Origin of the sequence: Yersinia sp. 2545 StPb PI, from assembly GCF_052217125.1 — a bacterium.
Taxonomy (GTDB): Bacteria; Pseudomonadota; Gammaproteobacteria; order Enterobacterales; family Enterobacteriaceae; genus Yersinia; species Yersinia enterocolitica_E.
Genome location: NZ_JAZGPY010000001.1, coordinates 4,491,466 through 4,549,136, shown reverse-complemented (window position 1 = coordinate 4,549,136; position 57,671 = coordinate 4,491,466). Strand labels below are relative to the sequence as shown.

Below are 57,671 nucleotides of genomic sequence, written 5' to 3'. Positions count from 1 at the left end.
CCATCAGGCCTGGCTCGATTCTGAAGAGCGTAACCGCTTGCAACAAAAATGCAGTTTGCTGGAAAAATGGGCTGCATCAATGGGTGTTGAAGTCAGCTTCTTCCTGATAGATGAAAACCGTTTCCGCCATAATGCCAGTGGCAGCTTGGGGGGCGAAGATTGTGGTTCAACCCAACACATATTATTGCTGGATGAGTTTTACCGCAGCGCGGTTCGTCTGGCAGGGAAACGTATTCTGTGGAATATGGTTCCGGTTGAAGAAGAAAATAATTATGACGATTACGTACTGTCGCTCTATGCGCAGGGCGTATTAACACCGAATGAGTGGCTGGATTTGGGCGGTTTGAGCACCCTGTCAGCCGAAGAGTATTTCGGTGCCAGTTTGTGGCAATTGTATAAAAGTATCGATTCGCCCTATAAGGCGGTGCTGAAAACCTTATTGCTGGAAGCGTATTCGTGGGAATACCCCAATTCTCAATTGCTGGCGATGGAGATCAAACAGCGCCTGCATGCCGGTGAAATTGTGGCCTTCGGTCTTGATGCTTATTGCATGATGCTTGATCGCGTCACTCGCTATCTGACCCAAATCAATGACACCACCCGTCTGAATTTGGTGCGGCGTTGTTTCTATCTGAAAGTGTGCGAAAAACTGTCCCGTAGCCCGGCGAGTGTCGGCTGGCGGCGTGAAATCCTCAGCCAACTGGTCAGTGAATGGGGTTGGAGTGACGAGAGTTTGGCGGTGCTGGATAACCGTGCTAACTGGAAGATTGAGCGGGTACGTGAAGCGCATAACGAGCTGTTGGATGCGATGATGCAGAGTTATCGCAATTTGATCCGTTTCGCGCGGCGCAACAATCTGAGTGTCAGTGCCAGTCCGCAGGATATCGGCGTTTTGACCCGTAAACTGTACGCGGCATTTGAAGCTTTACCTGGCAAAGTGACGCTGGTTAACCCGCAAATTTCACCGGATTTATCGGAAGAACATCTGACTTTCATTCATGTTCCGGCAGGTCGTGCTAACCGCGCGGGTTGGTACTTATATAATCAAGCGCCCTCTATGGATGCGATTGTGAGTCACCAGCCGCTGGAATATAACCGTTACCTGAACAAACTGGTGTCCTGGGCCTATTTCAACGGCCTGTTGACCAGCAAGACACGGCTACATATTAAAAGCGCCAATCTGTGCGATACGGTGAAATTGCAAGAATTGGTGACGGATATCTCTCACCACTTCCCGTTGCGCTTGCCTGCACCGACACCTAAAGCACTCTATAGCCCGTGTGAGATTCGCCATTTGGCGATTATCGTCAATTTAGAGCATGACCCGACAGCGGCTTTCCGCAATCAGGTGGTGCATTTTGATTTCCGTAAACTGGATGTATTCAGTTTTGGCGAGCAGCAGCAGTGTCTGGTGGGCAGTATCGATTTGCTGTATCGCAACTCCTGGAATGAAGTTCGAACCTTGCATTTCAGTGGTGAGCAGGCAGTGTTGGAAGCATTGAAAACCATTTTAGGCAAAATGCATCAGGATGCGGCTCCGCCGGAGTCAGTGGATGTGTTCTGTTACAGCCAGCATTTGCGTGGTTTGATTCGTACCCGCATTCAGCAGTTGGTTTCCGAGTGTATTGAGTTGCGCTTATCCAGTACCCGTCAGGAACCGGGCCGTTTTAAAGCGGTACGAGTTTCCGGCCAGACCTGGGGTTTGTTCTTTGAACGCCTGAGTGTTTCCGTTCAAAAATTGGAAAATGCGGTCGAATTTTACGGTGCGATTTCTAATAACAAACTGCATGGGTTATCGATTCAGGTAGAAACCGATCAAATTCATCTGCCGCCAGTGGTGGACGGTTTTGCCAGCGAAGGGATCATTCAGTTCTTCTTCGAAGGCACCGCAGATGAAAAAGGCTTTAACATTTATATTTTGGATGAATCAAACCGCGTTGAGGTTTATCACCACTGTGAGGGCAGTAAAGAGGAGTTGGTGCGAGATGTCAGCCGTTTTTATTCATCGTCTCACGATCGTTTTACCTACGGCTCCAGCTTTATTAACTTCAACCTGCCGCAGTTCTACCAAATTGTGCAATTAGATGGCCGTACCCAAGTGATCCCTTTTCGCAGCAACACGTTATCCCATCTATATATCGTCGACAAAGAGCCAAGCCAGCCTGCGCAGCAGTTGCAGTTACATTAATTTCCCCTGTGTCCCTGAAGCCGCAGGGGTGTTAGCTGCGCTAGTTACTCGGCCCATCCGTGGCCCTCGCCTCGTTGAGGCCGCTGCAAGCAGCGTTCAAATCTGCTCCCGACAGATTTGTCCCCCGAAGCACTGACTTGAGTCAGCTCATCGGGATGCGTTTGCTGGCTGCCTACCTGCAACTCCAATGACTTTGGGGAATGACCTGTGTCCTTGAAGCCGCATGCGCCTAGATAAAACTCACCTCTTCACCTGCCTGCGCACTAGCCGCTTGCGATAATTTGGCGAAGAATTCTTCGCCGCTGCGTGAGCAATACCAGTGGCCTTCACGATAATTGAAATGGTAACCACCCGCTTTAGTCGCCAACCATACCTGATGCAGTGGCTCTTGGCGGTTGATAACAATCTTACTGCCATTTTCGAATGTCAGGGTCATCACTCCGCCATTAGTTTCATAATCGACATCACTATCGCCGCTAAAACCATCCAGTGTCTCTTCAATGTAAAGCATCAATTGATCGGCTAACTGATGAAACTCGCTATCGTTCATATTCAATTCCTATTGCTTTTCATGATCCACCTGCGATTATAGAGAGCATGGACGCATGAATCACAAGTATTAATGCGATTATACCCTTCATACTTGAAGCCGCAGGGGTTAGCAGTGTGCACTCACCCGAATCAATTACCGATGTAAGTGCATTGGGATTCGTTTGCGGCCAACCTGCAACGCCAGATTCTTTGGGTATAATAGGTGCTAAAACAATTTACAGGCGTTAAAAATGAAAAAAGAATTATGTTGGCCGCTGGCGGCGATGATGGTATTCGCACTGGCGGGTTGTGGCTTGAAAGGCCCGTTATATTTTCCACCCGCTGACAAACCAAAAGTAGAAACCGCGCAACCGGATAGTGGTCAGGTAGAGCGAAACCAGCAGGACCTGTCAGGTACCAACCAGACAAAATCTATTGCCGGGCCGCAGTAATTATTTTTATCGCAGCCAGATTGAGTCAGTATTTAATTTGCCCGTGCCAAATTTAGCCGGTAAATGAAAGTCAGCGGAGTATGAAATGCAGTTCTCCAAAATGCACGGTCTTGGCAACGACTTTATGGTTGTCGATGCAGTTACCCAAAATGTTTACTTTTCGCCGGAGTTAATTCGTCGATTAGCAGACCGGCACACTGGCGTGGGCTTTGATCAGATGCTGGTGGTTGAACCGCCTTATGATCCTGAGCTGGATTTTCACTACCGTATTTTTAATGCCGATGGCAGCGAAGTTTCTCAGTGTGGCAATGGTGCACGTTGTTTTGCTCGGTTTGTTCGGTTGAAAGGGTTGACCAATAAACGTGATATCAGTGTGAGTACCCAAACTGGCCGCATGATATTGAGTGTTACTGAAGACGAGCTGGTTTGTGTCAATATGGGCGAGCCCAATTTTGACCCGCAAACGGTGCCTTTCAGAGCAACTAAAGCAGAGAAAACCTACATTTTACGCGCGGCGGAACATACGGTGTTGTGCGGCGTGGTATCAATGGGCAATCCTCACTGTGTGATGCAGGTTGATGATGTTTCGGTTGCTAATGTTGCCTTGCTGGGTCCAGTATTGGAAAGCCATGAACGCTTCCCCGAACGGGCTAATATTGGTTTTATGCAGGTGGTTAGCCGCGAGCATATTCGCTTACGGGTGTATGAGCGTGGTGCTGGCGAAACGCAAGCCTGTGGTAGCGGTGCTTGTGCAGCAGTGGCGGTGGGGATCCAGCAAGAGTTGTTGGCTGAAGAGGTTCATGTTGAACTGCCAGGCGGCAGTTTGCATATCAGTTGGAAAGGGCCGGGCCACCCACTGTATATGACCGGGCCGGCAACACATGTATATGATGGCTTCATTCATTTATAATATCCTGCGTACTTGAAACTGCAGGGTTGTTCGCTGCGCGCACTCACCCGAATCACTTACTTAAGTAAGTTCATCGGGATTCGCTTGCTGGCTGCCTACCTGCAATTCCAATTACGTTGGCTATAGGAACGGGTGTTAAATGAAAAGTTATGAGGAGCAGGCGTTAGCTGGCATCGAGTTGGACGACGATGCTGTCATGCAGTACTTATTGCAAAACCCTGACTTTTTTATCCGCAATGCCCGTCTGGTCGAACAGATGCATATTCCTCATCCTGTTCGCGGCAGTGTCTCGCTGGTGGAGTGGCAGCTAGGGCGACAACGTAATCAGATTGGTCAGTTGGAAGAAGAGATCACCTTGCTAATGGAGCAGGCGGGCTTGAATGAAGTGTTGTTTAATCGCTTGCTGCAACTACAAAGCAATTTGGCTGCGGCCAGCAGCTTGCAAGATATGCTTAATCGCTTGCAGCGCTGGGCACGCGACTTCGGCTTGGCAGGTGCTAATGTGCGCTTATTCAGTGACCGCTGGCATATTGGTGCGCCGTCTGATTTCACCCATTTGGCACTTGCCCGTCACGCCTTCGAGCCACTACGCATTCAGCGTTTGGGGAGCGATAACCATTATCTGGGCGGTTTGAACGGGCCGGAACTGCTGTTGTTATTGCCTCAGGCCAAGCAGGTAGGGTCGGTCGCACTCTCGTTACTGGGCAAAGATGGCGATCTAGGTGTCATTATCTTCAGCAGCCGTGATACGCAACATTATCAGCAGGGCATGGGTACCGTGATGCTGAATCAGTTATCAACGTTATTGCCGAGCCTGCTGGAGCGTTGGATAGAGCCGGTATGACCGAATTCAGTGCCTCACTTGCCCCGCAGGTAGAGGCTTTCTTGCGTTATCTCAAAGTTGAGCGTCAGCTCAGTCCATTGACTATTACCAGTTATCGACGCCAGCTACAGGCACTGATGGAAATGGGCGAGCAAATGGGCCTGGTGCACTGGCAGCAGCTTGACGCGGCTCAGGTGCGGTCACTGGTTTCTCGCAGTAAACGTGCCGGTTTACATTCCTCAAGCCTTGCGCTGCGCCTCTCAGCTTTGCGCAGCTTTCTTGATTGGCTGGTGAGTCAGGGCGTATTGCAGGCCAACCCCGCAAAAGGGGTGAGTACCCCGCGTTCAGGCCGCCATCTGCCAAAAAATATTGATGTCGATGAGGTCGATAAACTGTTGGATATCGACCTCAATGATCCCTTGGCAGTCCGTGATCGGGCGATGCTGGAAGTGATGTATGGCGCGGGTTTGCGTCTATCCGAACTGGTTGGCATGAACTGCAAACACGTAGATTTAGCCAGCGGTGAAGTCTGGGTGATGGGGAAAGGCAGTAAAGAGCGTAAAGTGCCGATTGGCAGGACCGCAGTGACCTGGTTAGAGCATTGGCTGGAACTGCGCGAGTTATTTGAACCTGGTGACGATGCTATCTTTTTAGCCAATACCGGTAAGCGAATTTCAGCGCGCAATGTGCAAAAACGCTTTGCCGAATGGGGTGTAAAGCAAGGTGTCAGCAGCCATATTCACCCACACAAATTGCGCCACTCTTTCGCCACTCACATGTTGGAATCCAGTGGTGATTTGCGTGCGGTGCAGGAGCTACTGGGCCACGCCAATCTGACGACCACACAAATTTATACTCATCTCGACTTTCAACATCTGGCGACAGTGTATGATGCTGCTCATCCACGCGCCAAACGAGGCAAATCCTGATGCATTTTTATCGCCCACTCGAGAGTATTTCCGCCATTAGCTTCGATTTGGATGACACCCTGTATGATAATCGGCCAGTGATTACCCGCACTGAACAAGAGTCGGTGGCATTCTTACAGCAGTATCATCCCAATCTGGCGCAGTTACAGGCTGCTGATTTTCACCGTTTTCGCGCTGAATTGCTGGCGCAGGACCCGGGCATCTATCACGATGTTACCCAGTGGCGTTGGCATGCGATTGAACTGGGCTTGATACGTCATGGCTTAAGTAAGTCTGAGGCGCAATGTGGCGCTGATGCAGCCATGGAGAACTTTGCCCTATGGCGTAGCCGTATTTATGTGCCAGCGGCCACCCATGACACTTTGAGCGCGCTGGCGGAGCATTATCCGCTGGTGGCTATCACCAATGGTAATGCCGACCCTAAAGCCTGTGGTCTGGATCGATACTTCCAGTTTGTGCTGCGCTCCGGCCCCCATGGCCGTGCCAAGCCTTTCCGCGATATGTACCATAAAGCGGCAAACCATCTGGATATCCCACTCAAACAGATTCTGCATGTGGGTGATGATTTGACCACCGATGTCGCCGGTGCGCTACGTTGCGGTATGCAGGCTTGCTGGATTAATGACCGTCAGCAGAACCTGATGACGGCCAGTGATAGCCGCTTATTGCCACATATTGAGATTTCTCAGTTGGCTTCCCTGACAGCATTGCTATAATCCCCTGCAATAAATCTGTATAAATTCACAGTGGAATGGTGGCAAAATACCCGCATACTCGGCGATTTAGCTATTTTCCCTTACCCGATAAACGGTGCCTATGGACGTTTCTGATCTGCTCGACAGCCTGAATGAAAAACAACGCGAAGCCGTGGCTGCGCCACGCTGCAACCTGTTGGTCCTGGCCGGTGCAGGCAGTGGCAAAACCCGGGTGCTGGTTCATCGCATTGCCTGGTTGTTATCAGTAGAAAATGCGTCTCCGTACTCAATTATCGCAGTGACGTTCACCAATAAAGCGGCGGCCGAAATGCGCCACCGTATTGAACACTTGATTGGCACCAGTCAGGGCGGAATGTGGATTGGGACTTTCCATGGGTTGGCGCACCGCTTGCTGCGCGCTCACCATATGGATGCTAACTTGCCGCAGGATTTTCAGATTCTCGACAGCGACGACCAGCTACGGTTATTAAAACGTTTGGTTAAAGCACTGAATTTAGATGATAAACAATGGCCACCGCGTCAGGCGATGTGGTACATCAACGGCAAAAAAGACGAAGGATTACGGCCACAGCATATTGAGAGCTATGGCAATCCGGTTGAAGCCACCTGGCTGCGTATCTATCAGGCGTATCAGGAAGCTTGTGACCGCGCCGGTCTGGTAGATTTTGCCGAGCTGTTGCTGCGAGCACACGAATTGTGGCTAAACAAACCCCATATTCTTAATCATTATCGTGAACGCTTCACCAACATTTTGGTGGATGAGTTTCAGGATACCAACAATATCCAATACGCCTGGATCCGTCTGCTGGCAGGTGACCGTTCTAATGTGATGATTGTCGGTGACGATGACCAATCAATCTATGGCTGGCGTGGGGCGCAGGTGGAAAATATCCAGCGCTTCTTGAAAGATTTCCCCGGCGCTGAAACCATCCGGTTGGAGCAGAATTACCGTTCTACCAGCAATATTTTGACGGCAGCAAATACTCTGATTGCCAATAATGATGGCCGCATGGGGAAAAACCTGTGGACGGACGGTGCCGAAGGCGAACCGATCTCACTCTATTGCGCCTTTAACGAGCTGGATGAAGCGCGCTTTGTGGTTAACCGCATCAAAGCCTGGCAGGACAACGGTGGTGCTCTGAATGATTGTGCCATCTTGTATCGTAGCAACGCCCAATCGCGTGTTTTGGAAGAAGCACTATTGCAGACCGCGATGCCGTACCGTATTTATGGCGGTCAGCGCTTCTTCGAACGTCAAGAGATTAAAGATGCACTGGCTTATCTGCGGCTAATTTCCAACCGCAATGATGATGCGGCTTTTGAGCGAGTGGTCAATACACCTACTCGCGGTATTGGCGATCGTACCTTAGATGTGGTGCGCCAAACCGCCCGTGACCGTCAGCTAACGCTGTGGCAATCAACCCGTGCCATGTTGCAGGAAAAAGTGCTGGCAGGCCGTGCAGCCTCTGCGCTGCAACGGTTTGTTGAACTGGTCGACTCCCTGGCTCATGAAACGGCGGATATGCCGTTGCATGTCCAAAGTGACCGAGTAATTCGTGATTCCGGTTTGTGGTCGATGTACGAACAGGAAAAAGGTGAAAAAGGTCAGGCGCGCGTTGAGAACCTTGAAGAGCTGGTCAATGCGACCCGCCAATACAGTTATCAGGATGAAGATCAGGACCTGATGCCACTACAGGCATTTTTGTCTCATGCAGCGCTGGAAGCGGGAGAGGGGCAGGCCGATGCTTATCAGGATGCAGTGCAATTAATGACTCTCCATTCCGCGAAAGGCTTAGAGTTCCCACAGGTGTTCATTGTGGGTATGGAAGAGGGGATGTTCCCGAGCCAGATGTCACTGGATGAAGGTGGCCGCTTGGAAGAAGAGCGCCGACTGGCCTATGTCGGGGTCACCCGCGCGATGCAGAAACTGACACTTTGCTATGCTGAGAGCCGCCGTCTGTACGGCAAAGAAGTGAATCATCGGCCATCCCGCTTTATCGGCGAACTGCCGCAGGAATGCGTCGAAGAAGTACGGCTACGTGCAACGGTTTCTCGCCCGGTTAACCACCGCAATATGGGGACGCCGATGAATGAAAATGACAGTGGTTTCTCACTGGGTCAGCGGGTGCGTCATCCTAAATTTGGTGAAGGTACCGTGGTTAATCTGGAAGGTAGCGGCGAACACAGCCGGTTGCAAATTGCTTTCCCCGGAGAGGGGATTAAGTGGTTGGTCGCGGCTTACGCCCGATTAGAAGCCGTATAAATTTACCCTGCGGTCTTGACGCCGCAGGGGTGTTAGCGGCTCTCACTTGACTGTGTAAGCTCATCGGGATGCGTTCATTTGCTGTCTTGCTGCAACGCCAATAACTTTGGGTAATTAATGTAGCCGCGGCATTAGCGGCTCTCATCCTGAGGCGCTTGCTTGGCATCGGTTTCAGCCTGCAACAAAATCGCTTTCCCCATCCACTGCGTCACATCCTGAATACCCGCATCATCCAAATGCCAAATATCTTTCAGCACCATAAACACTTCTGAGCCATAGATTAACGAGAAAGCATAGATCACCCGTTGCAAGGCCTCCGGTGACAACTTCCCTTCCAGCGGCTCGACAGCCAGCTTCAATAACCGCTTACGGTTACCACGCACCAACTTTTCTTCACTGTTAGGATTGCTGCGGTCAGCCGCCCATTGTTGCAATGACAGATGCAGCGCGGCACGAAGTACACCTTCGTGTTGCAACATGCGTGGATAAGCAAAAGAGAGTAGTTCTGCAATGCGTTGCCGAGCATCTGGTTGGGTAGGCTGCCATGCCAATATCGGCCCAAGGCTTTCATCGACCATGGCAGAAACCAACGCACTTTGCGTCGGGAAATAACGATAAGCCGTAGCGCGCGAGAGTTGCGCCGCATTTGCTACGTCTGTTATCGACGGAAATGTCCCTTGTTCATACATCGACATCGCCGTATCGATCAGTAACCGCCGAGTTCTGGCTTTGATGGTGGTCAGTGATGGAGAGGCGCGCTCCTGTTTATCCTGATTATGCACGGTCACTCCATGGTCAATAACGAGTATCTGCGCTCACTATAACAAACCGACCGCACAAATCGCCATGAATGCATTTCACCTGCAAACTAATTTTGAGACTCTAGTCTCAAAAATCAGTAGTATCCTTTGCGAAAATGATACTCTAGTCTCAATATGATTCTATCTTAACCAACTCGCTTCGTTGTTAGGCTGTAAGTAGAAAATAAACTTCCAATAAAAAGAAGTGAGCTACACGCGCATTCATAGAAGGATGTTCAGATGCCTCGTCATATTTTTATCGCGACTACCACAGATACCAAAGGCGAAGAGCTGACATATGTCAGTGAATTGATTAAAGCAACCGGGCTAACAACGGTCACGGTGGATTTATCGACTAAAGAAGGACAACGAGCCAGTGGCGCAGATATCTCTGCCGAGACAGTAGCGGGCCATCACCCCGATGGGCGTCAGGCGGTGTTCTGTGGTGATAGGGGGCGGGCGATAAGTGCAATGGCCGTCGCTTTTGAGCGTTTTATTGCCAGCCGTGATGATGTGGCCGCGTTATTAGGTCTGGGAGGTTCCGGCGGCACCGCGCTGATTACACCGGCGATGCAAAGCTTACCGATTGGTATTCCTAAACTGATGGTATCTACCATGGCTTCTGGTGATGTTTCAGGTTACATCGGTGCCAGTGATATCGCCATGATGTATTCCGTCACCGATATTGCCGGGCTTAACCGCATTTCTCGTCGTGTACTGAGTAATGCCGCTCACCAGATTGCCGGAGCAGTCTATTTCGCCAAAGAAGAGTTACTGGTTGATGATAAACCGGCGCTGGGCTTGACCATGTTTGGTGTGACAACTCCCTGTATTCAGGCCGTCAGTGCCGCATTATCAGACGAATATGACTGTTTGGTGTTCCACGCCACAGGTAGCGGCGGCAAAGCTATGGAAAAACTGGCCGAAAGTGGCTTGCTGGCGGGGGCACTTGATCTGACCACCACCGAGGTCTGCGACCTGTTATTTGACGGGGTATTGGCCTGTGGGCCGGAACGCTTCGATGCTATTGCTCACAGCAACATCCCGTATGTCGGCTCTTGCGGTGCATTGGATATGGTCAACTTCGGCAGCCCGGCAACTATTCCGGCTAAATATGCCGATCGCTTGTTCTATAAACATAACGCCCAAGTGACACTGATGCGCACCACCGAGCAAGAGAATATTCAAATGGCACGCTGGATTGGTGAAAAGCTCAATCGTTGTCAGGGTGAAGTGCGCTTCTTAATTCCAGCCGGCGGATTCTCAGCATTGGATGCGCCGGGCCAGCCATTCTGGGATGAAAAAGCGTTGAAAGCCTTTATTGATACGCTGGAAGAGACCGTCATTCAAACTGATAAACGCCGCTTAGTGCACTATCCGTTCAACATCAATGACCCAGAATTTGCCCAGGCCGCAGTAGAAAACTTTAAAGAAATAACAAAGAGCCCATCCCATTAGGGCCATTTTATTCGTGGAGAGATATATGCCAAAATTTCAACGCCAGGCCATTTTAGCCAAATTTCGGGAAATGATTGCCCGCCGTGAGCCGATTATCGGTGGCGGTGCGGGCACAGGGCTGTCAGCTAAATGTGAAGAGGCTGGTGGAATTGATCTTATCGTTATCTATAACTCAGGCCGCTATCGTATGGCGGGGCGTGGGTCGCTGGCAGGTTTGCTGGCCTACGGGAATGCCAATGAAATCGTGGTCGATATGGCCAAAGAAGTGTTGCCGGTAGTCAAAAATACGCCAGTGCTGGCGGGAGTGAATGGTACTGACCCATTCTGTCAGTTCGATCACTTTTTGGACCAATTGAAAGCATTGGGTTTTTCTGGCGTGCAGAACTTCCCAACCGTTGGGTTAATTGACGGTAACTTCCGTGCCAATCTGGAAGAGACTGGCATGGGGTATGGCTTGGAAGTGGATATGATCCGCCTGGCTCACGAAAAAGATTTACTGACCACCCCATATGTTTTCAGTGCCGCCGATGCGGTTGCCATGACACAAGCGGGTGCTGACATTATTGTGCCACATATGGGGCTGACGACTGGCGGTAACATCGGTGCGGACACGGCACTGAAACTGGCGGACTGTGTGCCTCTGATTAATGACTGGGCTGCGGCGGCAAAAGCGGTACGTGAAGGTATCATTGTGCTGTGTCACGGTGGGCCAATTTCCTCACCAGAAGATGCCCAATACATTATGGATAACTGCCCGCAATGTGACGGTTTTTATGGTGCCAGTTCGATGGAACGTCTGCCGACTGAAATTGCACTAACGGACACCACCAAACAGTTTAAAAATATAAAGCGTTGATATTTTGCCAATACCAAAGGGAAAGCCTGTTTTGTGAATTTTGCCGGTTTTTGGCTAAATGAAGATGCAGGATACACAAAACCGAAGTCGATGTTGGCTTCGGTTTTTTTTTGCTTTTTAGCCAGTTCATGCCAGATAGCTGCCGCCAAGATGTGTTATCGCCTGTTGTGTCTGTAACAACTAAAAATAAAGCTCACCTATTAACTACTTTTAACCGGTTGACAGTCTTTTTCTTCTCGGCGTAACATGCGCGCACTATTCTTGATGAGGACATTCGCCTTGGACACACCCAGTAGATACTGGCTCAATAACCTGTTCATATGGTGCAACTTCTAAGGCTATCCTCATATTTGCTGATAGCCTTCGTGGTTGTCAGCGGCCCCGCTAAGCCGTCGCTGTGAGTCAGATCTCCTTATGGTCTGAAACATAGAGTATTTATCAATACCTCGCTGTTTCTGTGCTTCAATGCGTTATCCCTATCCATCACCGCAAGGGAGTTTTGGCACATGCTGAGCGCATTTAAATTAAGTAACAATCGCTTATCCCGTTTGGAGCTGGATGAGTCAGATGATCTGACCTCATCAATTTGGGTCGACTTAGTTGAACCGGAAGAAGGGGAGCGCGAACGCGTCCAGTCTGAGTTAGGGCAAAGCCTGGCGACCCGGCCAGAGTTGGACGACATCGAGGCTTCCGCCCGCTTCTTTGAAGATGAGGATGGCCTACATATCCACTCCTTCTTCTATTATGAAGATGCTGAAGACCATGCGGGTAACTCAACCGTGGCATTTACCATCCGTGATGGTCGCCTGTATACCCTGCGTGAGCGCGAGTTACCGGCTTTTCGTTTATATCGGATGCGGGCGCGTAACCAAACACTGGTTGATGGCAATGCCTATGAGCTGTTGCTGGATCTGTTCGAAACCAAAATTGAGCAGCTAGCCGATGAAATCGAAAACATTTATAGCGATTTGGAAGCCTTAAGTCGCGTCATTATGGAAGGGCAGCAAGGTGATGAATATGACGCCGCGTTGTCTACCTTAGCGGAACAGGAAGATATCGGCTGGAAAGTGCGCTTGTGTCTGATGGATACCCAGCGAGCACTGAATTTCTTGGTACGTAAAGCCCGCTTGCCGAGTGGTCAACTGGAGCAAGCCCGTGAGGTATTGCGCGATATTGAATCCCTATTGCCACACAATGAATCCCTGTTCCAGAAGGTTAACTTCCTGATGCAGGCAGCAATGGGCTTTATCAATATCGAGCAGAACCGGATTATCAAGATCTTCTCGGTGGTATCGGTGGTGTTCCTGCCGCCAACACTGGTGGCATCCAGCTACGGGATGAACTTTGAGTTTATGCCGGAATTGCGCTGGTCATTTGGCTATCCGGGCGCGATCAGTTTGATGATTATCGCGGGTTTAGCACCGTACTTGTATTTCAAACGCAAGAACTGGCTCTAACCTAACCTTCGCCCTTGAAGCTGCAGGGATGTTAGCTGCGTTCACGCACCCGAATCACTTGGACTGTGTAAGCTCATCGGGATGAGTTCACTGGCAGCCTACCTGCAACTTCAAGTTCTTTGGTTACCAATATCATAACTCGATGAGTAACCGGGCATTTTTGTCGGCTTGCTATCTAGGCGCGGCGCTTACGTTGGGTGTAGAGCGCATCCAATGTGAACAGCAACAGTGCCGCCCAGATAAAGGCGAAAGTCACCATTTTATCGTTGCCAATGGTTTCGCCGTAGAAGGTTACCGCCAGAATAAACATCAACGTTGGCCCGAGGTATTGGAAAAAGCCCAATGTCGATAGTTTTAAGCGAGTGGCGGCGGCGGTGAAGAACAGTAGCGGGATAGTGGTAATCACCCCGGCTGCTGCCAATAACAGGTTAAGCGACCACGCATTGGTGCTCATGTGGCTGGTTGGGCTATCGGCAATAAAGAACAGATACACCGCTGCTATCGGCAATAGCCACATAGTTTCCACCAGCATGCCGGTTTGGGCATCTATCCCGAGTTTTTTACGAATCAGACCGTATAAAGCAAAGCTTATCGCGAGTCCCAGGGCGATTATCGGTAGCGAGCCAAACTGCCATAATTGAATCAATACCCCGCCGAACGCTAATGCCACCGCAACCCACTGCATGCGACGAAAGCGCTCACCCAGAAACAACATGCCGAATAACACATTTACTAGCGGGTTAATGAAATAACCCAAACTGGCTTCCAGCATATGATTATGGTTTACCGCCCAGATAAACAACAGCCAGTTACTGGCAATCAACACAGCAGTAACTGCTAGCAATAACAGGCGTTTGCCGTTTCTACAGGCACTGCGTACCTGTGGCCAATTGCGGCTAACAGTTAGCAGAATCAACATAAAGAAAAATGACCAGATAATCCGATGAGTCAAAATTTCATCAGCCGGCACCTGCTGGATGAGCTTGAAATAAGCTGGGGCAATACCCCAAATAAAATAGGCTGCCAGAGCAAATAAAATGCCCTGACGGGTTCGTTGTTTATCCATGGTGTAGCTCGGGACAAGAAAGGAGATGCGGTGAGTGTACTTAACTTCGCGTTACGAATCATCACCGCTGACGGGCAAATCAGCCAACCAGATAAGTTGCCGTTGCGCTAGCGATATGCATTTGGCTTTCATTATGCAGCTCAACCCGGGCAACCGACACTTTATTGCCACTGCGTAAAATACTGCTGCTGGCAATAAAATGCTCGCCTCGGCCGGGGCGTAGATAGTCAACACGCAGATCGATAGTGCCCATTTTAGCCAGCTTCATTTGCAATTGTTCTTTAATGAGCGGTTCATGGCGTACCAGGCTATTCCCAACGCACACCAGTCCGGCAGCAACATCCAGCACTGCGGCAATAACGCCACCATGCAAAATTCGTTGTGCAATATTGCCAACTAACTTGTCATTATTATCGAAAGCAATCTCGGCGTAATCTTGCTCGAAACGGGTTAATCGCAGACCAAGCTCACGGTTAAATGGCATGTGATACACAAATACTTCGCCAATCATGCGGCGAGCATCCTCTAACGTTAAAGTTGTTACTGGCATTTTTCCCTATTCTCTTCTTGGTTGCCGATAAGCAATCATAGTGTAAGTTAACGAATTGTTTATTTTATGCTTCTGTTTTGTTGTTTTCCAGCCGTTAAGCCATAAATATAAACAACACTAATATCAGATAACATTTGTGTGTAGAATGAGCTGTTTTCATTACAAATAGAAATAATCCGTAAGGTGATGGGGGAATAATGGGAAGATTTTGGCGGATACTGATAGCGCTGTTACTGGTGCCAACGTTGGCACAGGCAGAAGCTGCAACGGTTGAGAAGATTCATGATGCACCTGAGGTGCGTGGTAGTATTATTGCGGCAATGTTGCAGGATCACGATAATCCGTTTCTGCTTTATCCATATGAAACAAACTATCTGTTATATACCTATACCAGTAATATCAATAAAGATGCTATCAGCTCTTATGATTGGGCTGAAAATGCCAAGAGGGATGAAGTTAAATTCCAACTGAGTTTAGGTTTCCCTATTTGGCGTGGTATTGCCGGTGATAACTCATTACTGGGTGCTTCTTATACGCAACGTTCTTGGTGGCAGGCATCCAATAGTGATGAGTCCTCGCCATTCCGCGAAACAAACTATGAACCGCAACTGTTCCTGGCATGGGCAACTGATTACGAGTTGGCGGGCTGGACTTTCCGTGAAGTAGAGTTTGGTTATAACCACCAGTCTAACGGTAAAGCGGATCCAACCTCACGTAGCTGGGATCGTGTATACACCCGTGTGATGGCACAGCGTGGCAATTTAGAAATTGACTTGAAGCCTTGGTATCGTCTGCCAGAAAGCGACGAGAAAGATGACAACCCGGATATCAATAAATACATGGGTTATTATCGTCTGAAAGTCGGTTATGCCTTGGGTGACAGTGTATTCAGCGTGGATGGCCATTATAACTGGAATACCGGTTACGGCGGCGCAGAAATGGGCTGGAGCTATCCTATCACCAAGCATGTTCGTTTCTATACCCAAGTGTTCAGTGGCTATGGTGAGTCAATGATTGACTATAACTTTAGGCAAACACGGGTGGGTGTGGGTATCATGTTAAACGATGTCCTTTAACGTCATCCGGCGTTAGAAAAGTTTCAGACACAGGCCGGTTAACCGGCCTGTGCAGATCTTATAGTTGGGGAAGAGTGTGTCGACCGCAGCAGTGATAAATAGGGAATTACTGGCAGTGCAGGTATTGCGAGATACTTTCGGCTATCAGCAATTCCGGCCCGGACAACAGGAAATTATCAACGCCACCCTATCAGGGCAAGACTGTCTGGTAGTGATGCCTACCGGTGGTGGTAAGTCCTTGTGTTATCAGATTCCGGCACTGGTGACGGATGGGTTGACGCTGGTAGTCTCTCCGTTGATCTCGCTCATGAAGGATCAGGTCGACCAACTGCTGGCCTACGGCGTTGGTGCGGGGTGCTTAAACTCGTCGCAAACGCGTGAACAACAGTTAGCCGTGATGGACGGTTGCCGTAGCGGTCAGATTAAGCTGCTGTATATTGCTCCAGAACGCTTGGTCATGGAGAGTTTCCTCGATCAATTGTATCAGTGGCGGCCAGCTTTATTGGCGGTGGATGAGGCGCACTGTATTTCTCAATGGGGTCATGATTTCCGCCCGGAATATCGTGCTCTAGGCCAGTTAAAGCAACGTTTCCCTGATTTACCGGTTATTGCGCTCACTGCCACGGCGGATGACGCGACGCGGGGGGATATTGTTCGTCTGCTTAATCTGGATCAGCCACTGATTCAAGTCAGCAGTTTTGACCGCCCCAATATCCGTTACACCTTGGTAGAGAAGTTCAAACCGCTCGATCAATTATGGCGTTTTGTGCAAGACCAACGCGGCAAAAGTGGCATTATCTATTGTAACAGCCGGGCAAAAGTGGAAGACACCACCGCCCGTTTGCAGAGCCGTGGCTTAAGTGTGGCGGCCTACCATGCCGGGCTGGATAACGAGCGTCGGGGACAGGTGCAGGAAGCATTCCAGCGCGATGATCTGCAAGTGGTGGTCGCGACCGTGGCCTTTGGTATGGGGATTAACAAACCCAACGTCCGCTTTGTGGTGCATTTTGATATCCCGCGCACTATCGAGTCTTATTATCAGGAAACCGGCCGTGCCGGGCGTGATGGCCTGCCTGCTGAAGCCATGTTGCTGTACGATCCGGCGGATATGGCGTGGTTACGTCGCTGTCTGGAAGAGAAACCAGCAGGGGCACAGCAAGATATTGAACGGCATAAATTAAATGCTATGGGCGCTTTTGCGGAGGCGCAGACTTGTCGTCGTCTGGTGCTGCTCAACTATTTTGGTGAGGGTAAACAGCAGTCGTGTGGTAACTGTGATATTTGCCTCGATCCGCCGAAGCGCTACGATGGGCTGGCTGATGCACAAAAAGCCCTCTCGTGTGTTTATCGTGTCGGACAGCGGTTTGGTCTGGGGTATATTGTCGAGGTGCTGCGCGGGGCGAATAACCAGCGTATCCGTGAAATGGGTCATGACAAGTTATCAGTGTATGGGATTGGCCGCGAACAAAGCCACGAACACTGGGTCAGTATATTGCGCCAGCTTATCCATCTCGGGTTGCTGAGCCAAAATATCGCAATGTTTTCAGCGTTACAACTGACTGAGGCCGCTCGCCCGATTCTGCGTGCTGAATTGCCGTTACAATTGGCAGTGCCGCGTATTCAGAGCCTGAAAGTGCGCAGTAGCGCTAATCAAAAATCTTATGGCGGCAATTATGATCGCAAGTTGTTCGCCAAATTGCGCAAGTTGCGTAAATCTATCGCTGACGAAGGCAATATTCCGCCTTATGTGGTGTTTAACGATGCTACCTTGCTGGAGATGGCGGAACAGATGCCGATTACTGCCAGCGAGCTGTTGAGCGTCAATGGTGTTGGGCAACGCAAACTGGAGCGTTTTGGCGCGCCGTTTATGGCGATGATCCGCGACCATGTAGACAACAACGACGACTAACCGGTCGCCTTTCGCTAACGCCCCTGCGATTTTCGGTTCGCAGGGTATATGAGAATCTATCATGTTGATGCTATTCCTTACCGTTGCGCTGGTCCATCTGGTTGCATTAATGAGCCCAGGGCCGGATTTCTTTTTTGTCTCGCAAACTGCAGCCAGCCGTTCGCGCCGTGAGGCGATGATGGGGGTGGTCGGGATCTCGCTGGGAATTGTTATCTGGGCTGGTGTGGCGCTGATGGGGTTGAACCTTATCTTGCAGAAAATGGCGTGGTTACATCAGATTATTATGGTCGGTGGTGGGCTATATCTGTGCTGGATGGGGTGGCAACTGCTGAAATCTGCCCGAGCCAAACGTCATGGTAGCGAGGGGGAGGTTCAAGTTGCATTACCCGCCCGTGGTCGGACCTTCCTGCGCGGCTTCCTGACTAATCTATCGAACCCGAAAGCCGTTATCTATTTCGGCAGTGTGTTCTCACTATTTGTTGGCGATGACGTCAGTGCGGGTGCGCGCTGGGGCTTGTTTGTGCTGATTGTTGGTGAAACCTTCGTTTGGTTCACTATTGTCGCCTGCGTATTTGCCTTGCCGGTGATGCGCCGTGGCTATCAGCGTTTATCAAAATGGATTGATGGACTGGCGGGGGTACTGTTTGCCGGTTTTGGTATCCATTTGATCTTATCGCGCTAATTAATGCCCCAACTGGCAGATGATGCCGGTTGGGTAATCATTTGTTTGAATTAGCATTACACTTTTCTGGCGGTTGCCAATAACGCGCCTACCAGCATAAATAAGCCACCAAATATCCGGTTCAGTAATTTCATTTGTTGTGGTGATTTAATCCAGCCAGCAATTCGGGTAGCGAGGGTGGCGTAACCAATCATCACAATAATATCAACCACCACGCTGGTGGTGCCGAGAATCAGATATTGCGCCACTTGCGGTTGGTGTGGCAGCACAAATTGTGGGAATAATGCCGCTAGAAAAACGATGCTTTTTGGGTTGGTAAGGTTAACAAACACCGCGCGTTTAAACAGTTTTCGCCGCGGCATACTGTTGGCTAGCGCATGCAGATCCAGCGCACCGGCAGCGCGCCATTGCTGAATCCCAAGCCAGATTAAGTAAGCCGCACCAAGCCATTTTAGTATTTCAAATGCCAGCAAGGATTGTGAAATCAGTGCACCCAACCCCACGCCAACTAATACAATGTGCACGGCTAATCCCAATTGCAGCCCGCAAATTGAGGCCACAACCCCGCGCGTACCGTGGCTGATGGCGGTGCTCATGGTGTTAATGGCCCCAGAACCAGGGGACAGGCTGAGGATCAATGTGGTCAGTAGATAGGTTAACCACCAGTCTAAGGTCATCGGCAAAGCTCCCTGAATGCATAAATTTATGCCACAATACTCTATTGCTAATAGTTGTGCTATGGCTCACAGAACGACTGGGTTTACCAGAATATCAGGTGTATTGAACATTGAGCAATTCCGGTCAAAGGATGTCATCAGTCATGATTTACAAGGTCATGCTATATCGAGCCACGCTATGCCGTTAGACAATAGCTGGTTAACGCGTGAAGAGCAGTTTGCTGCTTTTGTTAACGGGCCGCTGTTAGATTTTTGGCAACAGCGAGATGAGGATGAGTTTATCGGCGTCGATGATATTCCGATTCGCTATGTCCGCTTTCGTGCACCACAACACACTCGAGTGGTGGTGGTGGTGCCCGGTCGCATTGAAAGTTACGTTAAATATCCTGAAGTGGCTTATGATCTGTTTCAGCAAGGCTATGATGTGATAGTGCTGGATCATCGTGGGCAAGGGCGGTCGGGTCGCTTGCTTGAGGATGGTAACCGTGGTCATGTGATTAAGTTTGATGATTATATTGAGGATTTTGCGCAGTTAGTGCAGCGCGAAATAACTGATAGCCATTATCAGCAGCGATTTGCCCTGGCTCATTCAATGGGGGGTGCAATTCTAACGCGTTTTCTGGCCAGAGAACCGGATGTGTTTAATGCGGTAGCATTATGTGCTCCGATGTTTGGTATCCACTTACCGATGCCCGGCTGGCTGGCTCACCGCATTGTCGACTGGGCCGAAAGGCATCAAACGCTGCGCGACTATTATGCTATTGGTACCGGCCAGTGGCGGCCACTGCCCTATCTGGTCAATGTGTTAACCCATAGCCGTGAGCGATATCGCCGCTATTTACGCCAATATGCGGATACACCGGAAATACGTCTTGGTGGGCCAACCTATCATTGGATCCGAGAAAGTCTGCTGGTGGGCGAGCAAATTATCGCGCAAGCAGAAAAGATAACCACGCCGGTTCTATTATTACAAGCCAGTGAGGATCGGGTAGTACATAACCCGGCTCATGATGCTTTTTCTCAGGCAATGACTTTGGCAGGACACCCTTGCGAAGGGGGACAACCTAAGAGAGTTCAAGGTGCACGCCATGAGATCCTGTTCGAGCGGGACCAGCTTCGTGCCGAGGCGCTGAGCGCCATATTGCGCTTTTTCGCGCAACATCAATCATCAGTCGGCCATTATGGCTCCGACGCCACCAGAGGTTAGAACATACCGCTATGTATCATGTTGTTGCTTCCGATTTAGATGGCACCCTGCTATCACCTGATCATCTTTTAACGCCATATACTAAAGAAACACTCAAGTTGCTGACGCAGCGCGACGTGCATTTTGTGTTTGCCACTGGTCGCCATCATATCGATGTGGCACAAATCCGCGATAGCTTGGAAATCAGTGCCTTCATGATTACCTCCAACGGCGCACGGGTGCACAACACGGCGGGAGAGCTGATTTTTAGTCATAACCTTGATGCAGATATTGCGCGTGATTTGTACAATATTGAGCACAATAACCCGGATATCCTGACCAACGTCTACCTGAACGACGAATGGTTTATGAACCGTGAAAGCCCGGCACAGAAAGAATTTTTCCGTGAGTCGGTATTTAATTATCAGGTATTTGAACCTGCATTACTGCCAACCGATGGTGTGTGTAAGGTTTACTTCACCTGTGAAGATCATGACAAGTTGTTGATTTTAGAAGAAGCCATCAATGCACGTTGGGGCGATCGAGTTAATGTCAGTTTTTCTTTCCCAACCTGTCTGGAAGTGATGGGCGGCGGTGTCTCTAAGGGGCATGCGCTTGATCAAGTTGCCAAAATTATCGGTTATTCACTGAAAGAATGTATCGCTTTTGGTGATGGTATGAATGACCTGGAAATGCTGTCGATGTCTGGCAAAGGCTGCATCATGCGTGATGCGCATCAACGGCTAAAAGACATGTTACCGAATCTGGAAGTGATAGGTTCAAACGCCGATGATGCAGTACCACACTATTTGCGTAAGATGTTTTTAGGAACAGATAACTAACTGATTTAACGAAGTAAATTAAACTTTTCGTAAACGAAAAAGTGGCGCATTAAACATAATTGCGCCACTGGTTTATTCCGTTATCTCAGAGCATCAACTTACTGGTGTTGCCCCTGTTTTTGCAGGAACTGCACACCTTGATCCGGGAAGTCAGTAAACACCCCGTCAACCTGCGCTTGATTGTAGATAATATCGAATAGCTGATTGACGTTAGTCGCGTATTTCGGCAGCTTATCCGCACGGATGGTGTACGGGTGAACCATCATATTGTTGGCATGCGCATCTTTGACCATATTGGTCAGCTTGATGTTATCCGGCGTAGAGGTTTCAACCACCAGCATATGGTAGTCAGGGCCGATGCCATCGGCATACTGTGCTACTTGCTTCATCGCTCCTGGCTTGAACATCCAGTCGTAACTGTAATTGACCCATTTGCCATCAGGTTTCTGTTCGTAGGTTTCATTCCAGTCGGTATAAGCCACCAGTTGGACCAGTTTCAGGTCCATACCCATCTTCGGTTCCAGCTCGTTTTTGATGCGTTTTAATTCATTGGCATCAAAGCATTGCAGATAAACTTTATCGCCCTTGGTGGTGTAACCGTACTGTTTCAGTACTTCCAACACCTTGGTTGAGATGTCTTTCCCTTCTTGTTTATGGAACCACGGTGCTTTTATTTCTGGGTAAATCCCAACGTTTTTACCGGTCGAATGATTCAAACCTTGAACAAATTCAATCTCTTCCTGGAAGGTATGTACACGGAAGTCAGATTTGCCCATCGGGAAACGGCCCGGATAGCTCTGCACTTTCTTACCGTCTTTATCAATATCAAAGCCTTCGGTAAATTTCAGTGATTTAATTTCTGGTAGCGTAAAATCAATGGCGTAATAGCGGCCATCTTTGCGTGCGCGATCGGGGAAGCGCTCAGCCACATCGGTCACGCGATCCAGATAATGGTCGTGCAGAACCACCAACTCATTATCTTTGGTCATCACCAAATCTTGTTCAAGATAATCCGCACCTTGTGCGTAGGCCATGGCTTTAGCGGGCAGTGAATGCTCCGGCAGATAACCACTGGCACCACGATGTGCGATGACAACTTTGCTTGCCGACGGTTTGGTGACTACTGATGACTGCTCGGTGGCCTGAGCCATACCGGTAACTGAGGATGCCAGAATAATACTCGCCAACAGGGTTTTGATGTGGGTTTGCATTGATAGTGCTCCATTTATCAATCTCAGGGTATGAAAAAGGCTATGTCGCTATAAATCCATCAATAACGACACAGCCTGAAAAAACGTAACTAGATGAACTTATAAGCCCTGTTTTCTAGCCAGCTCTGCGTGATGCTTTTTCTCACTAAACATCACAACGATCAGTAACAGAACAGCCAAGATACTGCCGCCGATCATGACCATAAAGCCGCCGTCCCAACCGAAGTAGTCCACGGTATAACCGACGATGGCACTCGCTGCTACCGAGCCGCCCAGATAACCGAACAAGCCGGTGAAGCCCGCTGCGGTCCCTGCTGCTTTTTTCGGTGCTAATTCAAGCGCATGTAAGCCAATCAACATTACCGGGCCATAGATCAGGAAGCCGATGGTGATCATACAGGCCATATCGATACCTGGGTTACCGACCGGGTTCAGCCAGTAAATGATGGTAGCGATAGTCACCAGAGTCATAAAGAACACACCGGTGGCCCCGCGGTTACCTCTAAACACTTTGTCAGACATCCAACCGCACAACAGCGTCCCTGGAATACCAGCGTATTCATACAGGAAATAAGCCCATGAGGATTTATCCAGTGCGAAGTGTTTCACTTCTTTCAGGTAGGTCGGTGACCAGTCGAGGATGCCGTAACGCAGTAAATAAACAAAAACGTTAGCAATCGCGATGTACCACAACAGTTTGTTGGGCAATATGTATTGCATGAAGATCTGTTTAGCTGTCAGTTCTTCTTCTGCTTCTTCACTGTAGTCGTCTGGATAGTCGTTTTTGTACTCTTCAATCGGCGGCAAGCCCACGGATTGAGGGGTATCACGCATCAGACCAAAGACAATCAATGCCACCAGAATGGCACCAAAAGCAGGCATGTAGAGTGCAGCTTTCCAGTCGTTAAACCACGCCATCCCCAGCAGGAACAGTAATGGTGGTAAGCCACCACCGACGTTATGGGCGCAGTTCCAGACTGACACGATACTGCCGCGTTCCTTCTTCGACCACCAGTGCACCATAGTACGGCCACATGGCGGCCAACCCATACCCTGGAACCAGCCACATAAGAACAGCAGCACGAACATCACGGCGATACTAGATGTTGCCCAAGGCACAAAGCCCATAAACAGCATCACGGCGGCGGCGAGAATCAAACCGGCAGAGAGGAATATCCGTGGGTTAGACCGGTCAGAAACCGAACCCATGATGAATTTTGAGAAACCGTAGGCAATAGAAATACCCGATAACGCGAAGCCCAGATCCCCGCGAGAGAACCCTTGTTCGATCAAATACGGCATGGCGAGAGTAAAGTTTTTACGCACCAGATAGTAGGCGGCGTAACCGAAAAAGATGCCCATAAAGATTTGCCAGCGTAGGCGGCGGTAGGTGGGATCAATCTGTTCTGCTGGAAGCCGGGCCTGATGCGGCGCGGGCTTAAAAATACTCAACATGAGTGCCTCCGATGGCTTTTTTGTAGTTTTTGACCCCGGTATAGCCTGGTATCTACCCGGTAGTTAAACGGCTAACTTGCTGTCGTTTATGTTCCATAACGAGCGCCATGCTAGATAAATTCGCATAACTTATCTGTGAGTGATGGCTCATTTGTTACAGTTATATGAAAGCGGCGGCAATTTTGAGCGATTGGTTAACATTTTGAAACCCATAATGACAAATTACCTGTGACTTTGATCACAATCATGGTTTTTAAACACCACATTGCTTTCGTTTTTCGTTCGTTTTTGTTCCTTATCAAACAATAACCTTAAAGATTGTGGCTCAATAGACGCATAATTAGCCGCCAGGCGGCTGTCTGATAATGTGGGGTCCTTCATGACGAACAGTTCTCCTTACACAGAAACGGATGTCATCATCATTGGTGGTGGTGCGACCGGTGCCGGGATTGCCCGTGACTGCGCTCGCCGTGGTTTAGCCTGTACGCTCTTGGAGAGGCATGACATTGCCACTGGTGCGACTGGCCGTAACCATGGCTTGCTACACAGCGGCGCACGCTATGCGGTAACTGATGGCGAATCTGCCCGCGAATGTATTGAAGAAAACCGTATTCTGAAACGTATTGCACGGCATTGTATTGAGCAAACGGATGGCCTGTTTATCACGTTGCCGGAAGACTCGCTGGAATATCAGCAGCAATTTATCGCGCGCTGCCAGGACGCCGGTATCGAGGCCGAAGCCATTGATCCAAAGCTGGCCTTACGGCTGGAGCCTGCTGCTAATCCGACATTGATTGCTGCCGTCCGCGTGCCAGATGGTACCGTCGATCCCTTCCGTTTAACTGCCGCGAATATGCTGGATGCGCGTGAGCACGGTGCGAATGTACTGACTTATCACGAAGTTATTGGCTTGCTACGCCACGGTGATAGGGTGAGCGGCGTGCGCGTTTTCGATCATAAGAATCAGCGCCAGTATGATATTCATGCACAAATAGTGGTCAACGCTGCGGGGATCTGGGGGCAACATATTGCTGAATATGCTGATCTTCGTATCCGCATGTTTCCGGCAAAAGGTGCTCTGTTGATCTTGGGTCATCGGATCAACAACATGGTGATCAACCGCTGTCGTAAACCGGCTGATGCTGATATTTTGGTTCCGGGCGACACCATCTCATTGATCGGGACGACCTCAACCCATATTGAATACGATCAAATCGATAATATGGTAGTAACGGCACAAGAGGTGGATACCTTAATCCGCGAAGGATCAAAACTTTCACCCCAGTTGGCGCAAACGCGCATCTTACGTGCTTACGCCGGTGTCAGGCCGCTGGTTGCCAGTGATGATGACCCGTCGGGGCGCAATGTCAGCCGTGGCATTGTGTTACTGGATCATGCTAACCGCGATGGTCTGGAAGGTTTTATCACCATTACCGGTGGCAAGCTGATGACCTACCGTCTGATGGCGGAGTGGGCAACAGATAAAGTGTGTGAAAAATTAGGTATTACCGCAGCCTGTACCACCGCCCAAGCGCCACTACCCGGTTCACAGCAATCAGCGGAGCAAACTCTCAGCAAAGTCATTTCTCTGCCTGCCAGTATTCGTGGCTCAGCGGTTTATCGCCATGGGGATCGCGCGACACAACTATTGGCCGGAAACCGGCTGGATAATAGCCTGGTGTGCGAATGCGAGGCAGTGACTGCCGGCGAAGTGCGCTATGCGATTGAATCGCTATCGGTCAATAACCTACTGGATTTACGTCGTCGTACCCGTGTTGGCATGGGGACCTGTCAGGGTGAACTCTGTGCCTGCCGGGCCGCGGGTTTACTCAGCCGCTTTAAAGTGACCACGCCGCAGCAATCCCGTGAACAGCTGGTGCAATTTCTTAATGAGCGTTGGAAAGGTGTGCGCCCGATAGCTTGGGGCGATGCTTTGCGGGAGAGTGAATTTACGCACTGGGTTTATCAAGGGCTGTGTGGTCTGGATGACACCCCGTCTGCGGCCAACGTTCAGGAGAAACCAGATGAAATTTGATGTCATTATCATCGGTGGTGGCTTGGCTGGTCTGGCGTGCGGTATCCGCCTGGCTGAGCAAGGCAAATATTGTGCGATTGTCAGCGCCGGGCAAAATGCGCTGCACTTTTCCTCCGGCTCTTTGGATCTATTGGCAAAATTACCGGATGGGCAGGCAGTCAGCCAGCCGTTATCCGCACTCGCGACCTTGGCTGAATTAGCGCCTGAACACCCCTATAGCAAGATGGGGCAAGTGGCACAAGTGGGTGAATTAGCACAAGAAGCTGAATCTCTTTTACAGCGGTGCGGCCTGAAATTGGTGGGCAGCGCGGCGAAGAACCACCTGCGGCTTACGCCGTTGGGCAGTTGCCGGCCAACCTGGCTCAGCCCGGCGGATATCCCGGTTGCACCATTGGAAGGCCCGCTGCCGTGGCAAAAAGTCGCGGTAATTGGTATTGAAGGTTTCCTCGATTTCCAACCACAAATGGTTGCCAGCGCCTTACAAGAGCAAGGTGTTGATGCGACGCCAGATTATCTGCATTTACCGGCGTTTGATCGTCTGCGGGATAACCCTAGCGAATTTCGTGCGGTCAATATTGCTCGTGTGCTGGATTTACCAGAAAACCTGCAACCGCTGGCGGATGAGTTATCCCGTCTGTCATCAGCAGCAGAAATGATTTTGCTGCCAGCTTGTATCGGGCTGGATGTGTCTGCGCCACTGGAAGCATTGCGAGCCGCAGTCGGGAAACCCATTCAACTGCTGCCGACGCTACCACCGTCGTTACTTGGTATGCGATTACATCAGGCTCTGCGCCATCGCTTCCAGCAATTGGGGGGCATTGTCATGCCCGGTGATGCGGTATTACGTGCTGAGCTGGTGGGGGACCGGATTACTGGGCTTTATAGCCGTAACCATGGCGATATTCCGTTGCGTGCCGCCCAGATGGTGCTGGCCAGCGGTAGCTTCTTTAGCAATGGGTTAGTGGCCACTTTTGAGCATGTTTACGAACCGATACTGGATCTGGATATTTTATCGCTACCGAACCGTGCCGACTGGAGCCGCAGCAATATGTTTGCGCCCCAGCCTTATCTGCAATTTGGGGTTAACACTGATAACCGGTTACGGGCGCTACGTGGGGGTATTGCACTGGATAATCTACATGTTATCGGTGCGGTACTGGGGGGATACGATCCGTTGCAACAAGGCTGTGGCGCAGGGGTTTCACTAACCAGCGCACTGTTTGTTGCAGAGCAGATTGTCAACGCAATGGAGGTGACATTATGACGTGGTTACCGCAGAACGGAGACAGCAACACTTTTTCTCAGAATCAACATTTGCCGCAGGATAAACACTTGGCACGGGATAACAGTTTTGAAAGTTGTATTAAGTGTACGGTGTGCACCACTTATTGCCCGGTCGCCAAGGTTAACCCGCTTTATCCGGGGCCGAAGCAGGCTGGCCCTGATGGTGAGCGCTTACGTTTGAAAGATCCGGCACTGTATGACGATGCATTGAAATATTGCACGAACTGCAAACGTTGCGAAGTGGCATGCCCGTCCGATGTTAAAATCGGCGACATCATCCAACGTGCTAAAGCCAGTTACAGCAGCAATAAACCCAAACTGCGCGATGCGATCCTCAGTCATACCGATATCATGGGCACCCTCTCAACACCGTTTGCACCGGTAGTGAATGCGGTCACCGGTTTGAAACCGGTGCGTGCCTTGTTGGATAAAGCGCTGAAAATTGATCATCGGCGTGAATTACCAAAATACTCGTTTGGTACCTTTCGCCGCTGGTATCGTAAACAAGCTGAAAAACAGCAGCAATATAGCGAACAGGTGGCATTTTTCCATGGCTGCTTCGTAAATTACAATCATCCCCAGTTAGGTAAAGATTTAGTCAGTGTATTCAATGCGATGAACATTGGCGTTCAATTACTTAAACGGGAAAAATGCTGTGGCGTACCCCTGATTGCTAATGGATTTATTGAGCAGGCGAAAAAACAGGCACGGGTGAATCTGGAATCCCTGACTGATGCGGTTATCGGGCGGGATATCCCGGTAGTAGCAACTTCATCAAGTTGCACCTTTACCTTGCGTGATGAGTATCCGCACTTGTTAGATGTTGATACTGCACCCGTGCGCGACAAAGTGGAGTTGGCGACACGCTATCTCTACCGCTTATTGGATCAGGGGCGCGACTTACCGTTGAAAGCGCTGTTCTCGGCAAACAATACGCCGTTGCGTATTGCCTATCACACACCTTGCCATATGGAGAAAATGGGCTGGACGGCCTATACCCTGGCTTTACTACAGCGTATCCCCGGTATTGAGCTGGTGGTATTGGATTCGCAGTGTTGCGGGATTGCCGGAACTTACGGTTTTAAATCAGAGAACTACGCAACATCGCAAGGGATTGGTGCCTCACTGTTCCAGCAAATCGAGGAGAGTGGGGTTGATTTGGTGATTACCGATTGCGAAACCTGTAAGTGGCAGATTGAAATGTCGACCAGCAAAAAATGCGAACATCCCATCACTTTATTGGCACAGGCTTTAGCTTAATTTTGGAAAAGGATAATGCAGGCAGAGCGCTGATGAGCCGCGCTCTGTTAAGGAATACTATTTTAGCTTGAGCGTGCTAATAATCGATTCGGCTTCAGTCTGAGCTTGCTGCTGATTATCTGCGGGCAGCGTAATTTGTATTGTCATCAAATGGTTATCGACTTTACCCATCAACACAGACGAATAGGCTTTCTGGCCGCCACTGGTAATAATGCTATCTAACTGCTGGAACGGTTGTCCGTCAATTTTAATGGCTTTATTGGTGACGACTTGCAGGTTAGCATCACGGGCGCGTTGCTGGTCTGCTAAACGCGTTGTCAGTACTTCCAGTTCTTCATTGGTGTTATCACCTAAAATCACGATAACTGCTTTATCGCCGGTTTTATTGGCGTAAACGTGCATGTTATTCGCTTGATTGCCCATCTTTCCGCTTTGATCAGACAAGTCTGCCGGCAAGCTGAAGGCCACTTTGCCTTCCAGCAGGCTGACCGGTTGGCCCACGTTACTATTGCTGTTGCCATCACAAGCACTTAATCCTGCAACCAACAGACCGACAGCAAGAAATTTGGTTATTTTATGCATGGGAATCCCTTTATTGATGATTAATATCCCCTTGTTACTTGAACTTACAGGGGGTTAGTGACACCCCTGCAACGCCAACTAATCTGGGTATGGCCTTATCGCACCTTATTCAGACGCTAAAAGCAATCTATTGTTCAGTGGCAGTAGCCTGCTTTAGTGCTTGCTGTTCGGTCTGTCGGGCAAAATATTTCAGCAATACATTGAGCATCACGCCATAGGCGGGTAGGAAGAACAACATGCAGATCAGCAGCTTAAAGCTATAATCCACCAAAGCGATTTCTACCCAGTTTGCAGCCATAAATGGGTCAGTACTGCGATAGAACGCAATAAAGAAGAACGCCATGGTGTCACTGATATTGCCAAAGAACATGGCAGCAGTAGGGGCAACCCACCAGGCACTGCGCTGACGCAGGCGGTTAAATACCTGAACATCCAGAATCTGGCCGAGTACATAGGCCATAAAGCTGGCAATCGCGATACGGGCTACCACCAAGTTAAAGCTGGTTAATGCCGGTAACCCCTGCCAACTCCCCTGATAAAACAGGGCTGAAATCAGATATGAAATCAGCAACGCTGGCACCATAACCGACAGAATGATCCGGCGCGCCAAAGGAGCACCAAAAATCCGCACAGTCAGGTCAGTGGCAAGGAAGATAAACGGAAAAGTAAAAGCGCCCCAGGTGGTATGAAAACCGAAGATAGCGATCGGTAATTGCACCAGGTAGTTGCTGGAGGTAATGATGACAATATGGAATAGCGACAGCCATACCAAAGCGGTCATCCGCTGTTGGGCAGTAAACGAAAACATAAATGTGACCTTTTTGGTTATTGGGGTGAGGGAACCCAAACAGAATGTGCCGCAATTTCTGCGACGCGGCGGCATAATACGCGTTTGCGCAACGAATGCAATGGCTAATTTTAACGCAAACGTTAGCGTCGCTTGCGCCTAAAAATCGACGGGGTAAACTATCCGCCTTCGCACACGGGCTTATATTTTATCTTTATACTGCTAGCAAACCCATAACGACCAACAAGAGACTCACCATGACCGATATTTTTGCCAATCCAGACAAAACACTTGATGCACTGGGCCTGCGCTGCCCTGAGCCGGTGATGATGGTGCGAAAAACGGTCCGGCACATGGAAGATGGCCAAACTCTACTGATTATTGCTGACGACCCTGCCACCACCCGCGATATTCCCGGTTTTTGCCGTTTTATGGACCATCAGTTGTTGGCACAAGATATCGGGCAGACGCCGTATCGGTATTTAGTCAAGAAAGGGGCAAAAGCGCAGTAACACCCGCCTCTGCCCCAATTATCAGAACCGATGCTTGATTCAAACATCCCGCTTGCGCAGTAGCCGTAACGCATTGGCTGTTACTAAGGCGGTAGCACCGGAATCTGCTAATACTGCTAACCAGAGACCGGTTAAGCCCAGTAGTGTGGTAACCAGGAAGATTCCCTTTAGGCCCAGTGCGATAGTAATGTTCTGGCGGATATTGGCGTTGGCCGCCCGTGATAACAGAATAATTTCTGCTAATCCGGTTAACCGGTTGTGGGTCAACGCGGCATCGGCTGTTTCCAATGCCACATCGGTGCCACTACCCATGGCAATACCAATACTGGCTGCTTTCATCGCCGGAGCATCATTGATGCCATCACCGACCATCACCGTAGGTTGTGCCGCATTCAATGCCATAACCGCTTGCACTTTATCAGCGGGCAGTAATCCGGCGCGGTAATCAATCCCCAATTCACCGGCAATTGCCGCTGCGGCTCGTGGATTATCGCCAGTGAGCATCACCCCCTGAATACCTAACTTCTTCAGCGCATCAATGGCTTGTCTGGCATCAGTTCGTAACGTGTCACGTAATGCCAATAAACCAATTAGCGTTTCATCTTCCAGCACGGCGACGGCTGTTTTACCGCTGCTTTCCAACTGGTCGAGCTGTGTTTGCCACTCAGCAGTCAATAACTGTGGGGGCAACTTACTGGGGGCGCTGACGCGCACCGTCAGACCATTAACCACACCTTCAACACCCACCCCCGCCAGAGCTCGACGCTCACTCGCCAGTGGCAATATTGGGGTGTTTTGCTGTGCGCGTTGCATAATAGCGATCGCTAACGGATGGTGGGAGCCAGCTTCAACGGCGGCGGCCAACGCTAACAGGCGGGTTTCACTCACACCGGCTATAGGCAGAATATCGGTAACTTTAGGTTTGCCCTCGGTCAGGGTGCCGGTTTTGTCAAAGGCAACCGTTTGAATTCGGCCCAACTGCTCCAGTGCTGCTCCCCCTTTGATCAATGCACCACGGCGGGTTGCCGCCGCTAATGCAGATGTAATTGCCGCAGGTGTGGAGATAACCAACGCACATGGGCAACCTATCAGTAATAGTGTCAGGCCGCGGTACAGCCAGGTTTCCCAAGGTTCGGCGAAAGCCAAAGGCGGTACTAACATGACCAGCGCTGAAAGCAGCATGATCGCTGGCGTATAAATACGACTGAAGCGGTCAATGAAACGCTCAATGGGTGCTCGGCGTTCTTCTGCTAATTCAATTAGTTGCAGAATACGGTCAATAGCATTATTGCCGGGTTCTGAGATAACTCGCATTTCAGTGGCGCGATCGACCGATAAGCTCCCGGCCGCAACTTTTTCGCCTTGCTGACGCTCAACAGGGATAGATTCTCCGGTGAGGGCGCTTTCATCGAAACTGGCAAAAGGGGTCATTAGTTCGGCATCTGCGGGTAAGCGGCCACCGGGCGAGATTTCGATGATATCGCCGGGGCGCAAACTGGCGACAGGAACCTGCCTACGCTCACCGTCTTTTAACAACAGTGCCTCTTCTGGCACCAGTGCCATCAGGGCAGTTACCCCACGGCGTGCACGGTTTGCGGCATAAGATTCGAGCAGTTCGCCGACCATAAACAGCAGTAATACCATGGCCGCTTCAGCGGTTGCGCCAATAAACATCGCCCCGATAGCTGCCACGCTCATCAAGGTTTCAATGGCGAAGGGAGTCCCAGAGCGGATAAGCTTCCAGGCTTTGGCGGTGATCGGGATCAGACCGACAATGGTGGTTGCAGTGAAGGCAAACTCACTTAGTTCAAGGCTGAATAACGAGATCCCCCAACTGATAAGCATCAGTGTGGTTAATAATGCGATAGGTAAGTATTCGCGCAGGCGTGATTCTGGCGCAGCGGCTTTACTTCCTGCGCTTGATTGGGTATCGACCAGAGTGAATCCAGCCTGAGTGACTGCATTCACGACTTGAGGGCGGATATCTGTGCGTGCATCAACCACTAATTTTTCTGTGGCAAAGAGGACTTTTACATTTTCAATCCCGACCAGATTACTGACGGCATTTTCAATTTTTCGGGCACAGCTTGGGCAGTCCATCCCTTTGACCTGCCAACTGAAGCGCTGGTTATCTGCAGATATCGCTGGCGCGAGTATGTCGCTTTCGTCATCACCCTCATCGCTTTGGCCCTGACTACAGCAACCCCCATCATTATGTGAGTGTTCACTCACTGAGTCTGAGCTGTCATTGCTGGCACTGGTTGTTTTCTGGCTGCTGCAACCGGTTTGTTGTTTGGCATGAGTGTGACCACAGCCACAGTTGTTGTGTGTATCCGTTGGATGCTGATGTTCAGAATGTGAATGCATGGTGCCTCCTGGAAAGCATGTAACAGGTATTGCAGCACTCTACACCTTGGAGTCAACTCCAGAGTCAAGAGGGAAATGAGAGTAATTGCTAAATGGGATTTTTGCTACCTGGCAGGGTATGACTAAAGTGAGCGTATCCAGCGCATTGAAATGCGCGCCCCTTTGGTGGAGCACGCAGCTCAAACGGCTAAAAACGTATTGCGGTACTGATTTAGTTACAAATACAGCGACCGGACAATCAGGAAATGCCCGACAAAGTAGCAACCAGCGACAATTGCATCTGAAGCCCGGAATGAAAAACGATAGCGATTCAGTAGCCAAATGCTATGCGAAACCAGCAGTAACACGGTACCTGCCAGCAGAGAGAAGCTTAAATCTGTGCTGCGGGCAAAGTATTGTTCGCCCGCCATCCAGACCATCAGTAACGTCATGCCAACGAAAGCGATCACTGGCCAGCGCATATCTTCCAGCCGTGTCCAGATAGTGGCTATCAGTAATGCGCCAATCACGATCAAAACCAATGGAAGAGGCCAGAACAGCGTGAATGTCATCTGGCTGGCAAAACTGATGGTATAGAGTAAATGGGAAAGGAAGAATGCGCCCAGAGCATAAAGTAAGCGCTCACTGGGTAGCAGTAATAATGCATCAGCTACCAGAGTCGCAAGTAAGCCCAAGACAATGAGATAGCCGACAGGACCAAGAATAGGTGCTTGCCAGGCAAGTAACAGTAAAAGTAACAGGGTGACAGGTTTGAATACCCAACGCTGCCAGCGTGGGCCTCGGTAAGTTGCATCAACAAACAACCAACCAGAAAAAAATACGGCAAGGAATGGCCAGCTCATTATTTATCCTTTTTTCTATGCAGGTTTTAGTGAAAGTACCTGTGTTGTAATGATAATCCGTAATGCTAATGACTCCGAGTATACATTCATCAAGTGTAAGGGATGGAAGCCAAGAGCGATAGCGACGCTATTGTGATTTGCATGATTTGTGCCACTTAATGCGTAACAGTCCGCATAATCAGATTTAGCGGCACCATCCGCCAGCGGAGATCTTGGTGTTGTTTGGCCCACATGTTATGTTAAGGCCGATTTCCTTTCGCTAAATCAAGGGATAGAGGCAGTAGCGCCATGGCCAATGAACAATTGCTTTATCGTATTCAATTTATAAATAACGGTAAGAATTATCAGCTCTATGTCCGTGAGGTAGGCCCGAGTAACTTGTTTGGGTTTATTGAAATTGCTGATTTTGTCTTTGATAGTCAATCAACATTGCTGGTGGACCCTTCAACTGAAAAACTGAAAACAGAATTTTCAGGTGTTAACCGCAGCTATATTCCTCTTCATTCGGTGATTCGTATCGATGCCGTGACGGAAAAGGGCAGCGCTCGGATCTCTGAATTGGGCAGTAATGTGATGAGTTTCCCCTATCTGCCGGGCAATAAGTCCTGATGGGTAGTGTATGAATAAACCTCCGTTATTATTGATTGCTGTGGTGGTACTGATAGCCGTATTGGCGACCCGTCAGTATTGGCAAAAAAAACGGCAGGATACAGAAAATGACCGAGCGCTGGTGCGCAGTTTACAAGTTGAAGTCATTAATAAACGAGAAGTATTAGCGCCCAATCGTCGCTCACGGCAGCGCGAAGAAATTGTCGCAGAAGAAAAACGCTATGAAGTTACTTTCCAGCCACTTATCAGTAGTATTGAGGTGAAAAGTAACCGTGAAATCAAAGTGATACTGCCACAGCAGGCGTATAATAGTATTGTACAAGGCGCACAGGGAACGTTACGTTTACAAGGCTCCCGCTATATTGGTTTTACCCCGACGTCAGTCCCCGACTAAATCTGTCGCCAAATAAGTCAGCCTGCAATCAACAATTTGCCGCTACAACCAAGGTATATCCAATAGACTTGAAGTTGCAGGCGGCAGATAAGTTTATTTTTTAGGCAGTGATGGTTGCTTCTTTTGCCAGGCCAGTAATTCAAAGACACCGAACACAAAGATTTTAAGTTGCTGCAAGCCACTGATCGGTTGATCTTTAGGTTGTGTAGATTTGAGTAGAACCAGTTGCAAACCATGCATCAAAACCATAAATATCATGGCAACATTAATAAAGTATCTCAATGGTTTAGGGAAGGGTTGGAACAGATTTAGCAGTAAGAAAAACCATACCCCTAACATCAATAACCGGCCGAGATTAATCCACATGGTGTTGCTCCAGTTCTTCCGCTGATACAGCGTGTTGGTGAGTCTGTTCATTACGAATATAGAGACGATAGGCCACTTGACCGGCAATTTTCTCGCGATGTAACTGCCAACTGCCGGGAACATCCGCAGCGGCACTTTCAGCCTCAGCTTCAACGTAAATCCAAGCCTGTTCTGCCAGCCAGTTATATTGCTCCAGCAGTGTGATGGTTTCAGCTAACAAGCCTTTACGGAAAGGGGGATCAAGGAATACCAGATCAAAAGGCTGCCCCGGTTGAGCCAGCCACTGCAAAGAATTGGTATTCACTACTTGACCATTCTCGGCACTCAATAATGCCAGATTGCTGCCAAGTTGCTTGGCGACATGCCGATCGGCTTCTAATAATATGGCTTCACCGGCATAACGGGATAGCGCTTCCAGCCCCAATGCGCCGCTGCCAGCAAAGCAATCCAGACACCGGGCACCCTGAATCATCGGTGCCAGCCAGTTAAACAGTGTCTCTCTGACCCGGTCAGTGGTTGGGCGTAGCCCTGGGCTATCAGGCACGGGCAATTTACGGCCTCGCCATTTGCCACCAATGATGCGGATCTGCCCCGCTGCCTGATGTACCGCCGGTTTTGCGCTAGATCGTTGGGTTGTCGATCGTGTTGTAGGTCGTTTTGCCATAGATTGCTTTGCTTGAAAGTTGGTCAGTATTGCAGCGCTGAATAAAAGAGTTAATCGCTATTCTACCTACGACTGCTGTGTGGGGGAAACGTTAAACCTTTGTTGACTGAATTCACAATAGAAACCAGCATCGTGCGCGTGTTGCTGTTCAGGGGAAAGTGATAGACTTGCAAACTATTATCTTATTTTATGCAAACCCGAAGTCATAAGGGTAAAGCCATGATTAAACCGCGAGGAGTGTAGTCGCAAATGGCAAAAGAAAAAAAACGTGGTTTTTTTTCCTGGCTGGGCCTTGGCCGTCAGAATGAAGAACAACCAACAGAGCCATTGGCTACTGAAAAAGAAGGTGTTGCTGAGCATGCTGAAGAGCAAGCCATCAGTGAGAAACAGATTGAGATAGCATCTGAGCATCCACCTGTTGAGGTAGAAGAGCATGTCACTGCCGCACCGGGTGAATGGGATAGCGCCGTTGTCAGTGAAGCCGCGGCTGAAATTCTGCCTGAGCTGGATGTAGACCCTACAGCGCAGGGGGGTCAAGAACCGATAGATTTCTCTTCTGATCCTCAGTATTTACAACATCATTTCTCACAACATGAGAATGAAGACGATAATGTTGCTCAATGGGATGAAGGCACCGTCAGTGCGCCAGAACTGCCATTGACAGAAGATAACTTGGTTCTCGATGTCTCTACGCCACAAGCTATTGTGGAAGAGCCGTGGGTCGAGGTTAGCGGCGAAACAGCAGTAATTGAAGAAGAATTTGAGTCACAAACAGAGCTTGAAGCGGTAAACGAAATTGTGCCGGTAGCGGTTCAGGAACAAGAACGCCCAACCAAAGAAGGTTTTTTTGCTCGTTTAAAACGCAGCTTACTTAAAACCAAGCAGAATCTTGGCTCCGGTTTTATGGGGCTGTTTAGTGGTAAGAAAATCGACGACGATCTGTTTGAAGAGTTAGAAGAACAGCTCCTGATCGCCGACGTTGGCGTCGAAACTACCCGTAAAATTATTACCTCTCTAACCGAACATGCCAGTCGTAAGCAGCTAAAAGATGCCGAAGCGTTATATGGCAAGCTTAAAGAGGAAATGTCTGAAATTCTGTCTAAAGTAGACAAGCCATTGGATGTCAGTGGCAAAAATCCCTTTGTTATCTTAATGGTTGGCGTTAATGGTGTGGGGAAAACTACCACCATCGGGAAACTGGCACGTCAATTCCAGGCTGAAGGTAAATCTGTCATGCTGGCGGCGGGTGATACTTTCCGCGCGGCTGCGGTAGAACAACTGCAAGTTTGGGGGGATCGTAACAAGATTGCCGTGGTGGCACAGCATACCGGTGCAGACTCTGCTTCGGTGATTTTCGATGCTATTCAGGCAGCGAAAGCCCGAGGTATTGATGTGCTGCTGGCGGACACTGCCGGGCGTTTACAAAATAAAGCCCACCTGATGGAAGAGTTGAAGAAGATTGTCCGAGTGATGAAAAAGCTGGACGGCGACGCCCCCCATGAGGTTATGCTGACGTTAGATGCCAGTACCGGACAAAATGCGGTGAGTCAGGCGAAACTGTTTAATGAAGCAGTCGGTCTGACCGGAATTACCCTAACTAAACTGGATGGTACCGCCAAGGGCGGGGTGATTTTTGCCATCGCAGATCAGTTCGGAATCCCAATCCGTTATATCGGTGTTGGGGAAGGTATAGAAGATTTGCGGCCATTTAAGGCTGACGATTTTATTGAGGCTCTTTTTGCCCGAGAGGACTAATACGGATGATTCGCTTTGAACAGGTCAGTAAAGCTTATCTGGGCGGACGACAGGCGCTCCAAGGGGTCGATTTTCATCTGCGCCCAGCGGAAATGGCGTTTCTGACCGGCCATTCCGGTGCAGGGAAAAGCACCCTGCTGAAACTGATTTGTGGTATCGAGCGCCCCAGTGCCGGTCATATATGGTTTGGTGGTCACGATATCAGTCGCTTGAAAAACCGAGAAGTACCTTTCCTGCGTCGCCAGATCGGGATGATCTTCCAGGATCATCACCTGTTGTTGGACAGAACGGTATATGACAATGTCGCTATGCCATTGATTATTGCTGGTGCCAGCACTGAAGATATTCGCCGCAGAGTATCCGCAGCACTGGATAAAGTAGGGTTGTTGGATAAGGCGAAAAACTTCCCAATTCAACTTTCCGGCGGTGAGCAACAGCGTGTAGGCATTGCTCGGGCGGTAGTGAATAAACCGGCAGTATTACTGGCTGATGAACCGACGGGTAACCTAGACGATGCATTATCCGAAGGTATTTTGCGTTTGTTTGAAGAATTTAACCGTGTGGGCGTTACCGTGTTGATGGCAACCCACGATACGTCGTTGATTGCCCGGCGGCGCTACCCGATTCTGACATTGAGTCAGGGGCGGATGTTAGGAGCGCATCATGGCGAATAACGCACAGAAAGCAAAAACCAAAGCGCTAAAAGGCGGTTGGCGTGAACAGTGGCGCTATTCGTGGGTTAATGCCATTGCCGATATGATGCGCCAGCCATTGGCGACACTGTTAACGGTGATGGTGATTGCCATTTCGTTAACACTGCCAAGCGTATGCTATATCGTGTGGAAGAACGTCAGTCAGGCGGCAGATCAATGGTATCCAACCCCACAACTGACGGTCTATTTAGATAAAGCACTGGACGATAACGCAGCTGAGAACGTGGTGACTACGCTGAAAGCGGAAGCAGGTGTGGAGAAGGTTAATTATCTGTCGCGGGAAGAAGCGATGGGTGAGTTCCGCAACTGGTCCGGTTTTGGTGGAGCGCTGGATATGCTGGAAGAAAATCCGCTGCCCGCTGTTGCCATCATCACCCCTAAATTGGATTTCCAAAGCTCAGGGACGCTGGATACCCTGCGTGATCGGGTTAGTAAGGTGGAAGGGGTGGCTGAAGTCCGCATGGATGATAGCTGGTTTGCCCGTTTGGCCGCGCTGACAGGCCTGGTCGGGCAGGTCGCGGCCATGATTGGTGTTTTGATGGTGGTTGCCGTGTTCCTGGTAATTGGTAACAGTGTGCGTCTGAGTATCTTTAGCCGCCGCGATACTATCAATGTTATGAAGTTGATTGGTGCAACGGATGGGTTCATTCTGCGGCCGTTCCTGAACGGTGGGGCAATGCTGGGATTTGGTGGTGCGGTGTTATCTCTGATCCTATCAGAAGGGCTGGTATGGAAGCTTGGCTCGGTGGTTACGCAGGTGGCAGCGGTGTTCGGTACCCAATTTACCTTACATGGCTTGAGCTGGGATGAGTGCCTGTTGCTGGTGTTGATCTCTGCCATGATCGGCTGGATTGCAGCGTGGCTGGCAACGGTCCAACATTTACGTCGATTTACACCGCAGTAAAGAATGTTTGTTATACTCTTTCCCTGCGGTGTTGAACTAAAGCAGGGAAAGAGGTATTTGCTGTAGTGAATTCCATCTATACTCCCTGATCCGCTTGACCGGTTATCTGCTAAGATCCAGAGTCAAAAAGTGTGATCTAGTATGAACTTTTACGGCAATAACCAGTCCAATAACACAGTGAAATGATCATGTGCCCAGCGCTTGAATCTGTTTAAGCAGATGCTAAAATATCTGCGCTGAGACAAAACTGCACTAAACATGCAATGAGAGGGTTTTGAATGACCAAAGAAATGCAAACTTTAGCCTTAGTACCCCAAGGTAGTCTGGAAGCCTATATTCGGGCCGCCAACGCCTATCCGATGCTGACCGCAGAGGAAGAACGGGAGCTGGCTGAACGGCTGCATTACCAGGGCGATCTGGGAGCGGCTAAACAGCTTATCCTGTCTCACCTGCGCTTTGTCGCTCATGTTGCCCGCAACTATTCCGGGTATGGTTTGCCACAGGCTGACCTTATTCAGGAAGGTAATATTGGCTTGATGAAAGCGGTTCGCCGTTTTAACCCTGAAGTCGGGGTACGTCTGGTGTCCTTTGCGGTACATTGGATCAAAGCAGAAATTCACGAATATGTTCTGCGTAACTGGCGAATTGTCAAAGTCGCAACCACCAAAGCTCAGCGTAAATTGTTCTTCAACCTGCGTAAAACCAAGCAGCGTCTGGGTTGGTTTAATCAGGATGAAGTCGAGCTGGTTGCCAAAGAACTGGGTGTGACCAGTAAAGATGTTCGCGAGATGGAATCACGCATGTCCGCACAGGATATGACATTTGATCCATCTCCAGATGACGAAGCACGTGATGGCCAATCCATGGCGCCGGTCCTGTATTTACAGGATAAAACCTCTGATTTTGCTGATGGCATTGAAGAGGATAACTGGGATAACCATGCGGCAGATAAATTGTCTTATGCGTTGGAAGGATTGGACGAGCGGAGCCAGCATATTATTCGCGCCCGTTGGTTGGACGATGACAACAAGTCAACGTTGCAGGAACTGGCCGATCAGTACGGTGTATCTGCTGAACGTGTGCGTCAGCTTGAAAAAAACGCGATGAAAAAATTACGCATGGCGATTGAAGCCTAATACATATACCCAAAACCATTAGCATTGCAGCTAAACACAACTGTGATGTTAGGTTACAACGGGATATGACGTAACATGAAGGGCGATATTATTTATTAATGTCGCCCTTTTGCTTTTTTGGCACTCTTCATCAACAAAATTTATTTAGCAAAACCCGCTTTATCTAGCAAAACCAAATGAGCTGAGATCGCTATTTTATTGATACTGGCTATTTGTGCCAGCCTTGTGTGCCACGGCTAAAACCACAGGCGTGCATAAAACCATCCATCGCCTCATGTTGTTCGGCTATAACCTGCTCATCCTTAAGTTGCCAGTGCTGTACTGTCGGTAACTGACGCTGCGTTTCTTCGATCAAATATAATCCCACGCCACGGCGACGAGTCACCTCTCTGACATACAAATCCTGAAACTCAGCCTGCTGACCATTCACCGTGATTTTGACTGCACCTAATAGACGCTCGTTAAAACGCGCGCCAAACAGCGGCTTACCATCGTTAATCCACTGCTGCCAGAGCGTTGGCTGTTGTTCAGGCCAGATCTTCGCTAAATCGATAAGATCCTGATGAGTAAGGGTTGTTAATCGTTCAATAGTCAGTTTCATCGTCGAGAGACCACAAAAAAGTAAGGGTAATGGGGCTGTGGTTTATTGTACTAGATCACAGACCAGAGCGTTGTGTAAGTTTTTCTGTACGTTCACGGCGGAAAATGTTTTTTCGCTACTGCATTTTCCGAGTTTTACCGGAGTAAAAGATCACATAACCAGCACAACCCACTATCATTTGAGTAAAACCCATTCAATTTAATCCTAATTTTATGCTGTTTACACCGCTTGTTTCTGCTTGTCCTAGTTGATTTGCAGCATAAAACTCCTGTTTAATGACATGAAAAATAAAGTCTTATTAGAGAAATCTATTACTTTTGAGACTAAATCATTATTACTTATGAATAAAACGTTACATTCGATAAAACGTTAAGACCGACACAACAAGCACGTTCACAATGACAGATGGGGAATTCGCGGATGAAATTAACAAAAGGTAAAGTGTTGCTGGCTGGGTGTATAGCAATGGCGATGAGCCACTCTGTACTGGCTAAAGACATTAAAGTCGCCATTGTTGGCGCGATGTCAGGCCCGGTTGCCCAATATGGTGACATGGAATTTACCGGCGCACGTCAGGCTATTGCTGATATCAATGCCAAAGGTGGAATCAAAGGCGATAAACTGGTTGGCGTGGAATACGATGATGCCTGCGACCCGAAACAAGCTGTCGCCGTTGCCAACAAAGTCATTAACGACGGTATTCGTTATGTTATCGGCCATCTGTGCTCTTCTTCAACTCAGCCTGCTTCAGACATTTATGAAGATGAAGGTGTGATTATGATCACTCCTGCTGCAACCAATGCCGATCTGACCACGCGTGGTTACAAAATGATCATGCGCACCACCGGTTTGGATTCTGATCAAGGCCCAACCGCTGCCAAATATATCATTGAGACTATTAAGCCTAAACGTATTGCAGTGGTACACGATAAGCAGCAGTACGGTGAAGGCTTGGCGCGTTCTGTACGTGACAGCTTGAAAAAGCAAGGTACCGAAGTGGTGCTGTTTGAAGGCGTGACCGCGGGTGATAAAGATTTCTCTACGTTGGTGGCTCGTCTGAAGAAAGAGAATGTCGATTTCGTCTACTTTGGTGGTTACTACCCAGAGATGGGGCAGATCCTGCGTCAGGCGAAGCAAGCAGGTCTGACAGCTCGCTTTATGGGGCCAGAGGGTGTTGGTAACTCCTCACTATCTAATATCGCTGGTGACGCTTCTGAAGGCATGCTGGTGACATTACCGAAACGTTATGATCAGGTGCCAACTAACCAGCCTATTGTTGATGCGCTGAAAGCGAAGAAACTTGACCCAACCGGTCCGTTTGTTTGGACAACCTATGCTGCATTGCAATCGCTAACCACAGCAATGGAACGTAGCGGCAGCCAAGAGCCGGCTGATTTGGTCAAAGATCTGAAAACCGGTAAGCCGGTTGAAACAGTGATGGGGCCATTGAGTTGGGATGAAAAAGGCGATTTGAAAGGGTTTGAATTCGGTATTTTTGAATGGCACGCAGATGGTTCTTCAACTGCGGTCAAATAACAATAATATTAGAATCATTAAGTTGTAGGGTTGCTCCCGCAGCAACCCGGCCCCTTTTACCAACTGCATCCCCCCATGTTTCGGGGGGATTTTCCTCTCTGCACACAGTAGATTTGGCGCAGTTGGCTAGGGCAGCCAGGCAAGTGAATCAAAGGGTTAGGGTATGTCAGAGCAGTTTCTTTATTTTCTGCAACAGATGTTCAACGGTGTTACGTTGGGCAGCACGTATGCGCTGATCGCCATTGGTTATACCATGGTGTACGGCATTATCGGCATGATCAACTTTGCTCACGGCGAAGTGTATATGATCGGCAGCTACGTTTCGTTTATCGTGATCGCCGCATTGATGATGATGGGGATCGACGCTAGCTGGTTATTGATCGGCTCTGCTTTTCTCGTCTCTATCGTGATCGCCAGTGCTTATGGTTGGAGTATTGAACGGGTGGCCTATAAGCCGGTTCGTAGCTCCAAGCGTTTGATTGCACTGATCTCGGCGATTGGGATGTCAATCTTCCTGCAAAACTACGTCAGCCTGACGCAAGGCTCACGGGATTTAGCACTACCGAGTTTGGTTACTGGGCAATGGACTTTGGCAGAAACCAATGGGTTTGCCGCGACCATCAGCACCATGCAACTGACCATCTGGGTAGTCACTTTCTTGGCGATGCTGGCATTAACCTTATTTATCCGCTATTCCCGTATGGGGCGTGCCTGCCGTGCCTGTGCTGAAGACTTAAAAATGGCGAGCCTGCTGGGTATTAATACTGACCGGGTTATCTCGCTGACCTTTGTTATCGGGGCATTGATGGCCGCCGTGGCAGGGGTATTACTTGGCCAGTTCTATGGGGTTATCAACCCATATATTGGTTTTATGGCCGGTATGAAAGCCTTCACCGCAGCCGTATTGGGTGGCATTGGTAGTATTCCTGGCGCGATGATCGGTGGCTTGATTCTGGGTGTGGCTGAAGCATTAACTTCTGCTTATCTAAGCACTGAATACAAAGATGCAGTTTCATTCGCATTGCTGATTGTGGTGCTGCTTGTTATGCCTACTGGGATCTTAGGCCGTCCAGAGGTTGAAAAAGTATGAAACAACTCAACTTTGTTAATGCCATTATTTCCAGTTTTGTGCTCTTCGTCCTTGCCTCGTTTGTAATGGGTTTGCAGTTGCAGTTAGACGGCACCAAACTCATTGTGCAAGGGGCGGCAGAAGTCCGCTGGCTGTGGATTGGCGCGGGTTGTATCGTGGTGTTTTTCTTCCAACTGGTGCGCCCGTACATCCAGCAAGGTATTAAAAAAGTCTCTGGTCCGGCATGGGTATTGCCTAGTTTTGATGGCACCAGCCCCCGTCAAAAACTATTAGCCGCAGCAATTATTATCGCCGCAATCGCCTGGCCGTTCCTGGTCTCCAGAGGTTCAGTGGATATTGCGACCCTGACGTTGATTTATGTCATGTTGGGGTTGGGATTGAACGTTGTCGTGGGGCTATCTGGCCTGCTGGTACTAGGCTACGGTGGATTTTATGCCATTGGTGCCTATACCTATGCGCTGTTGAATCACTATTACGGTTTAGGTTTTTGGGAGAGTTTACCGCTGGCTGGCATAGTCGCAGCACTGTCTGGCTTCTTGTTGGGCTTCCCAGTATTACGTTTGCGGGGGGATTACCTGGCGATTGTCACTTTGGGTTTTGGTGAAATTGTACGTATTTTGCTGCTCAATAATACGGAAATCACCGGTGGCCCGAATGGGATTAGCCAAATTCCAAAACCAACACTATTTGGTTTAGAGTTCAGCCGCACTGCGAAGGATGGCGGTTGGGATACTTTCCACAACTTCTTTGGCCTGACTTATGATCCTAGTGACCGTATCATTTTCTTGTATATGGTGGCGTTGTTATTAGTGATCCTGACCTTGTTTGTGATCAATCGACTGCTGCGTATGCCGCTGGGCCGAGCATGGGAAGCATTGCGTGAAGATGAAATCGCCTGCCGCTCATTGGGCCTTAGCCCAACCAAAATCAAACTGACCGCATTTACTATCAGTGCCGCGTTTGCTGGTTTTGCCGGTACTTTGTTTGCCGCCCGACAGGGTTTCGTTAGTCCTGAATCCTTCACCTTTGTTGAATCGGCTTTCGTGCTAGCGATTGTGGTGTTAGGTGGCATGGGGTCGCAGTTCGCGGTCATCCTGGCGGCGGTATTGCTGGTGGTTTCGCGGGAATTAATGCGTGACCTCAATGCTTACAGTATGTTGCTGTTAGGTGCATTGATGGTACTGATGATGATTTGGCGTCCACAAGGGTTGCTGCCAATGAAACGGCCACAGCTAAAGCTAAAAGTCGCAGAGATAAAAGCTAAAAAAGGGGAGCAGGTATGAATACGCAACCTTTGTTAGCAGTTGAAGGGCTGTCCATGCGTTTTGGTGGGTTACTGGCGGTGAACAATGTGGGTCTGACCCTCAATCAGGGTGAGATTGTCTCGCTGATTGGCCCTAATGGGGCAGGTAAGACCACAATTTTTAACTGCCTAACCGGTTTTTACCGCCCGACTGGCGGCACGATTAAGTTACGTGATCGTCATCTTGAAGGGCTGCCCGGCCAGATGATTGCCCGAATGGGGGTGATTCGTACTTTCCAGCATGTGCGTCTGTTCCGTGAAATGACGGTGGTGGAGAACCTGCTGGTGGCTCAGCATCAGCACCTTAAAAGTGGGGTTTTTGCCGGTTTGCTGAAAACCCCCGGTTTTCGGCGAGCAGAGGCCGACGCGTTGGAGCGTGCAGCCACTTGGTTGGAGCGTGTCGGCCTATTAGAGCTGGCAAACCGACAGGCGGGGAATTTGGCCTATGGTCAGCAGCGTCGTCTGGAAATTGCCCGCTGCATGGTGACTCGCCCTGAGCTATTGATGTTAGATGAGCCCGCTGCGGGATTGAACCCCAAAGAGACTGATGAACTGAATCAGTTGATTATGGAGTTACGTGACCAACACCAAGTCTCGGTATTGTTAATCGAACATGATATGAAACTGGTGATGGGAATTTCTGATCGCATTTATGTGGTCAATCAGGGAACGCCGTTAGCACAAGGCACACCCAGCGAAATCCGTAATAACCCGGATGTGATCCGGGCCTATTTGGGCGAATAACTTATTTTTAAGTAGAAGTATTTTTGGGTAAATAAAAAGTGGGCGAGGCATAAACATAACATGTTGTCATTTAATAACGTTTCAGCCCATTACGGCAAAATTCAGGCATTGCATCAGGTTAGCCTGCATATTCAACAAGGTGAGATCGTTACACTGATTGGTGCTAACGGTGCGGGTAAAACCACACTGTTGGGGACATTGTGTGGTGAGCCTCGTGCGACCGAGGGCAGTATTGTTTTTGGTGAGCAGAATATTACGGATTGGCAGACCGCACGCATTATGCGTGAGGCGATTGCGATTGTTCCTGAAGGCCGACGGGTATTTTCCCGGATGACGGTTGAAGAAAATCTGGCGATGGGGGGATTTTTCGCTGATCGTCAGCAATATCAGCAACGTATTGAACGGGTTTACGACTTGTTCCCGCGATTATTTGAACGTCGGGCTCAGCGAGCAGGAACCATGTCTGGTGGCGAGCAACAGATGTTGGCGATAGGCCGTGCCTTGATGAGCCAGCCAAAATTACTGTTACTGGATGAACCTTCATTAGGATTAGCACCGATAATTATTCTGCAAATATTTGATACTATTCAACAATTACGAGAAGAAGGGATGACTATTTTCCTCGTTGAGCAGAATGCGAATCAGGCTTTGAAGTTAGCAGATCGTGGCTATGTACTAGAGAATGGTCGTATTGTTCTGGAGGACACGGGGGCTGCGTTGTTAGCTAATGAAGCCGTGCGTTCAGCTTATCTGGGCGGTTAAATCGTCGTTTTTCATTATCTATGAAGGCCCGTTTCCGGGCCTTAGTTATTAGCTAATCATAAAGCTAGCTTCTAGCTGTTCGGCATCATGCCTGTGGTGTAATAGTGAAATTGAGTGTATCGCTATAACTTCCTTTATCGGTTGTCTTGGTATTATAAAGCCGTATGCGTGGTGACCAGCACATTTCACCGTTATTATCATTTCTCAACTGAATAAACTTTTTCTCTTTTGGCAGTAAAAAGTTTTTCGTATTACCTGCTTGGCTTTGAAATTCCACGGTATAACCGATGGTCTTATCACTCTCAGCTTCCTTTAACTGAAAATGTACAGTGTTTGCTGCTAATCCATTTCGGTTGGTGGCGCTAATCATATAACGCGTCCGTTGAATCCCGGTGGCGCGATAGCGGATACAAAAACGGTTACCTACTGGATTAATCAATGGCGCGTGTACGCTTTTCCCTTTAGCGCCGCGCTCAATTTTCTCAAGTAATTCATCTAAATCGAAAGACTTCAATTGCCATGTTTTTGCGTCCATACGGAATTTAGGATCAATTTTAAGGGCTTCTGGTGCCACGTCTGCCTGAGGATTAAAGAGTGTGCATTGTTTGCCATTCTGACCAAAGGAAACGCCAGTAGATGACATTAATGAGTGATATTGCCCTTTGTAATGGATCGCACCTCCTACATTTGCACCGATTCTGATATCCTTGAGGACATGTGCGGCAACCTTGAATGAAACATAGTAATACTTCTTGTCAAAGGGTGATGATTTGAGATCACGGTTGAACAGTATTTCCTGAGTATTATCATTCGAATCTGAGGGCGCTTCGCCATTGAGCGAAAGATTAGTGATATCATTAAATTGAATACTGAAATCTCGTGAACCATCAGCTTTATAGAAATAAAGTGACAGGAGCGCACGCCGGTTAGGTAACCCGATATTTCTCATCTCATCAGTTGGGATATTTAGTAATTTTCCCCAGGCTAATATATGCTTTCCATTTACCATTGTTCCTGATGAGGAATATAAATCTTTCAGCATCGCCCGAAAATAAACCTCCACGCTGTCATCAGCGTTTAGTTTGATTTTGCAATTAGAGTATTGTTGGGTGTAGGGATAAAAATAGAGGTTTGCCATAGCTATAGGCTGAATTATTAGCAATAATAGCCCCATAAGGAATAGTCTGTATTTAACATTCACTTGATTATCTCTCCATGACTATCAGTTATTTATTTCAGCTATTCGTTTCAAATATTAATGTTAGCTGCCCATGATATTTCCCTGCGGAATTTGGCCCACTGGGCGCTAATGCTGAAATATGTAATATATAGTCGGTACTGGTTTGGCGGGTTCTACCCTGGGTTATGTTGAATGTCTCAGGGATGGCTGATAACACGCGCAGGTTGGCGCGATCCGTGCCCCAGCGCACTTGCGCGGGGGAGAATGCCTTATCTGCTCCCGTCAATACAGTAGAGTGACGAGTCAGTATCAGTGGATTTTTCACCGAAATTCGAAATCCTTCTTGCCTGCGTAGCTTGACGACTACTGGGAGTTCCTTTTGATACAGCAAGTGATTTTCGGGGCTACTTTCCAGTTTTATACTGCTATACCAACCCCCTTGTGGCTTTTCAACCTCGATCCTGGGGTGTGCTGTCACTTCTAACCTGACATCGATATTCCCCAGAGGAATTGAATCTGCCCTTGCCTGTGAGGGGAGTAATAGGGATAGGGCGATGATTTTTATGATATTCATAATATTCCTTATCTTTACCCTGCGATACATCGCAAGTTGAAGGGCTTATCCTCGATCATTCCTCGTACATCACTGACCGCCAGCTGCCGATGTTGGTCGGGATAGAGATTAAAGTCCTCTATATCCTGTTCCTGGGTTTTCAACTGACGCCACTGTAGGCGGGTGTTACCGGTATTCTCCAACACCATCCCCCCGTCAAGACAGCGGTGTGCCCACTGGGGTTGCGGTGATGCCGCCAGATGCCTGACCAATCCCATATAACTTAACTGCACCCCCAACACGGCAGTATGGCCACCGGTAACTTGCAAGTTATTAACCGGTACTACTGCGAGTCGATATACCTGCTCTTTATCCGGCGTGCTAAGTGCTTTAAGAAATATTCTCCCACTCTGCTTTGGTCCCAGAGTCAGTTTTGCTGGGAATGCAAATAGTGCGGGATGTCGCTGTTCGCCTACCGAGGTTAGTGATTCTTGTTCTGGCGACTCACCTGGGTTATTAAGCTGGTACAGTTGAACTGTCACGTACTCAGGGTCTAAACCGTAATTAGTTACTGTCACCACCGTACTTTCCTGCTCTATTTCCAGCACATGTGGCTGAATATCTATGGCACTGAAAACCGAGGGCGGCAGGAGGCTAGCCGCAATGAACAGTAAACGTTTCATTATCTACCTTACCGCTGAGTCGTTTGGTTGACAGGGTGATGGGGGTTCCGGGATATAGATTCAGGCTATCTGTCTTGTCGCCGGAGTTCAGTTGCTCAAATTTGCTATGAACCGTGCCGCTGGAGGTAAGCATGAGATGACCGCCCGGCAAGCATTGATGCTGCCAGTGACGAGTCTGTGCAGTTAAAGGGGGTACATGATGAATCAACACACCATAACCAATACTGATGGTCATGGGAGCATGGATTTTGCTTTTGTCCTCATGCTGACCGACAGCTTTGATATCGACTACCGGGTTGATATACAGCCGATACAGCGTTTCCTGCGTCGGAGATTTTAAGGGCAATAGTCTAATATTACGCTTCTGTTTCGGTCCTAAAGTAATCCGGTTGGGGTTAAAAATCATTTCAGGCTGCGAGATATCACTTATCAGTGTTTTCTGTTCAGGATGCACCCCGGGGTTGTCTACTCGTTGTAGTGTGATATCCAGATACAGTGGCTTATCACCGCTGTTATAGACTTGGATTGTCCGGTGTTGGTCCAGTGATTCCACTGTGGTACGGGTAGGGATAGCCACTAACTGCGCATAAGTGGCGGTAATCGGTACCAACAAGAAGGCGATAGTGGAGAGTAAATAGGCATATTTCATAACAATTCCTGTTGGTATTAATCTAAGTGACAAAGATAAATATGATCGCGTTGCTGGCTCATATTGCAGCGGTAACGGGCTAAGTGGTTTTGAACCTGAATATTTTTCAGCTTGGCACGAGAGTGAATAGAAAATAGTCCATTGGGGTGGACGGTATCTCCAGTTTCCTGAATAACCCCGCTAACAGGTTGCCCGTGCTCATCCTTGAGAAAACCGCTGTAAAGCAGGTTCAATGTGATATCGGCCTTACTGGAAAAAACTTGCCCAGGATGGGCGCGAGCAATATTGACGGGTAACTGAATATTCATATCCAGGTCATTGCGTTCGATATGTGTTTGCACAAAGAAACGGTCCTGATACCGTGGAATCGGTATAGCGTAAGTACCCGCGCCGGTTATCGGATGGCCTTCCGCATTGAAGCTATATGGCGTGCCAGCTAAGTCCGGTGTCTCTATCAGTAATGCGGTTCCGCTGTAGCTGCTGCGGCCTAATGCCATGCCTTGCGGGCTGATAGCCAGCATGCCGCTATAACTGATGCTGCCATTGGCTATCTTGTTATCAACTCCCATTCGTGCCGATACATCACCACGGCTGCCACTGCGATGAGCAAAGCTGCCGATGCTAGATGTTTTCCCACTGGCACTGCCATCAATACCCAAGGTGCTGTTGCCATAGTTATCGTTAAATTCTTTTTGATAACTGGCACTGGTAACCAACTGCTGCTGATCATAGGCACTGTTGATGCTGGCGCTGCTTTTGAGAAAGGAGAGTGTGGTATTAAGAAATACACCGTAATTATTCTGGTTGTTCCATTGCCCGCCTTTTTGTACACCAAGGGACAGCGCAAGGTTATATTGCGGCCGTCGCCAGTCCCAGCGGCTTTGGATACGGTGCTGCTGGCTGGTGCTAAATTGATTGAATTGATAGCTCAGTTGGATTGGCCCCAATTGGCGACTATAAGAAGCTGATGTGCTACCCGCATTTGGTGCGTATATAGACACACCTGGTGTTTGATAACGGGATACAGAGGCATATCCTAGTACGGTGCTTCCACCGGTTATGCGCAGATATCCGCCATCACGTTTTTCGCCAGACATCACGCCCAGAGCAGGGGTAAGGTCGAGATCAGAAAAAATAAAGGGGCGCGAAATATTCCCTTCTGCTGCCCAGTGGCTGGCGCTATCTTTGAGTAGCGTGATATTAGCTTGCACGCTTTGCAGGTTCATACTGCGGCCAAACTGCATCAGGTGGGGAGAGCTATGGCTACGCGCCATTCCTTTACCCATAGTCAGGAACCAGCCATTATTGGTTTGAGTGTTAATATTACTGATGGTTTGGCTTTCCTGGCTGACGACTTTCCCTGTACGGTCGACTAACCGGACCTCAACGTTGTAATAGCCGCCGGGAAGTTGGTTGTAATCAATTTCATTACGGCCCAGTTGGGCAGGGATTCGGCGGATAAGTTGGTTATCGCGATAGATTTCGAAATCGCCATCGCTGGTGGCATATAGCACTAAGCTGCCCGCGGAGGGCTTATTAATAGTTAAGTAACTTTGGCTACCCAGCGTCACGAATTGGTCTAAAGCAGGGTTAATCAGGGTATGAATGCTGCCAGCACTGTTATCCAGATTATTTTGTTTACCTGCCCGTAGGTAGTGTGCTTGGAAGTTCTTTTGCAAATACCAACTATCGATACCTATTTGAGTTTGCTGTTGATATTGGGGCTGGTGTGTGGCGTGATAACTGTTTTTTGAACGGCTAGTGTTATAAAACCAATTAGCGAAGCCAAAAGATTGCAAGGGTAGACCAATATATCCTTGCCCTCGGCCTGAAATAGCGTGGTAATTTTCTGCAGTCATACGCAGGTCAAAGGATTGATTATGGACCAATCCCCAAGTGGTGACAGGCATTAAATAACGGTTGCTGTTATTGGTTACCGTTACTACATTATTGACCTTATCTACGGTGACGCGATGATTAGATAAGATATAATCGCAGCCATTCTGGCATTGCAAATAAGGTATTTGGGGTAAAATATTTTCTAATAGAATAATTGATTGTTCATCAATATGGTTGTTGCGATATTGTTGTTGATCAAAACTTAACTGCTGTTTTTTTTCCGAGAAAAAAAATGGACTGGGTAATGTTTTGCCCTCTAATATACCCAGTAATTGTAGTGTATTATTTTCTTCCACAGCGGAAAAACCAACAGGTATTAATTGTTCGATCGTTATCTCTTCTGCCTGTGCTGAAATAATTGTAGCCAGTAATAAAACAAGTAAAGTGGCCTTATTAATTATTAGATTGTTTGTCATAGGATTCCATTCCACTGTTAACTACTATTGCGATATGCCTTCTCCCTTTGAATAATATATTTCTATGGTAATGGTTCTGGTTACACCATTACGTTATGTTTTTGGTTCAAAGGAGCATGCAGCCAGGAGTTTACCCCCTGACTGTATGTGTTAATAATAAGGAAATTATAATGTTTTACTGAGTTATGCAGCCGTTTCAATAACTAGATTAAGTGTGCCAGTGTATACTTCGGCAGACTTAAGTCCGTTGCCGTTTACGCTAATGTCTAGAGTGGTATCGAGTACTGAGTTAGTTAAGGGGAATGTTGCCATATGACCACCAAGCCCAACATTAGCAGCTCTACTCAGCATCGTATTACCTATCATTACGGTAGGGGTAGATTGTATTCTTGAACCATTGTTAGACACTAAATCAAATGGTTTTCCAAGGCCAATACGAACTTTACTGTCGCCATTAGATTCTACTCGGATGTTCTCTGTCGCCTTGTATGAGTTCATGGTGGAGTTCATGCTAAGTTTAATTAAACTCAGTTCGTCACCATTTGATTTGGAAAATTTGACTATTTGAGGTACTTCTAATTCAACCGTAATCTCTTTCGTTAATGCAGGTTTGAAATATACACTCTGATCAGACTGATTCATACTCTGAATACCTTGAATTTGAGCGTTATTTATACCAGATTGTAAACTTGTCATTACATTCGCATTGGCGCTAACACTGGTGGTTAATATCGCCATAGTAATAATAGAAAGTAGCGTCTTTTTCATTATTAAATACCTGATAGTCCGTTATATATAAAATCCTTATCCAACTGGAAAGGGATTAATGATGCTTGTGGCTTTTATGGTGATGATAATGAGGGTGTTAAAAGTCATGTTAATACACTTCCACATAAGCCGGAAAGAATACTAACATTTTAAATGGTATTTTTTCAAGTAAGAGTTAGTCCTATTTTATTGTGCTGATTATATTGCATTTAATATTGTTATGGATGGCTGGTGTAATATTATTAATATTTATTCTTGATGGAATTTTTAGTGTTTACGTGTGGGTTTTTAAGTTTTTTTAATTTAATATTGTTTTTTAAATGGTGGTAATTTTATTTTTATAATGGTTTGTGTTATTGGGGTAATTAATGATGTTGACATGTCTTGTTTATTTTTATGTCATTTTTATGTCATGTAATTGTTATATTTCCGTCATGAAAGGGTGTCATGTTTGCTTGCGAACAAAAACTGATTTATTTCGCTCACTTGTCCACAGTAATTCATTGATGTGAGCTATACGGATTTATTCAGGGGCCAATATGTTTAATAAAATCATTCGTAAGACATCGCTTGGTATTGCGCTGACATTGGCATTTAGTGCCAATACGATGGCAGTGACTGAAATTCCTTTTTGGCATTCGATGGAAGGGGAGTTAGGTGTCGAGGTTAATTCATTAGCTGACCGATTTAACCAGTCCCATAGCGACTATAAAATCGTACCTGTATATAAAGGGAACTACGAACAGAGCCTGGCGGCAGGGATAGCCGCGTTTCGCTCGGGTAAAGCCCCCGCAATCTTGCAGGTGTATGAAGTGGGCACTGCCACCATGATGGCCAGCAAGGCGATTAAGCCGGTATTCCAAGTATTTAAAGATGCCAATATCAAATTTGATGAATCGGTGTTTGTGCCAACAGTGGCCGGTTATTACACCGATGCCAAAACCGGTCACTTATTATCTCAACCATTTAACAGTTCCACTCCCGTGTTGTACTACAACAAAGATGCCTTTAAGAAAGCAGGGCTGAACCCGGATCAACCGCCAAAAACATGGCAGGAATTGGCGGCCGATACTGCAAAACTGCGCGCTGCGGGTTCAAGCTGTGGGTACGCCAGCGGCTGGCAGGGTTGGATTCAAATTGAAAACTTCAGTGCCTGGCACGGCCAACCTATTGCCAGCCGTAACAATGGCTTTGATGGCACCGATGCGGTACTGGAATTCAATAAGCCAGTACAGATTAAGCACATCCAGTTGCTGTCAGATATGAATAAAAAAGGCGATTTCACCTATTTTGGCCGCAAAGATGAGTCCACTGCCAAGTTCTATAACGGTGATTGTGCCATTACCACTGCTTCTTCAGGTTCCCTTGCGGATATTCGCCATTACGCCAAATTTAACTATGGCGTTGGCATGATGCCTTACGATTCTGACGAGAAAAATGTACCACAAAACGCCATTATCGGCGGTGCCAGCCTGTGGGTGATGGATGGCAAAGATAAAGATACTTACAAAGGTGTCGCTGAATTCCTGCAATACTTGGCTCAACCGGAAATTGCTGCTGAATGGCATCAGAAGACGGGTTACCTACCGATTACGACGGCAGCCTATGAGCTGACTAAACAGCAAGGTTTCTATGATAAGAACCCAGGTGCTGACGTGGCGACTCGCCAGATGTTGAACAAACCGCCATTGCCGTACACCAAAGGCTTGCGTCTGGGCAACATGCCACAGATCCGTACCGTGGTAGATGAAGAGTTGGAAGGGGTGTGGACCGGTAAGAAGACAGCTCAAGAAGCGTTGGATAGCGCCGTTAAACGTGGTGATGTGTTACTACGCCGCTTTGAACAAGCTAATCAATAAGGTTATTTGGCTACTCTACTTGCCAGTTTGGGTGCACTGTTCGCACCCAAACTGCCTGCGCCAATAACGCCAACAAATAGTGCTGTGCGGTATTAAATTAGGGCGTCACGTTTTCAATTAGCACGCTGGTGTAATCAATATCACATCTGAGAAACGGTTAATTTTATGTCACCTTCCCGTCCCGGTTTCTCCTGTAGTTGGTTGCCTTACCTGTTGGTATTGCCCCAACTGGCCATTACCGCTGTTTTCTTCCTGTGGCCTGCCGGGGAGGCGCTGTGGTACTCGGTACAAATGTTGGACCCTTTTGGTCTCTCCAATAAATTTGTCGGGTTGAGTAACTTTATTCAGCTTTTTCAGGATGAATACTATTTGGCTTCGTTTTATACCACGCTGATTTTTAGCTCGTTGGTGGCTGGTATTGGTTTGATTGTTTCGCTGTTTCTGGCCGCCATGGTGGATTACGTTCTGCGCGGCAGCCGTATCTATCAAACCTTAATGATTCTGCCGTATGCGGTGGCCCCTGCTGTCGCTGCTGTATTGTGGATTTTCCTGTTCAATCCGGGGCTGGGGTTGATAACACATTTCCTTGCCACATTGGGTTACAACTGGAACCACGCGCAAAACAGCGGGCAGGCCATGTTCTTGGTGGTGTTGGCTTCAGTATGGAAGCAAATCAGTTATAACTTCCTGTTTTTCCTTGCCGCGCTGCAATCCATTCCGCGCTCATTGGTTGAAGCCGCTGCTATTGACGGCGCCGGACCAGTACGCCGCTTCTTTAATCTGGTGCTGCCGCTGATTTCACCGGTCAGTTTCTTCCTGCTGGTGGTGAATCTGGTCTATGCCTTCTTCGATACTTTCCCCGTTATCGATGCGGCGACGGGCGGTGGGCCGATGCAAGCCACGACGACCCTGATTTATAAAATTTATCGCGAAGGCTTTGCTGGCCTGGACTTATCTAGCTCTGCCGCTCAGTCGGTGGTGCTGATGTTACTGGTGATTGGCCTGACGGTTATCCAGTTCCGTTTTGTTGAACGTAAGGTGCGTTACCAATGATTGAGAATCGTCGTGGGCTGGACATTTTTTGTCACGTCATGCTGATTATCGGCGTGTTACTGATCCTGTTCCCACTGTATGTGGCTTTTGTTGCCGCGTCGCTGGATGACACCCAAGTGTTTCAGGTGCCGATGACCCTGATCCCCGGGCCCTATTTGTGGCAGAACATCAGTCACATCTGGCATGCCGGAGTGGGGAATAACAGTGCACCGTTCGGGTTGATGCTGTTTAACAGTTTTGTGATGGCATTTGCGATTACTGTTGGCAAAATCACCGTGTCGATGTTGTCTGCTTATGCCATCGTTTACTTTCGTTTCCCGCTACGTAACCTGTTTTTTTGGTTGATTTTTCTGACACTGATGCTGCCGGTGGAAGTGCGTATTTTCCCAACAATTCAGGTGATTGCGAACCTGAATATGCTCGACAGTTATACCGGGTTGACCCTGCCGCTGATGGCGTCAGCCACTGCAACGTTCTTATTCCGCCAGTTCTTTATGACCCTGCCCGATGAGCTATTGGAAGCGGCGCGCATTGACGGTGCCGGGGCGATGCGCTTTTTTTGGGATATCGTATTGCCACTATCTAAAACTAATTTGGCCGCGCTGTTTGTGATCACTTTTATCTATGGTTGGAACCAATATCTTTGGCCAATTTTGATTACCAGCGATACCTCTATGGGCACCGCGGTGGCTGGGATAAGGAGCATGATCTCTAGCTCAGGTGCGCCAACCCAATGGAATCAGGTGATGGCAGCGATGATCCTGACTTTAATTCCACCGGTCGCGGTGGTCCTTCTGATGCAGCGTTGGTTTGTACGCGGCCTGGTAGACAGTGAGAAGTAATCTGATATGGCATGTTTAAAACTTCAGGCAGTAACCAAATCTTATGACGGCGTCACGCCAGTGATTAAACAAATTGATTTAGATGTCGCCGACGGTGAATTCATCGTAATGGTTGGCCCTTCTGGCTGTGGTAAATCGACGCTGCTGCGTATGGTTGCTGGATTGGAGCGCACCACCAGTGGTGATATCTATATTGATAATCAGCGGGTTACCCATATGGAACCCAAAGATCGTGGCATCGCGATGGTGTTTCAGAACTACGCGCTGTATCCCCACATGAGTGTGTTTGACAACATGGCTTATGGCCTAAAAATTCGTGGTTTTGGCAAAGAGCAGATCCGCCAGCGAGTGGATGAAGCCGCACGTATTCTGGAACTGCAACCGCTACTAAAACGTAAACCGCGTGAACTATCTGGCGGCCAGCGGCAGCGGGTGGCAATGGGGCGGGCCATTGTGCGTGAACCGGCGGTTTTCTTGTTTGATGAGCCACTTTCCAATCTGGATGCCAAACTGCGGGTGCAGATGCGCCTTGAGCTGCAACAGTTGCACCGCCGACTAAAAACCACCAGTCTATATGTGACCCATGATCAGGTTGAGGCGATGACATTGGCTCAGCGGGTGATTGTGATGAATAAAGGGGTTGCCGAACAAATTGGTACGCCAAGCGAGGTTTACCAACGGCCAGCGACACTGTTTGTGGCCAGTTTTATCGGTTCACCGGCGATGAACCTGTTAGCTGGCACTGTCAGCCCAGATGGGCACGCCTTTATTTTATCTGATAGCCTAACTCTGCCGTTGGAACAGCCTCGGCCACAATGGGCGGATCGGCGCTTGACCCTCGGCATTCGCCCGGAGCATATTCAGCAGGTAACTTCGGCGCAGGGTATACCGATGCCACTATTGACGCTGGAATTGTTGGGTGCAGATAATCTGGCACATGGTCAGTGGGGTGGACAGAGTGTTATTGCCCGCCTATCCCACGAGGAAATGCCTGTGGTGGGCAGTACATTACATTTATATTTACCACCAACGGCGCTGCACTTTTTTGATTCAGATAGCGGACTACGGATGGAATCATGAGTAAAAACTGGCCTTACCCTTCGATCGTCGCTCACCGCGGTGGTGGTTCACTGGCACCGGAAAACACCTTAGCAGCCATTGATGTTGGCGCTCGTTATGGCCACAAGATGATTGAGTTTGACGTAAAATTATCGCACGACGGCCAGATATTTCTATTGCATGACGATACGCTGGAACGCACCAGTAATGGCTGGGGAGTTGCCGGTGATTTGTCATGGGAAAAACTTTTTCAATTAGATGCCGGAGACTGGTATAGCACAGCATTTCGTGGTGAGCGCCTGCCTCTTTTATCCGAAGTGGCAGCTCGCTGTGCACAGCATGATATGGCTGCTAATATCGAGATTAAACCCACCACTGGCACTGAAATAGCCACTGGCCGAGCTATTGCACTGGCTGCCCGCTTGTT

General features: G+C 48.7%; 55 protein-coding genes (2 of these 55 only partly in view). 35 read left to right on the top strand and 20 right to left on the bottom strand.

Going from position 1 to position 57,671, the window contains the following annotated elements:
* Positions 1-2,188 carry the 3' portion of a class I adenylate cyclase gene (locus tag V1955_RS21110; RefSeq protein WP_083161901.1) on the top strand. Its footprint begins 359 nt before the window's first position, so 2,188 of the gene's 2,547 nt are visible here — the last part of the coding sequence; its start codon lies beyond the left edge, outside the window; its stop codon occupies positions 2,186-2,188.
* 229 nt (positions 2,189-2,417) lie between these two features.
* Here V1955_RS21110 and cyaY read toward each other — a convergent pair whose 3' ends face one another.
* Positions 2,418-2,738, bottom strand: a complete 321-nt coding sequence (cyaY, locus tag V1955_RS21105; protein ID WP_083161903.1) for an iron donor protein CyaY — start codon at positions 2,736-2,738, stop codon at positions 2,418-2,420.
* Between the two features lie 232 nt (positions 2,739-2,970).
* Here cyaY and lptM point away from each other — a divergent pair, with 232 nt between their 5' ends.
* From lptM to uvrD, 6 genes are all read left to right on the top strand, one after another.
* The gene (gene lptM / locus V1955_RS21100; protein WP_083161905.1) at positions 2,971-3,171 is read left to right on the top strand and encodes an LPS translocon maturation chaperone LptM; all 201 of its coding nucleotides are present in this window, start codon (positions 2,971-2,973) and stop codon (positions 3,169-3,171) included.
* An 85-nt stretch (positions 3,172-3,256) separates the two neighbouring features.
* Complete coding sequence (gene dapF / locus V1955_RS21095) at positions 3,257-4,081, top strand: diaminopimelate epimerase (protein WP_372569757.1); 825 nt, start codon at positions 3,257-3,259, stop codon at positions 4,079-4,081.
* Positions 4,082-4,220: 139 nt separating this feature from the next.
* Positions 4,221-4,925 carry a DUF484 domain-containing protein gene (locus V1955_RS21090; RefSeq protein ID WP_083161909.1) on the top strand — a complete coding sequence of 235 codons (705 nt, stop codon included), beginning with the start codon at positions 4,221-4,223 and terminating at the stop codon, positions 4,923-4,925.
* Positions 4,922-5,833 carry a tyrosine recombinase XerC gene (xerC, locus tag V1955_RS21085; protein ID WP_372569756.1) on the top strand — a complete coding sequence of 304 codons (912 nt, stop codon included), beginning with the start codon at positions 4,922-4,924 and terminating at the stop codon, positions 5,831-5,833. Before V1955_RS21090 ends, xerC begins: the two co-directional genes overlap by 4 nt.
* Positions 5,833-6,549: a 5-amino-6-(5-phospho-D-ribitylamino)uracil phosphatase YigB gene (yigB, locus tag V1955_RS21080; protein WP_083161913.1), complete on the top strand. Its 717-nt coding sequence runs from the start codon at positions 5,833-5,835 to the stop codon at positions 6,547-6,549. The genes xerC and yigB overlap by 1 nt, the downstream gene beginning before the upstream one ends.
* 100 nt (positions 6,550-6,649) lie before the next feature.
* Entirely contained in the window at positions 6,650-8,812 is a 2,163-nt protein-coding gene (gene uvrD / locus V1955_RS21075) for a DNA helicase II (RefSeq protein WP_050073972.1), read from the top strand.
* 131 nt (positions 8,813-8,943) lie between these two features.
* Here the strand turns inward: uvrD and V1955_RS21070 are convergent, their stop codons facing one another.
* Positions 8,944-9,594 (bottom strand): TetR/AcrR family transcriptional regulator, encoded by a 651-nt coding sequence (locus tag V1955_RS21070; protein WP_420072787.1) that lies wholly within the window; start codon positions 9,592-9,594, stop codon positions 8,944-8,946.
* Positions 9,595-9,852: 258 nt separating this feature from the next.
* Here V1955_RS21070 and V1955_RS21065 point away from each other — a divergent pair, with 258 nt between their 5' ends.
* From V1955_RS21065 to corA, 3 genes are all read left to right on the top strand, one after another.
* Entirely contained in the window at positions 9,853-11,070 is a 1,218-nt protein-coding gene (locus V1955_RS21065; RefSeq protein ID WP_083161915.1) for a Tm-1-like ATP-binding domain-containing protein, read from the top strand.
* Between the two features lie 25 nt (positions 11,071-11,095).
* Entirely contained in the window at positions 11,096-11,926 is an 831-nt protein-coding gene (locus tag V1955_RS21060; protein WP_442821367.1) for a phosphoenolpyruvate hydrolase family protein, read from the top strand.
* Positions 11,927-12,432: 506 nt separating this feature from the next.
* Positions 12,433-13,383 (top strand): magnesium/cobalt transporter CorA, encoded by a 951-nt coding sequence (gene corA / locus V1955_RS21055; RefSeq protein ID WP_442821366.1) that lies wholly within the window; start codon positions 12,433-12,435, stop codon positions 13,381-13,383.
* A gap of 175 nt (positions 13,384-13,558) precedes the next feature.
* On the opposite strand, the gene rarD is transcribed toward corA, so the two are convergent.
* Both rarD and V1955_RS21045 read right to left on the bottom strand, forming a co-directional pair.
* Positions 13,559-14,449, bottom strand: coding sequence for an EamA family transporter RarD (gene rarD, locus V1955_RS21050; RefSeq protein ID WP_083161919.1), 891 nt, complete (start codon positions 14,447-14,449; stop codon positions 13,559-13,561).
* A gap of 79 nt (positions 14,450-14,528) precedes the next feature.
* A complete protein-coding gene (locus V1955_RS21045; protein ID WP_083161922.1) occupies positions 14,529-14,999 on the bottom strand; it encodes a thioesterase family protein in 471 nt (156 codons plus the stop codon).
* Positions 15,000-15,196: 197 nt separating this feature from the next.
* Here V1955_RS21045 and pldA point away from each other — a divergent pair, with 197 nt between their 5' ends.
* The 3 genes from pldA to rhtC all read left to right on the top strand — a co-directional run bounded on the left by pldA (position 15,197) and on the right by rhtC (position 18,666).
* Positions 15,197-16,075 (top strand): phospholipase A, encoded by an 879-nt coding sequence (gene pldA / locus V1955_RS21040; protein WP_083161924.1) that lies wholly within the window; start codon positions 15,197-15,199, stop codon positions 16,073-16,075.
* A gap of 76 nt (positions 16,076-16,151) precedes the next feature.
* Complete coding sequence (gene recQ / locus V1955_RS21035) at positions 16,152-17,984, top strand: ATP-dependent DNA helicase RecQ (protein ID WP_083161926.1); 1,833 nt, start codon at positions 16,152-16,154, stop codon at positions 17,982-17,984.
* Between the two features lie 61 nt (positions 17,985-18,045).
* Positions 18,046-18,666 (top strand): threonine export protein RhtC, encoded by a 621-nt coding sequence (gene rhtC, locus V1955_RS21030; RefSeq protein ID WP_372560063.1) that lies wholly within the window; start codon positions 18,046-18,048, stop codon positions 18,664-18,666.
* Positions 18,667-18,722: 56 nt separating this feature from the next.
* On the opposite strand, the gene rhtB is transcribed toward rhtC, so the two are convergent.
* Positions 18,723-19,343, bottom strand: a complete 621-nt coding sequence (gene rhtB, locus V1955_RS21025) for a homoserine/homoserine lactone efflux protein (RefSeq protein ID WP_005188003.1) — start codon at positions 19,341-19,343, stop codon at positions 18,723-18,725.
* A 178-nt stretch (positions 19,344-19,521) separates the two neighbouring features.
* Between rhtB and pldB the strand changes: the two genes are divergently transcribed.
* Both pldB and yigL read left to right on the top strand, forming a co-directional pair.
* Complete coding sequence (pldB, locus tag V1955_RS21020; RefSeq protein ID WP_083164008.1) at positions 19,522-20,550, top strand: lysophospholipase L2; 1,029 nt, start codon at positions 19,522-19,524, stop codon at positions 20,548-20,550.
* Between the two features lie 11 nt (positions 20,551-20,561).
* A complete protein-coding gene (gene yigL / locus V1955_RS21015) occupies positions 20,562-21,371 on the top strand; it encodes a sugar/pyridoxal phosphate phosphatase YigL (RefSeq protein ID WP_083161931.1) in 810 nt (269 codons plus the stop codon).
* A 98-nt stretch (positions 21,372-21,469) separates the two neighbouring features.
* On the opposite strand, the gene glpQ is transcribed toward yigL, so the two are convergent.
* Positions 21,470-22,582: a glycerophosphodiester phosphodiesterase gene (glpQ, locus tag V1955_RS21010; protein ID WP_372569754.1), complete on the bottom strand. Its 1,113-nt coding sequence runs from the start codon at positions 22,580-22,582 to the stop codon at positions 21,470-21,472.
* Positions 22,583-22,681: 99 nt separating this feature from the next.
* Positions 22,682-24,037 (bottom strand): glycerol-3-phosphate transporter, encoded by a 1,356-nt coding sequence (gene glpT / locus V1955_RS21005; RefSeq protein ID WP_083161935.1) that lies wholly within the window; start codon positions 24,035-24,037, stop codon positions 22,682-22,684.
* Between the two features lie 379 nt (positions 24,038-24,416).
* Here glpT and glpA point away from each other — a divergent pair, with 379 nt between their 5' ends.
* From glpA to glpC, 3 genes are read left to right on the top strand one after another with little or no spacing between them, the layout of a single operon-like run.
* Positions 24,417-26,072: an anaerobic glycerol-3-phosphate dehydrogenase subunit A gene (glpA, locus tag V1955_RS21000; RefSeq protein WP_083161937.1), complete on the top strand. Its 1,656-nt coding sequence runs from the start codon at positions 24,417-24,419 to the stop codon at positions 26,070-26,072.
* Positions 26,062-27,336, top strand: coding sequence for a glycerol-3-phosphate dehydrogenase subunit GlpB (gene glpB / locus V1955_RS20995; RefSeq protein WP_442821365.1), 1,275 nt, complete (start codon positions 26,062-26,064; stop codon positions 27,334-27,336). The genes glpA and glpB overlap by 11 nt, the downstream gene beginning before the upstream one ends.
* Positions 27,333-28,616 carry an anaerobic glycerol-3-phosphate dehydrogenase subunit GlpC gene (gene glpC / locus V1955_RS20990; protein WP_372560057.1) on the top strand — a complete coding sequence of 428 codons (1,284 nt, stop codon included), beginning with the start codon at positions 27,333-27,335 and terminating at the stop codon, positions 28,614-28,616. The genes glpB and glpC overlap by 4 nt, the downstream gene beginning before the upstream one ends.
* A 57-nt stretch (positions 28,617-28,673) precedes the next feature.
* Here the strand turns inward: glpC and V1955_RS20985 are convergent, their stop codons facing one another.
* Both V1955_RS20985 and V1955_RS20980 read right to left on the bottom strand, forming a co-directional pair.
* A complete protein-coding gene (locus V1955_RS20985) occupies positions 28,674-29,198 on the bottom strand; it encodes a DcrB family lipoprotein (protein ID WP_083161941.1) in 525 nt (174 codons plus the stop codon).
* A gap of 127 nt (positions 29,199-29,325) precedes the next feature.
* Positions 29,326-30,006 carry a 7-cyano-7-deazaguanine/7-aminomethyl-7-deazaguanine transporter gene (locus tag V1955_RS20980; protein ID WP_372560056.1) on the bottom strand — a complete coding sequence of 227 codons (681 nt, stop codon included), beginning with the start codon at positions 30,004-30,006 and terminating at the stop codon, positions 29,326-29,328.
* 236 nt (positions 30,007-30,242) lie between these two features.
* On the opposite strand from V1955_RS20980, the gene tusA reads away from it, so the two are divergent.
* Positions 30,243-30,497, top strand: a complete 255-nt coding sequence (tusA, locus tag V1955_RS20975) for a sulfurtransferase TusA (RefSeq protein ID WP_083161945.1) — start codon at positions 30,243-30,245, stop codon at positions 30,495-30,497.
* A 39-nt stretch (positions 30,498-30,536) separates the two neighbouring features.
* Here the strand turns inward: tusA and V1955_RS20970 are convergent, their stop codons facing one another.
* Positions 30,537-32,864 (bottom strand): zinc/cadmium/mercury/lead-transporting ATPase, encoded by a 2,328-nt coding sequence (locus tag V1955_RS20970; RefSeq protein ID WP_442821364.1) that lies wholly within the window; start codon positions 32,862-32,864, stop codon positions 30,537-30,539.
* 215 nt (positions 32,865-33,079) lie between these two features.
* Positions 33,080-33,706 carry a lysoplasmalogenase gene (locus V1955_RS20965; protein ID WP_083161950.1) on the bottom strand — a complete coding sequence of 209 codons (627 nt, stop codon included), beginning with the start codon at positions 33,704-33,706 and terminating at the stop codon, positions 33,080-33,082.
* 288 nt (positions 33,707-33,994) lie between these two features.
* Here V1955_RS20965 and V1955_RS20960 point away from each other — a divergent pair, with 288 nt between their 5' ends.
* Both V1955_RS20960 and V1955_RS20955 read left to right on the top strand, forming a co-directional pair.
* Positions 33,995-34,315 (top strand): DUF1820 family protein, encoded by a 321-nt coding sequence (locus V1955_RS20960; protein ID WP_083161953.1) that lies wholly within the window; start codon positions 33,995-33,997, stop codon positions 34,313-34,315.
* Between the two features lie 10 nt (positions 34,316-34,325).
* Positions 34,326-34,709 (top strand): DUF2500 domain-containing protein, encoded by a 384-nt coding sequence (locus V1955_RS20955; protein ID WP_083161955.1) that lies wholly within the window; start codon positions 34,326-34,328, stop codon positions 34,707-34,709.
* Between the two features lie 93 nt (positions 34,710-34,802).
* Here V1955_RS20955 and V1955_RS20950 read toward each other — a convergent pair whose 3' ends face one another.
* Complete coding sequence (locus V1955_RS20950; protein ID WP_032906890.1) at positions 34,803-35,075, bottom strand: DUF1145 family protein; 273 nt, start codon at positions 35,073-35,075, stop codon at positions 34,803-34,805.
* A complete protein-coding gene (gene rsmD, locus V1955_RS20945) occupies positions 35,065-35,739 on the bottom strand; it encodes a 16S rRNA (guanine(966)-N(2))-methyltransferase (protein WP_083161957.1) in 675 nt (224 codons plus the stop codon). Before rsmD ends, V1955_RS20950 begins: the two co-directional genes overlap by 11 nt.
* 249 nt (positions 35,740-35,988) lie before the next feature.
* Here rsmD and ftsY point away from each other — a divergent pair, with 249 nt between their 5' ends.
* The 4 genes from ftsY (at position 35,989) to rpoH (ending at position 40,247) form a co-directional block, all read left to right on the top strand.
* On the top strand, positions 35,989-37,494 hold the full coding sequence (gene ftsY / locus V1955_RS20940) for a signal recognition particle-docking protein FtsY (protein ID WP_442821363.1): 1,506 nt from the start codon (positions 35,989-35,991) through the stop codon (positions 37,492-37,494).
* A 5-nt stretch (positions 37,495-37,499) separates the two neighbouring features.
* Entirely contained in the window at positions 37,500-38,168 is a 669-nt protein-coding gene (gene ftsE / locus V1955_RS20935) for a cell division ATP-binding protein FtsE (protein WP_019213191.1), read from the top strand.
* Entirely contained in the window at positions 38,158-39,111 is a 954-nt protein-coding gene (gene ftsX / locus V1955_RS20930) for a permease-like cell division protein FtsX (RefSeq protein WP_083161961.1), read from the top strand. Before ftsE ends, ftsX begins: the two co-directional genes overlap by 11 nt.
* Positions 39,112-39,389: 278 nt before the next feature.
* Positions 39,390-40,247: an RNA polymerase sigma factor RpoH gene (gene rpoH, locus V1955_RS20925; RefSeq protein ID WP_004391342.1), complete on the top strand. Its 858-nt coding sequence runs from the start codon at positions 39,390-39,392 to the stop codon at positions 40,245-40,247.
* A gap of 208 nt (positions 40,248-40,455) precedes the next feature.
* Here rpoH and panM read toward each other — a convergent pair whose 3' ends face one another.
* Positions 40,456-40,848: an aspartate 1-decarboxylase autocleavage activator PanM gene (gene panM, locus V1955_RS20920; protein WP_083161963.1), complete on the bottom strand. Its 393-nt coding sequence runs from the start codon at positions 40,846-40,848 to the stop codon at positions 40,456-40,458.
* 420 nt (positions 40,849-41,268) lie between these two features.
* On the opposite strand from panM, the gene V1955_RS20915 reads away from it, so the two are divergent.
* The 5 genes from V1955_RS20915 to livF all read left to right on the top strand — a co-directional run bounded on the left by V1955_RS20915 (position 41,269) and on the right by livF (position 46,283).
* The gene (locus V1955_RS20915; RefSeq protein WP_083161965.1) at positions 41,269-42,384 is read left to right on the top strand and encodes a branched-chain amino acid ABC transporter substrate-binding protein; all 1,116 of its coding nucleotides are present in this window, start codon (positions 41,269-41,271) and stop codon (positions 42,382-42,384) included.
* Positions 42,385-42,547: 163 nt separating this feature from the next.
* Entirely contained in the window at positions 42,548-43,474 is a 927-nt protein-coding gene (gene livH, locus V1955_RS20910; RefSeq protein WP_083161967.1) for a high-affinity branched-chain amino acid ABC transporter permease LivH, read from the top strand.
* Positions 43,471-44,757, top strand: coding sequence for a high-affinity branched-chain amino acid ABC transporter permease LivM (locus tag V1955_RS20905; RefSeq protein WP_083161969.1), 1,287 nt, complete (start codon positions 43,471-43,473; stop codon positions 44,755-44,757). The genes livH and V1955_RS20905 overlap by 4 nt, the downstream gene beginning before the upstream one ends.
* Complete coding sequence (gene livG, locus V1955_RS20900) at positions 44,754-45,521, top strand: high-affinity branched-chain amino acid ABC transporter ATP-binding protein LivG (protein ID WP_083161971.1); 768 nt, start codon at positions 44,754-44,756, stop codon at positions 45,519-45,521. Before V1955_RS20905 ends, livG begins: the two co-directional genes overlap by 4 nt.
* Before the next feature lie 60 nt (positions 45,522-45,581).
* On the top strand, positions 45,582-46,283 hold the full coding sequence (gene livF / locus V1955_RS20895) for a high-affinity branched-chain amino acid ABC transporter ATP-binding protein LivF (protein WP_083161973.1): 702 nt from the start codon (positions 45,582-45,584) through the stop codon (positions 46,281-46,283).
* Between the two features lie 85 nt (positions 46,284-46,368).
* On the opposite strand, the gene V1955_RS20890 is transcribed toward livF, so the two are convergent.
* The 6 genes from V1955_RS20890 to V1955_RS20865 all read right to left on the bottom strand — a co-directional run bounded on the left by V1955_RS20890 (position 46,369) and on the right by V1955_RS20865 (position 52,431).
* A complete protein-coding gene (locus tag V1955_RS20890) occupies positions 46,369-47,484 on the bottom strand; it encodes a hypothetical protein (protein ID WP_442821362.1) in 1,116 nt (371 codons plus the stop codon).
* 34 nt (positions 47,485-47,518) lie between these two features.
* Positions 47,519-48,037: a fimbrial protein gene (locus tag V1955_RS20885; RefSeq protein ID WP_442821361.1), complete on the bottom strand. Its 519-nt coding sequence runs from the start codon at positions 48,035-48,037 to the stop codon at positions 47,519-47,521.
* 14 nt (positions 48,038-48,051) lie between these two features.
* Positions 48,052-48,699, bottom strand: coding sequence for a hypothetical protein (locus V1955_RS20880; RefSeq protein ID WP_083161980.1), 648 nt, complete (start codon positions 48,697-48,699; stop codon positions 48,052-48,054).
* The gene (locus V1955_RS20875; RefSeq protein ID WP_083161982.1) at positions 48,671-49,348 is read right to left on the bottom strand and encodes a fimbria/pilus periplasmic chaperone; all 678 of its coding nucleotides are present in this window, start codon (positions 49,346-49,348) and stop codon (positions 48,671-48,673) included. Before V1955_RS20875 ends, V1955_RS20880 begins: the two co-directional genes overlap by 29 nt.
* A 17-nt stretch (positions 49,349-49,365) precedes the next feature.
* On the bottom strand, positions 49,366-51,663 hold the full coding sequence (locus V1955_RS20870; protein WP_442821360.1) for a TcfC E-set like domain-containing protein: 2,298 nt from the start codon (positions 51,661-51,663) through the stop codon (positions 49,366-49,368).
* 183 nt (positions 51,664-51,846) lie between these two features.
* Positions 51,847-52,431: a CS1 type fimbrial major subunit gene (locus V1955_RS20865; RefSeq protein WP_083161986.1), complete on the bottom strand. Its 585-nt coding sequence runs from the start codon at positions 52,429-52,431 to the stop codon at positions 51,847-51,849.
* A gap of 539 nt (positions 52,432-52,970) precedes the next feature.
* Here V1955_RS20865 and ugpB point away from each other — a divergent pair.
* From ugpB to ugpQ, 5 genes are all read left to right on the top strand, one after another.
* The gene (gene ugpB / locus V1955_RS20860) at positions 52,971-54,290 is read left to right on the top strand and encodes a sn-glycerol-3-phosphate ABC transporter substrate-binding protein UgpB (RefSeq protein WP_083161988.1); all 1,320 of its coding nucleotides are present in this window, start codon (positions 52,971-52,973) and stop codon (positions 54,288-54,290) included.
* Positions 54,291-54,455: 165 nt separating this feature from the next.
* Complete coding sequence (ugpA, locus tag V1955_RS20855) at positions 54,456-55,343, top strand: sn-glycerol-3-phosphate ABC transporter permease UgpA (RefSeq protein WP_442821359.1); 888 nt, start codon at positions 54,456-54,458, stop codon at positions 55,341-55,343.
* The gene (gene ugpE / locus V1955_RS20850) at positions 55,340-56,185 is read left to right on the top strand and encodes a sn-glycerol-3-phosphate ABC transporter permease UgpE (RefSeq protein WP_442821358.1); all 846 of its coding nucleotides are present in this window, start codon (positions 55,340-55,342) and stop codon (positions 56,183-56,185) included. The genes ugpA and ugpE overlap by 4 nt, the downstream gene beginning before the upstream one ends.
* A gap of 6 nt (positions 56,186-56,191) precedes the next feature.
* Positions 56,192-57,265: a sn-glycerol-3-phosphate import ATP-binding protein UgpC gene (locus V1955_RS20845; RefSeq protein WP_083161994.1), complete on the top strand. Its 1,074-nt coding sequence runs from the start codon at positions 56,192-56,194 to the stop codon at positions 57,263-57,265.
* On the top strand, positions 57,262-57,671 hold the 5' portion of the coding sequence (ugpQ, locus tag V1955_RS20840; RefSeq protein ID WP_083161996.1) for a glycerophosphodiester phosphodiesterase. It continues 331 nt past the right edge of the window; 410 of the gene's 741 nt are visible here — the first part of the coding sequence; the start codon lies at positions 57,262-57,264; its stop codon lies off the right edge, out of view. The genes V1955_RS20845 and ugpQ overlap by 4 nt, the downstream gene beginning before the upstream one ends.

Excerpts from the sequence above, each read along its gene's own strand:
- V1955_RS20845 (WP_083161994.1), top strand. The coding sequence starts at position 56,192 with ATGGCATGTTTAAAACTTCAGGCAGTAACCAAATCTTATGACGGCGTC.
- rhtC (WP_372560063.1), top strand. The coding sequence starts at position 18,046 with ATGTTGATGCTATTCCTTACCGTTGCGCTGGTCCATCTGGTTGCATTA.
- yigL (WP_083161931.1), top strand. The coding sequence starts at position 20,562 with ATGTATCATGTTGTTGCTTCCGATTTAGATGGCACCCTGCTATCACCT.
- glpT (WP_083161935.1), bottom strand. The coding sequence starts at position 24,037 with ATGTTGAGTATTTTTAAGCCCGCGCCGCATCAGGCCCGGCTTCCAGCA.
- V1955_RS20985 (WP_083161941.1), bottom strand. The coding sequence starts at position 29,198 with ATGCATAAAATAACCAAATTTCTTGCTGTCGGTCTGTTGGTTGCAGGA.
- xerC (WP_372569756.1), top strand. The coding sequence starts at position 4,922 with ATGACCGAATTCAGTGCCTCACTTGCCCCGCAGGTAGAGGCTTTCTTG.
- rarD (WP_083161919.1), bottom strand. The coding sequence starts at position 14,449 with ATGGATAAACAACGAACCCGTCAGGGCATTTTATTTGCTCTGGCAGCC.
- V1955_RS20955 (WP_083161955.1), top strand. The coding sequence starts at position 34,326 with ATGAATAAACCTCCGTTATTATTGATTGCTGTGGTGGTACTGATAGCC.
- V1955_RS21065 (WP_083161915.1), top strand. The coding sequence starts at position 9,853 with ATGCCTCGTCATATTTTTATCGCGACTACCACAGATACCAAAGGCGAA.
- glpA (WP_083161937.1), top strand. The coding sequence starts at position 24,417 with ATGACGAACAGTTCTCCTTACACAGAAACGGATGTCATCATCATTGGT.
- ugpB (WP_083161988.1), top strand. The coding sequence starts at position 52,971 with ATGTTTAATAAAATCATTCGTAAGACATCGCTTGGTATTGCGCTGACA.
- V1955_RS21090 (WP_083161909.1), top strand. The coding sequence starts at position 4,221 with ATGAAAAGTTATGAGGAGCAGGCGTTAGCTGGCATCGAGTTGGACGAC.
- V1955_RS20875 (WP_083161982.1), bottom strand. The coding sequence starts at position 49,348 with ATGAAATATGCCTATTTACTCTCCACTATCGCCTTCTTGTTGGTACCG.
- glpQ (WP_372569754.1), bottom strand. The coding sequence starts at position 22,582 with ATGCAAACCCACATCAAAACCCTGTTGGCGAGTATTATTCTGGCATCC.
- ugpA (WP_442821359.1), top strand. The coding sequence starts at position 54,456 with ATGTCACCTTCCCGTCCCGGTTTCTCCTGTAGTTGGTTGCCTTACCTG.
- V1955_RS20880 (WP_083161980.1), bottom strand. The coding sequence starts at position 48,699 with ATGAAACGTTTACTGTTCATTGCGGCTAGCCTCCTGCCGCCCTCGGTT.
- V1955_RS20965 (WP_083161950.1), bottom strand. The coding sequence starts at position 33,706 with ATGAGCTGGCCATTCCTTGCCGTATTTTTTTCTGGTTGGTTGTTTGTT.
- livH (WP_083161967.1), top strand. The coding sequence starts at position 42,548 with ATGTCAGAGCAGTTTCTTTATTTTCTGCAACAGATGTTCAACGGTGTT.
- glpB (WP_442821365.1), top strand. The coding sequence starts at position 26,062 with ATGAAATTTGATGTCATTATCATCGGTGGTGGCTTGGCTGGTCTGGCG.
- uvrD (WP_050073972.1), top strand. The coding sequence starts at position 6,650 with ATGGACGTTTCTGATCTGCTCGACAGCCTGAATGAAAAACAACGCGAA.
- ftsY (WP_442821363.1), top strand. The coding sequence starts at position 35,989 with ATGGCAAAAGAAAAAAAACGTGGTTTTTTTTCCTGGCTGGGCCTTGGC.
- cyaY (WP_083161903.1), bottom strand. The coding sequence starts at position 2,738 with ATGAACGATAGCGAGTTTCATCAGTTAGCCGATCAATTGATGCTTTAC.
- V1955_RS20980 (WP_372560056.1), bottom strand. The coding sequence starts at position 30,006 with ATGTTTTCGTTTACTGCCCAACAGCGGATGACCGCTTTGGTATGGCTG.
- tusA (WP_083161945.1), top strand. The coding sequence starts at position 30,243 with ATGACCGATATTTTTGCCAATCCAGACAAAACACTTGATGCACTGGGC.
- glpC (WP_372560057.1), top strand. The coding sequence starts at position 27,333 with ATGACGTGGTTACCGCAGAACGGAGACAGCAACACTTTTTCTCAGAAT.
- pldA (WP_083161924.1), top strand. The coding sequence starts at position 15,197 with ATGGGAAGATTTTGGCGGATACTGATAGCGCTGTTACTGGTGCCAACG.
- ftsE (WP_019213191.1), top strand. The coding sequence starts at position 37,500 with ATGATTCGCTTTGAACAGGTCAGTAAAGCTTATCTGGGCGGACGACAG.
- ugpE (WP_442821358.1), top strand. The coding sequence starts at position 55,340 with ATGATTGAGAATCGTCGTGGGCTGGACATTTTTTGTCACGTCATGCTG.
- panM (WP_083161963.1), bottom strand. The coding sequence starts at position 40,848 with ATGAAACTGACTATTGAACGATTAACAACCCTTACTCATCAGGATCTT.
- V1955_RS20915 (WP_083161965.1), top strand. The coding sequence starts at position 41,269 with ATGAAATTAACAAAAGGTAAAGTGTTGCTGGCTGGGTGTATAGCAATG.
- rsmD (WP_083161957.1), bottom strand. The coding sequence starts at position 35,739 with ATGGCAAAACGACCTACAACACGATCGACAACCCAACGATCTAGCGCA.
- rpoH (WP_004391342.1), top strand. The coding sequence starts at position 39,390 with ATGACCAAAGAAATGCAAACTTTAGCCTTAGTACCCCAAGGTAGTCTG.
- livF (WP_083161973.1), top strand. The coding sequence starts at position 45,582 with ATGTTGTCATTTAATAACGTTTCAGCCCATTACGGCAAAATTCAGGCA.
- V1955_RS20960 (WP_083161953.1), top strand. The coding sequence starts at position 33,995 with ATGGCCAATGAACAATTGCTTTATCGTATTCAATTTATAAATAACGGT.
- V1955_RS20905 (WP_083161969.1), top strand. The coding sequence starts at position 43,471 with ATGAAACAACTCAACTTTGTTAATGCCATTATTTCCAGTTTTGTGCTC.
- V1955_RS21045 (WP_083161922.1), bottom strand. The coding sequence starts at position 14,999 with ATGCCAGTAACAACTTTAACGTTAGAGGATGCTCGCCGCATGATTGGC.
- yigB (WP_083161913.1), top strand. The coding sequence starts at position 5,833 with ATGCATTTTTATCGCCCACTCGAGAGTATTTCCGCCATTAGCTTCGAT.
- dapF (WP_372569757.1), top strand. The coding sequence starts at position 3,257 with ATGCAGTTCTCCAAAATGCACGGTCTTGGCAACGACTTTATGGTTGTC.
- corA (WP_442821366.1), top strand. The coding sequence starts at position 12,433 with ATGCTGAGCGCATTTAAATTAAGTAACAATCGCTTATCCCGTTTGGAG.
- V1955_RS20950 (WP_032906890.1), bottom strand. The coding sequence starts at position 35,075 with ATGTGGATTAATCTCGGCCGGTTATTGATGTTAGGGGTATGGTTTTTC.
- V1955_RS20865 (WP_083161986.1), bottom strand. The coding sequence starts at position 52,431 with ATGAAAAAGACGCTACTTTCTATTATTACTATGGCGATATTAACCACC.
- V1955_RS20885 (WP_442821361.1), bottom strand. The coding sequence starts at position 48,037 with ATGAATATCATAAAAATCATCGCCCTATCCCTATTACTCCCCTCACAG.
- V1955_RS20870 (WP_442821360.1), bottom strand. The coding sequence starts at position 51,663 with ATGACAAACAATCTAATAATTAATAAGGCCACTTTACTTGTTTTATTA.
- V1955_RS20970 (WP_442821364.1), bottom strand. The coding sequence starts at position 32,864 with ATGCATTCACATTCTGAACATCAGCATCCAACGGATACACACAACAAC.
- rhtB (WP_005188003.1), bottom strand. The coding sequence starts at position 19,343 with ATGACCTTAGACTGGTGGTTAACCTATCTACTGACCACATTGATCCTC.
- lptM (WP_083161905.1), top strand. The coding sequence starts at position 2,971 with ATGAAAAAAGAATTATGTTGGCCGCTGGCGGCGATGATGGTATTCGCA.
- ftsX (WP_083161961.1), top strand. The coding sequence starts at position 38,158 with ATGGCGAATAACGCACAGAAAGCAAAAACCAAAGCGCTAAAAGGCGGT.
- V1955_RS21060 (WP_442821367.1), top strand. The coding sequence starts at position 11,096 with ATGCCAAAATTTCAACGCCAGGCCATTTTAGCCAAATTTCGGGAAATG.
- pldB (WP_083164008.1), top strand. The coding sequence starts at position 19,522 with ATGCCGTTAGACAATAGCTGGTTAACGCGTGAAGAGCAGTTTGCTGCT.
- livG (WP_083161971.1), top strand. The coding sequence starts at position 44,754 with ATGAATACGCAACCTTTGTTAGCAGTTGAAGGGCTGTCCATGCGTTTT.